We start from the raw sequence: 57671 nt of genomic DNA, 5'->3' as shown, positions 1-57671 counted from the left end.
TCTGCGCATCCTTGCGTTTCATGACGGGCTGGTCGGTTTTGTGCTCACAGGCCTGCCCAAACTGACACGCGCCGAGGCCGCAGAGCATCTCAACCGCTTCGTGGCGCTGGAGCTTGGGCTGCCATTGCTCGAGACCAGCTGATGTGGGCAGGGCCGCACGAGTCGGATATCAGCGGCCAGCCGCTGTCACCTGCATTTCTGGCATGGACCGGATGTGATGGGCTGACTGCGAATAGGACCGGAAGGGCTGCGAACGGTCTTCGATGAAGGCCATCCACGATAGTTCGGTTCGATAACTGATAGACCCAGCAAAGCTTGCCCGTTACGCTTTTCTCGACACAATGAAAGAAGCCGGATGTCAGCCACTGTTCTCATTATCAATGCACGCGTTCTGACGATGGACCCGGATGCGCCCGAAACCGACGCTGTTGCGATAGCAGGGGACCGGATCTTGGCGCTGGGACCAGAGGCGATTGCTGCCGCCGGACCAGAGTGTCAGCGGATCGACGCAAATGGCGCGACCGTCTTGCCCGGCTTCATCGAAAGCCATCTGCACCTGTTTATGGGCGGGTCGGAACTGGCGCATCTGCAGTTGCTGGATGTGGCGGGGCCGGATGCCTTGGCCAAGGCCATCCACGATTATGCCGATGCCAACCCCGACCGGCTGGTGATCGTCGGGCAGGGCTGTGATTATGGTATTTATGGCCGATCCCTGACGCGGCACGACCTTGATGCGATCCTGCCGGACCGACCTGTCTGTCTGTTGGCCGCGGATCATCACACGGCTTGGGCCAATACAATGGCGTTGGAGATGGCTGGTATATTGCATGGCGCAGAGCTTGGGCCGGGCAACGAGATCGTGATGGAAAACGGCATCGCCACAGGCGAATTACGCGAATTCGAGGCGAAAGCGCCGGTGCTGAAACTGGCAGGCGAAAGCCGCATTATGGCAGGCATCGCGACCGGCCGCGATCCGGTGCCCTATCCGACGCAAGCCGAAATGCTGGCCGATCTGCCCGCGATGGAACGTGGCCTCGCGCATTGCGCGCGGCACGGGTTTACCAGCCTCGTGAATATGGACGGTAATCGCTATACCTTGGACGTGCTGGACCATCTGCGCCGTGAAGGTCGGCTGACCGCGCGCGTGCGGGTGCCGTATCATTTCCGCAATAACCATGAAATCAGCGATCTGGACACCGCCAGCGCGATGCGCGCGGATTACGACGACGATTGGTTGTCATCGGGTTTCGTCAAACTGTTCATGGATGGTGTCGTCGACAGTGGCACGGCCGTCATGCTCAACGACTATCCCGACCAACCCGGCTGGCGCGGTGATCCTTTGCACAGCGCCGAACGCTTTGCCGAAATCTGCATCGAAGCCGACCGGCGCGGCCTGCAAATCGCGGTCCATGCGATTGGTGACGGTGCCGTGCGCCGCGTGCTCGACGGATACGAGGCGGCGCGCAACGCCAACGGCGCGCGCGATGCCCGCCACCGGATCGAACATATCGAACTGATCGACCGCGCCGATATTCCGCGCATGGCCGATATGGGTGTGGTCGCGTCGGTGCAGCCTTCGCATCCGCCCGGCGCGATGGATTTCCCGCTGTTTCCGACCCTGGACAAGATCGGGCGTGACCGCTGGAACGATGCCTATCTCGTGCGCAGTCTGCGCGATGCGGGGGCGCCGATCGTTTTCGCCTCGGACTGGCCGGTCGCGGATGTGAACCCGCTGCGGTCCATTCAGGCGGCGGTGACACGCCAACCCTACGAGGGCGCGCAGGACGAACGCTTGTCTTTGCGCGATGTGCTGGCGGCCTATACGATTGGCGGGGCCTATGCCGAACATGCCGAGGATCGCAAAGGTATGCTGCGTCCGGGGTATCTGGCCGATGTGGTGATTTTGTCGGGTGATATCGAAGCCGTGCCGCCTGACCAGATCGCGAGCCTGACTGTGCAAAAAACAATCTGTGGTGGCAGAGTCGTCTGGGAGAACGCAACTTAGGTCTGACGAGATTGCGAAAGACCTTGAAAGACCCGCCGCCCAGGGTTTGACTGTCGGTTAAAGGAGTCGTGCCTTTGGTCACAGATCAGCAAAATCATCACGATGAAATCGAGATTGTGCGAGTCGGCAAGGTCTTTGGACAAGGCGACACAGCCTATCACGCACTGATCGATATCGACCTTGCCATCCGCAGCGGTGAATTCTTCACGCTGCTTGGCCCGTCAGGGTGTGGCAAAACCACCTTGTTGCGTGTGATTGCAGGATTTGAACACCCCAACAGCGGCACGTTGCGGATCAAGGGTGTAGATGTCGCGGGCCAAGCCCCGAACCAGCGGCGCGTGAACACGGTTTTCCAGAACTACGCGCTGTTCCCGCATCTGACCGTGGCGCAGAATATCGGCTTCGGCCTCAAGATGCTGGGGCGCCCACGCGCCGAAATCGCCGCCACGACGGACGAGATGATGCATCTGGTCAAGATGGACAGCATGGCTGCGCGCAAACCCGCTGAACTGTCAGGTGGTCAGCAGCAGCGTGTCGCGCTCGCCCGCGCCTTGGCCCCGCGCCCCAATGTGTTGTTGCTGGATGAACCGCTTAGCGCGCTGGATCTGAAGTTGCGCAAGGAAATGCAAACTGAACTGAAACGCCTGCAGGTGGAAACCGGCATCACCTTTGTCTTTGTCACGCACGATCAGGAAGAGGCGCTGACCATGTCCGACCGCATTGCTGTCATGCAGCAAGGCCGTATTCTTCAGCTTGGCACCCCGCAAGAGATCTACCATGCGCCTACGACACGTTTCGTGGCCGATTTCATCGGGGAAACGAATGTCCTGAACCTGCAGGTGGTTGCAGTGCAAGGCAACAGCGCCGAACTTGCGCTTCCCAGCGGTCAGGTCGTGTCCGCCCGCTTGGCCGCAGGTCTGGTGCCAAAGCAGGGCGACACCGTGGCCGCAGTCATCCGCCCGGAGCAAGCCACGCTGACCACACCAGATGCAGGCCACATGCCAGCAACCGTTCATAACGCGGTGTTTTTCGGCACCGACACACATATCCATCTGACGCTGGCGGACGGGCAGCCCTTTATCTTGCGCAGGCAGAATAATGCAGGGCTGTCTGATCCAGAGCAGGGATCGCAGATTGGCGTCACGCTTGCGCAAGGGGCTTTGCAGATTTTGAAAGGGGATTGATGAACCGCAGCACACATGGCTGGAAATGGCTGCTGGTCAGTCCCGCATTGCTGGTGCTGGTCTTTGCCGCGTCAGGCCCGCTGCTGATTGTTGCGGTCTATTCATTCCTCAGCCCGGGCAACATGGGCGGCGTCGCATGGGAATTTTCGACCGAGGCGTGGTTTCGCGTCTTTTTCAAACGCGACATCTTTGAACCGGAGAATGTGGCGCTGAACGCCGATTTTCTGGCGGTGTTCCAGCGCACGCTGTGGCTGTCGTTTCAAACGACAGTGATCTGCGCGCTGCTCGGGTTTCCGACGGCCTGGTTCATCGCAACGCGCCCACCGCACAGGCGGATGATCTGGCTTTTCCTCATCACCGTGCCGTTCTGGACCAACCTTCTGATCCGCACCTTTGCCATTCAGGAACTGATCCGCAACAACGGCACGATCAACACGCTGTTGCAATGGCTTGGCATCACGTCCCGGCCCATCGACATGATGTATACCGACTTCGCCGTCTTGATGGGGATGAGCTATGTCTTTCTGCCGCTGATGGTGCTGCCGCTTTACGCCGCGATGGAAAAGCTGGACTTCCGTCTGGTCGAGGCGGGCTATGACCTTTACGCCAGCCGGATGCAGGTCCTGCGGCATGTCATCCTGCCATTGGTCAAGCCGGGGTTCATCGCTGGCTCTATCCTTGTCTTCATCCCCTCCATCGGAGCCTATGTCACGCCGAGCGTTCTTGGCGGCGGCCGGTCGATGATGGTGGGTAACCTGATTGCCTTGCAGTTCGGGCAGGGGCGCAACTGGCCATTGGGCGCGGCTCTTGCCATGCTGCTGTTGGTGGTCGTGGTGACCGCCTTGATCTTCTATCTGCGGGTCACCAGCCGCGAGACGGGCGAACGGCATGGCTAACCCAGCTTTCGATGTCCGCCGCCTGCCCGGCTTTGGCACTGTCGCGATCCTGACGCTGGCCCTGCTATACCTGCCGATCGTCATGCTTGTCGTGTTTTCCTTCAACGAAGCACCATCCCAATCCACATGGGGCGGGTTTTCGCTGAAATGGTACGAGGCGGCGTTTAACAACAGGCAGGTGATCGAAGTGTCGATCCGGTCGCTTTGGCTGGCATTGGTGGCAGCGGGAATTTCGACGTTTCTGGCGACACTGGCAGCCCTTGCCACAACGCGGGTAGGCCGGTTTCCGGGCCAGACGATGATTTATGCGCTGATCAACCAGCCATTGATGGTGCCCGAAATCGTCACCGGCATCGCCCTGCTGATCTTCGTGGCGTTTCTGAAGGTGCAGACCGGCTATACTGGCATGGGCTATCTGGTGCTGGCGCATACCGCCTTTTGCATCCCCTTTGCCTATCTGCCGATCCGCGCGCGATTGGAAACCATGGACCTGACGCTGGAACGCGCCGCCGCGGATCTTTACGCCACCCCGGTCAAGACCTTCACCTATGTCACCTTCCCCTTGCTTGTGCCGGGGATCGTGGCAGGGTTCATGCTGGGTTTTGTCGTGTCCCTCGACACCGTGGTCATCACCGAATTCGTGAAATCCGCCGGTCAGGATACTTTGCCGACGTATATGCTCGGCCAGTTGCGGCGCAGCATCACCCCCGAAATGAACGCGATTGCCACGCTGTTTCTGGCGCTGTCGCTTGTCGTGGTCAGCCTGTTTTTCCTCATCACCCGTAAACGGGGATAAATCCAACCGCAACCAAAGGGAGACGATCCATGAAAAAACATATCGCAACAGGTCTTGCGGCCTTGCTGGCGACAACCAGCCTTGCGGGTGCGCAAGAGGTAGTGAACCTTTATAACTGGGGGAATTACACCAGCCCCGAACTGATCGCCAAATTCGAGGCTGAAACCGGCATCAAGGTCAATGTCACGGACTACGACAGCAACGACACTGCCCTTGCCCGCATCCGTCAGGGTGGACACGGCTTTGATATCGTCGTGCCGTCGAACACGTACATGCAAACATGGATCACCGAAGGTCTGGTCGTGCCGCTGGACCGCGAGATCGTCACCAATATCGGCAACATCGCCCCTGAATGGGTGGATGTGGAATTCGATCCGGGCCGTGAATATTCGGTGCCGTGGCAGTGGGGCACAACGGGCATCATCGTGAACACCAGCGTCTTTGAAGGCGACATCAATGATGCCGGCCTGATCTTCAACCCGCCGCCGGAATTGCAGGGCCAGATCAACGTGATCCCCGAAATGTCCGACGTCATGTCGCTTGCCATCTATTACGCTGGTGGTGAATCCTGCACCAATGACATGGAGGTCATGCGTGAGGTCCGGGACATGCTGGTCGAGGCCAAACAGCATTGGAAAGCGCTGGACTACGGCACTGTCGACGCCCATGTTGCCGGTGATTTCTCGGCCGGGATTTACTGGAACGGCTCGACCATGCGGGCGCGGTTGCAGAACGAGGATCTGGCCTATGGCTATCCCGCAACGGGCTATCCGATCTGGATGGACAGCGCGGTGGTACTGGCCGATGCGCAGAACACCGAGAATGCGATGAAATTCATCAACTTCGTGCTGGAACCGGAAAACGCGGCCATGATCTCGAACTTCGCGCGTTATGCCAATGGCATCACCGGATCTGAAGAGTTTATGGACGAGGTGATGCGCGAAGCCCCTGAAATCGTCGTCGCACCCGAACTTGCCGCCGCAGGGCGTTTCAGCCCCGCCTGTCCGCAAGAAATCAACGATCTGCAAACGCAGATCTGGACCGAAGTCCTGCAATAAACCAGCAGCGGGCGCGTTCGTTTGACGGACGTGCCCGCGCATAACGCGGGATTTTTGATGCCAAGACTGATTGAAACACACGGCTTCGCCCGCGCAGATGCCCACCTTGGAAACTGGCGCACGCGACCTTACAGCACGTGGGCGTTCAGCCATGTGAATGAACTTGTGCCTGTCGCGCGGATTGCGGCGCAGAACGTGCAGCGAGGCGAGCAGAGTTTTCCAGATGACAGCTTGCTGGACGAACTCATCACGGTGTCACACGGCCCCGAAACAGTTGGCGATTTTCTGACCCGTTCGGAAACCGACGTTCTGCTGGTGCAGCGTCACGGGCGCACCATTGCAAGCTGGCATGCTCCGACCTGCGACCCCGCTCTGCCGCATATCGTTTTTTCTGTCACCAAATCGGTCACCGGTATCCTGTGTGGCATCGCACAGCACATGGGCCTGCTGGACCCGGACCGCACAATTGGCGATTATCTGCCCGAAACCCGCGCCGGTGCCTATGGTGATTGCCTTGTCCGCCATGTGCTCGACATGCGTGTGAGCCTTGATTTTCAGGAAAACTATCTGGACACGCAAAGCGACTACGCCCGCTATCGGCGCGCGATGCTCTGGAACCCGACAAACCCTGATGACCCGACCGAAGGACTGGCCCCGCTTCTGGCAGGGCTGAAGAAAGGTGCCGCCCCGCATGGTGGGCCGTTCGCCTATCAATCGCCCAATTCAGATGTCCTCGGTTTGTTGCTGGAACGGGTCACCGGTGAAAGCTATGCCGATTTCGCCGCACGGGTGCTGTGGCAGCCGATGGGCGCGCAGGACGATGCCTTTGTCACCGTTGATGCTTTCGGGGCGCCACGCGGCGCTGGTGGATTGCTGTGCACCGCGCAGGATCTGGGACGGCTGGGCGGGCTCATGCTGGACCCGCAGACTGTGTTGCCAAAGGCGTGGCTGACGGAAACATTGTCCGGGGGTGATCGCGCCGCGTGGGACCAAGGTGACTTTCGCGATTTCATCGAGGGCGGGTCCTATACCAATCAATGGTATCGGCTAGGGCAACCGCATGATGCGCTGACCGCGATCGGTATTCATGGGCAGTATCTTTATGTCGACCGCAGGTCCGCGATCGTCATCGTCAAGCTTGGGAGCCAGACGCTGCCTCAGGACGAGATTTTGGACTGTCAGAATATTCTATTCCTACAGCAGTTGATCGGGACGTATTCGTAACAGAGAACCAACGGGCCCTTGTCGCCGCAGTAGCGCGGCCGAGAAGCTGCGCAATGTCGAAGAAATGCCGGGTGACTGTTCACGTTGCCCTATGTCGAACGACCTATTGCGCTGGCAGGTGCAGCACTACTGTTCTGGCTCGCGTGGCAAAGTTTTCGTGACGCAATTGGCCCGGTTCCAGAGTGCGACCCGTCAGCAGGAAAGTCAGGGTCTGCTTTTGCCGTCGGTGCCGCACTATCGCTCTCAAACCCGCTAAACATCACCTACTGGGCTGCACTCGGGGGCACCGTCACCGCACTTGGTGTAACAGATCCCGGTTGGACTGTGTTCGCTGTTTTTCTTTCAGGCTTCATGCTGTCATCCGTTCTCTGGTTTTTCTTCTGTGCTGGTCTCATTGCCGTTATGAACGTGTTGACCGACGATTGGTTACGCTTTGGCGTCGCACTTAGATAAAAACCGACGTCCAAACAGCTTGCAGCATGATTTCGTGGGCTCAAACTGGGATTTCGCCGCGTTGACGACAAAGCCCGCTACCGGACATGACCCCCCAAGCCCTGTCTGGATAATCCGCATCAAGGCGCGGGCCTTGCCGTTAGAGGTAGTCGGCCGCTTCGCGCTCCAAGGCTGTGATCAGGCTTTTGTATGGGTGAGGCCCGAAGCTGATACGCGAAACACCAAGGGCCGCTATGTTACCGATGCGTTCCGGATCGGCGACCATCATCACGTTGACAGGAAATGCGACACTTTCGCAGATCTTCCGGATTAACCTTTTGTCGGTCAGTCCCGGAACAAAGAAACCATCTGCGCCCGCTTCAGCATAAGCATGTGCGCGCGCCAAGGCATCATCAAGCAGATTTGCAGGCTCCGCATCCGGTTCAGCCTTCAAGAAAACGTCTGTGCGCGCGTTGATGAAGGCTGGAATACCCGAGGCGTCGGCGGCTTCACGCACTGCGCGCAGACGCGCGACCTGATCCTCAATGCTGTAAAGGCCGTTGCCGTCCACCACCTGATCTTCAAAGTTCAGGCCTATGACGCCAAGCGCCAGCAGACGGCGGACGTTCTGGTTGACCGTTTCCGGATCAGCAGCATAGCCACCCTCGAAATCCACTGTGACTGGAACATCCACGCTGTGCGTGATCCTTGCGACCACTGCCAGCACGTCATCAAGAGGCAGCTCTTCCCCATCCTGATAGCCTTGTGCCGCCGCCACTGACCAACTGCCGGTCGCAATGGCTTTCGCCCCGGCCGCTGCGACCGCCTTCGCGCTGCCTGTATCCCAGATGTTGTAGAGGATGAGTGGATCATGAGGGGTGTGCAGGCTGCGAAAAAGTTCGGCCTTGGCGATCTGCGATATCATGTAACCGTCACTTTCTGCCACGTCTTGAGTTGCCGCTCGATCTCGATCAGCCGCTGTTTGCGCCACAGGCCGCCGCCATAGCCGGTCAGTGAGCCGTCTGCTCCGATCACCCGGTGGCAAGGAATCATCAATGCGATCTGGTTCGCGCCGTTGGCACGCGCGACGGCCCGTATTGCCGTAGGCCGACCAATCTGTCGGGCGATATCTGAATATCTGCGCGTCTCGCCAGCGGGGATTTCGCGAAGTGCTGCCCAGACCTGCCTCGTGAACGCGCTGCCTGCCAAGGCAAGCGGCGTCAGGAAGCGGCTTGATCGGCCAGCGAAGTAGTCTGCAAGCTCCTCCGCTGCTTGTTCTGCTGGGGGCAGAGCGCCAATCCCGATCCCTTCCTTTGACGCGGCCTGCAAGCGCGCCAGTTCAGCAGGCAGACCTTTGCGGTCCAAGAATTCCAGTAGATGTAAGTGACTTCGGCTGCTGACTGCGATCATATCACCCAGTGAGGTCGGTATCCACGTTGCGCGCAGCAGCCGGTCCGCGCGTAAATCAGCCGGGGGGCAACCAAGGAGACGCGCAAAGGCCGCACGAAAAGCACTGGACGATTCAAAGCTCGCTTCATGCTGCGCGGTGATGATCTTGCCGCCGGTGGCCAGCATCTTGAACCCTTCGCGAAGGCGACGCTGGCGTGCCATTTCCAGAAAGGTCATTCCGAACTGCCGCTTGAAGGCGCGTCGCACAGTAGAAAGGTCGAAACCGAGCTGTTCGATATGCCCCTCCGTCCAGCGCAGGTCAGCGCGCGCGTCCAGCGCATGAAGCAGCGCTGCGACAGTCGGATCAGCCAAGGCAGCGGCCTGTAGCGGATGACATCGCTTGCAGGGACGAAATCCCGCCTCGATACATTCGCCAATCGTGGCGTAGAAAGTGCAGTTTTCCTGCTTCGGTTTGCGGGCGGGACACGTCAGCCGACAGAATACGCCGGTGGACGAGACGCACACAAAGGCTTGCCCGTCGAAGCGGCTATCGCGGGCAAGCAGTGCCGCATAGAGTGTCTTGTGGTCAGGAAGATTGAACAACATGTGCCACGTCTACCATCGTACAAAGTGCTGCGTCGCCGGTTTTCAGGCGCCTATTCTTTTTCCTGTCAGCAGGGACAAAAGCGTCTGGTCATAACAAGCGGCTCAAATACGGTGGATTTTATCGGTGTCAAAAAGCGGTCGAGTTCTGTGTATCACTCCGATGTCCCCCGCTGCGCATGGTGCTGGAGGAAGGGTCACATGGGTCAATTCTCAATGGAAAATTTGCTGCTACCGGGGTCATTTCCGGGTGGAAATCAACAAACCCGGTTGCTGGGCGCAGATCATTCGGTGCCAAAACTGTTGCAGCGAGATTTGTTATAGTATAACACTCTCGCAATTGAAGCGGGAGGCGACATACAGACGATAGATCAGTCTTGCAAAACCGTAACCACAGGGGCGCGCGATGCTTGACGTATGATCCTGATTATGAAATTTCATACTCAGATGGTTCCGGCAGGGTGTAAATCTGCGCCGGATGAAAAGGGAATACGGTGAAGGTGTAGGCATCAGCCACCAAATCCGTGACTGCCCCCGCAACTGTAAGCGGTGAGCTACCCTGCGATGACCACTGCCCCCAAAAGGGGTGGGAAGGCGCAGGCAAGCCACGACCCGCAAGTCAGGAGACCTGCCATCTTCAACGTAACTCGACCCGGGCGGGGTGTCCCGAGGAGGCTGAAGATGATCCACTGGCGCAACCCGCCACCGGTCCTTGCCAGACTTTTCCATGCTCCGTCCTTATGCGGAGGGCATGGCAGAGATCATGACGACAGGACAAGCAACCGCACCGGCGGATAGGCGAAATACATTTTCACATAGCGCGCATAGCCCGCATCTGGACCAGCCATGCGGTTTTGGTGCCGCCTTTTGCGTGCGCGGCATGATCCGTATGCGCCTTGTTCCGGCGGTGCTGTAATGACCTTGCCATCCGACCAATCCACAGATCACCTGATTCTGTGCCTGTCGCAACCCAGCCTGTCCGCCGCTGACGAAGCGCGCTATTTGGCGGCCCTGCGCGATGCTGGTGGTGCCGCATTCGGTGGGCCGGTCACCGCGATCCGCCTGGAAGGGGGCGGCGCTGATCTGGTGACAGCGTTGCGCACCGTGCGCGACAGTGGCGCGATGCGTGTCAGGGTGCAGCCAGTGGGATTTCCGATGGCTGCCAACATTCTGGCATGGCTGCCCGGCGCAGTTGCCCATTTTGCCCACACCGAAGCGCAAGGGATGGCGATCGACCTCGCCGATGTGCCGGACCCCGCTCTCGCTGCAGAGGGACTTATTGCAAAGGCCCTGCAATCTGGTGTGCGCGACGGCGGTCTTGCAAAGCCCAGTCTGGGCAAGCCGGGCTGGCAGTTTGTGCCCGACCACGACACCCATATCCTTGTCTGCACCGGACCGCGCTGCGCCTTTCGCGGTGGCGGTACCTTGCTGGCACGACTCAAGGCGATGCTGACCGAACAAGGGCTGTCCGACCGGTGTCTGACAACCACCACAGGCTGCCTGTTCCCCTGTAATCAGGGACCGGTCCTTGCGCTTTATCCCCGCAACCTCTGGTTTGCCATTCCGGACGAGGACGCCCTACGCGCGCTCGTCTGCGAGGTGATCGGCAAGGGGGGCGATCTGCCCCATCTGCGGCTGGCCCAACGACTTGTTCCGCGTCGAGCGGTCAATTCCTGAACGTGTCTAACCATGAAAGAGGACAATTTGATGCTTTCACCCTTGTTTGCGCGCCGCCGTTTGCTTGCTGCCTTTGGGCTGTCGCTGACATGCGCTTTGCCGCTACAGGCGCAGTCGGACCATCCCGGATTGCGCATTGCCACATCGTTCACCATCGGCAGTATGAACCCGTGGGAAGACGGTTTCTGGATGCAGGAATTCGGGCAGGCCGAATTGTTGATGCAATTCCGTGACGACGGCCAGCATCACCCGTGGCTGCTAGAAAGCCTGACCAACACCGACCCGCTGACATGGGTGCTGACCCTGCGTGACGGGCTGTCGTTCCAGAACGGCAAGGTTGTTGATGCTGCTGCCGTCGTTGCCGCGATCGAGGCCGCGCGGGAACACTCCAGCGCTGCACAGGGTGCCGTGCCGGATGATGCCACCTTTAGCGTCACCGGCCCGCTGGAAATCACGCTGACCACGACCGCCCCTTGGCCCGAAGTGCCCGGCGTGCTGGCCGACGAGGCAGTGTTCCTGATCCTTGATGCGGATGCCGTTGCATCAGTGGATGAAGACTGGCCCGCACTTGTGGGGGCGGGCATCTATACCGGCCCTTACGAAGTCACTGCGCTGACCGATCAGGCAATGACCGCAACCGCCTATGACGGCTATTGGCAAGGCACACCGGCGCTGCCGGCCCTGACCGTCAGTTTTGTTGCCGATCCCAACGCTCGCATTCTGGCTGTGCAGAACGACGAGGCGGATATCGCGCTTTACCCGCCGCTTGCCGCACGGCCCGCAGTCGATGCGACGCCGGGGGTCCATTTCAACATTGGTGCACTGGGCACGGGAGGTTTCATCGGGTTCATGAACGTCAAGACGGGGGTCATGGCCGACGTTGATGTGCGCCGCGCGGTGTTGCACGCCGTCGATTACCGCGAGATCGCCGACGATGTATTCCGTGGCGGTCTGGGGCAAGCGACGTCATTTTATGCCGCAAATCTGCCTTTCGCGCTGGAAAACTACGGCACCGATCCAGAGGCGGCGGCCATGATGCTTGACGCCGCTGGCTGGGCAGCAGGGCCGGACGGTATGCGCAGCAAGGATGGCGCACGGCTGGAGATCACATTGGCGATCTATCCGCAGCAGCCCGATCTTGTGCCCCTGTCCACTGCTGTGCAGGCACAGCTGGCGCGGGCCGGTATTGACGTGAATGTTGTGTCCTTTGACGGGATCAACGATGCGCTGCTGGCACCCGACACACGGTGGGACCTTGCAATTGTCAGTTCCGGCACGGCTGGTTATGGCAAGGTGCAGACCTTCCTTGACGCCTATCTGCTGCCGGGGGCACGCCGCAATTATGGTGGCTATGACAACGCCGAAATCAACGCCACCGTGCAGGCGCTCGCGACCGAGGCCGACCCCGACGCGCGGCTGGCCATGCTGCACCGTATCCAGACAATCCTGTGGGACGAAGACCCCTATGCCTTTGCCTTCAACATCCACAAGGGCCGGGTGATCGTGAACGACCGTTATGCCTGCTATCAGCCGGGCTATGCGCTGTATCACGTCTCGTGGCAGACGGCCCCTTGTGAGTGACGCAGCGACCATAACACAGCGGCGCTGGCGATCCGGCGCCCGCGCCCCTGCGGCCAAGATCATGCAGGCGGGTCTGTCTGTCGTGGGCGCGAGCCTGCTGGTCTGGGCGATGATGCCACTTGCGCCCGGTGATCCGGTGAACATGATCCTTGCCGCGCGCCGGATTGAAGAGCCGACGCTGGAACAGATCGCAGCATTGCGCGCGCAGTTGGGGACGGACCTGCCGCTGTGGCAACAGTATCTGGTGTGGTTGCGCGGCGTGCTGACCGGAGATTTCGGGTTCTCGTGGCGCACAGGCCAGCCCGTGATGGCTGAAATCGCCGCACGCCTGCCAGCGACGCTGCGCCTCGTGGGGACAGGGCTTGCCATTTCGGTTGTCTGGTCACTGGCACTGGCGCTGGTGGCCGCCCGCTGGGTCGGGCGATGGCCGGACCGTCTGGTGTTAGCCTATACACGGATGATGGCGGCGCTGCCGTCATTCGTTTTGGCCTTGCTTGTCATGCAATTCGTCGTGGTTGGCATGGGGCTGGGGCGGGTGCTGTCGGGCGGGGCTGGCATGACGCTGGTGATTGCGGCCATGGTCATCGGCATTGACCGCGCGGCGGGGTGGACCCAGCTTTTGCGGGCAGGCTTGCTTGCGCAGATGGCACAGGGCCATGCTGATGTCGCCCGCGCACGCGGCGCATCCGAAGGGCGCATCCTGACGCGGCAGGCGCTGCCCGGTGCCGCTTTACCTTTTCTGACGGCGGTCGGTATCAGCATCGGCGGGCTGATCGGCGGCAGTCCGGTGATCGAGGTAATCTTTACCTGGCCCGGTCTGGGCGAACATGTGCTGATGGCCCTTTCGGTCCGCGATGTGCCGGTGATACAGGCCTTTGTCCTGCTGGCTGTGCTGGCCTATGTCGGCGCCAGCCTGCTGATCGATCTTGCCGCGCTCTGGCTTGATCCGCGTCTGCGCGGGCAGGGGGCGCAAACATGATCCGGCTGACGGCAGGAGGCGCATGGCCGCGCACCCGCACCGCCGCATCCGATGGTCTGCTGGCTGCGCTTTGGCAGCACCGGCAGGGGCGGGCAGGGCTGTTGCTGATGCTGGCGTTGGTGTTGCTGGCTGTGCTTGGGCCCGCGCTGTTGCCACATGATCCGAACCTGCCGAACTATGCCAAGACCCTTGCGGCACCATCGGCAGAGCATTGGCTGGGCACCGATGCCACAGGGCGTGACCAACTGGCACGACTGGCAGATGGGGCGCACAGGTCGTTGGGCGGGGCGGCACTTGTCATGGCGCTGGTGTTTGGTGTGGGCCTTATCGTCGGCGTCGTTGCGGCCGTTGCAGGCGGGCTGCTCGATATCGTTCTGATGCGCATTGTTGACGTGATGATGGCGCTGCCGGGGCTGATCTTTGCCTTTGCGGTACTGGGTTTGCTGGGGCCGGGTTATCTGAACCTTCTGTTCGCGCTGGCGGTGGCGGACTGGGCATACTACGCCCGCCTTGCCCGTGCGACAGCGCTTGACGCTGCTGCACGCCCGCATGTCGAGGCCGCGCGCATGATGGGCCGCGCACCATGGCAGGTGTTGATCGCGCATATCCTGCCAGCCGTTGCATGGCAGCTTGCTGTTCTTGCCACATTGGGCATGGGCGGGATGATCGCCGCTATATCGGCGTTTTCGTTTCTGGGCCTTGGCGTGCAGGTGCCTCATGCGGAATGGGGTGCGATGCTGGCGGATTCGCGGTTCTATTTCACGATCGCGCCTTGGCTGCTGATTGCGCCTGCTGCATTGATCTTTGCCGCTGTCCTTGCGTCGAACCAGCTGGGCGAGGCTTTGCGCGACATCACCACACCCGAGGGCCGGTCGTGACGGTCGTGCTGCAAGTCACGGGACTCGGCGTCGCCTATGGCGGGCGGCCGGTTGTATCGGACATCAGCTTTACCCTGCGCAAAGGCGAGGTGCTGGCGCTGATCGGGGCCTCGGGCAGTGGTAAAACCACGCTGATGCGCGCGCTTCTGGGCCTGCTGCCGCCGACCGCACGGATCACCGGCAGGGTCGAGATCGCAGGGAAGGTCATCGACCCGACCGACCGGCGCGCCATGCGCGCGCTGCTGGGGCAAGCCATCGGTTTTGTGGCCCAAGACCCTTTCGCCGCCTGCGCGCCCCTGTCGCCGGTGCGCAATCATATCGCAGAGCCTTGGCTTGCACGCGGCCTGACGCCAGACCCTGCACGGATCGCTGCGCTGATGGATCAGCTGCGCATCGATCCCGCCGCCCTTGCACTTTATCCGCATCAATGGAGTGGCGGGATGTTACAACGGGCCAGCATTGCTGCCGCCCTCGCGCTTGATCCACAGGTACTGCTGGCGGACGAGCCAAGCTCGGCGCTTGATGCCGATCACGCGGGGCGGGTAATCGACCTGTGCCGCAGCGCTGGGCGGGGCACGCTGATCGTCAGCCATGACCTTGCGCTGATGAGCGCGCGTGCCGACCGCGTTATCCTGCTTGAGACAGGGCGGATCGTGGCGGAATGTATGGCCTGCGACAGCGTGACCACGACCGCACCCGTCCATGTGCGCCGCTTTACCAGCGCTGCCGCACTGCCACTTCCGCCGCCGATTGCAGCGGGTGCAAAGCCGTTGATGTCTGCGCGCGGTCTGGGCATGCGGCTGGGCGCGCGGATGCTGTTCGACGACCTGCAGATTGATCTGAAAGCAGGCGAGGTTCTGGGCGTCGCTGGCCCCTCTGGCAGCGGGAAATCCACGCTACTGCGCGTGCTTTCCGGTCGGCTGGCACCGACAGCAGGCGCCGTTTCACCCAACCTGCCGGCGGGTGCGGTGATGCCGATCTTTCAGGATGCGCAAGGCAGCCTGAACCCGCGCTGGCCGCTTTGGCGCATCGTGTCAGAGCCTTTGCGTACAAGATGGCGCGACCGCCTATCAGGTGCCGCACATCGCGCCTTGGCTGTGCAGGCGCTGGTCAATGTCAGCCTTGGCCATCTGTCGCCCGATGCGCGACCGGGCACCCTTTCCACCGGGCAATGCCAGCGGATCGCAATCGCGCGGGCCCTGATCCGCCCGCCACGCTTGCTGGTCGCGGATGAACCCACCAGCGCCCTTGATCCGCGGCAAAAGGCCCGCGTGATCGCCGCCTTGCACCGAGTCGCAGCGACCGGCTCCGCGATTGTGCTGGTCAGCCACGACAGGGCCGTCCTGCAGACAGCATGCCACCGTGTGATTGAATTGGGTGACGATAGAAAACCGTCAATTGCTGGAAGTTTTTGAATTTCTGCACAAGGCATCGGACGGTGAACAAGGATACCAAAAGCCCCGTTCTCCGCATCCGGATTGTCTGCGGCGACAACGATATGATCAGCCCGGCCAAGGCCGAGTTCCTAGGGTCTGGACACATTTACTTTCACAGCCAGTAGATGACGAAAGCAGCGAGAGCAGACCAGAATAACACAAGCGGCCCTTGCCGAAAAAGCAGGCGTGAACCGCGTTACTGTGGCCGAGATCGAGACAGGCCGAAAGCAGGGCTCCGTCGCAACCCGGCGCGCCTTGGCCGATGCGATGAGTGTCAGTCTGGATGATGTCACAGCGTAAGGTTGGCCCTTCGTAACTGGTCGAGCGATCTCGGTTTCTTTGTGCCGACACTTTGGCTGAGCCGCATCCGGGACTGAACTCGCATCATCCGTGTTGCAAAGGAGACCGGGGGGTCGTCAACAATCACCCTGTCACGTCAAAGATCAGGGACCGGTCGTCCGGGGCAGTCAAACCGAGGCGGATCTGTTTTTCCACCTCGATGATCGCAAAGAACACTGCGCCGACCCCGACAATCAGCAGAGCATCGGTCAGCGACACCGATGCTGTGCCAAAGATTCCCTGTGCCAGCGGCAGGTAGGTCACGACAACTTGCGCCGGCACCACGATGGCCAGACAGATCCACACTGCTTTCGTGCCGCGGATCGCGGCCCATGTCAGCGACGTGCTGCGTAGGTTGCGAATGAAAAAGAGATAGAAGATCTCCAGCACCACGACCATGTTCATGGCAATCGTCTGGGCCAGCGCAAGGTCATGTCCCTCGTTCTTGGCATAGGCAAATATCCCGAAAATTGCCGCAACGAATAAGACAGAGACGAAAGCCACCTGCCAGACAAGGGCACCGGTCAGCAACGGTGCCTTGCGTGCGCGGGGCGGGCGTTTCATCGTATTCGCCTCGGTCGGTTCGAAAGCCAGTGCCAGTCCTAGCGTTGTGGCGGTGATCAGGTTGACCCAGAGAATCTGAATGGGCGAGATCGGCAGTGACATGCCGAGCAGCAGGGCAATGATGATTGTCCCAGCTTCGCCCGCATTGGTCGGCAGTGTCCATGAAATGACCTTGCGGATGTTGTCATAGACTGTGCGCCCCTCTCGGACGGCTGCCACGATGGACGCGAAGTTATCGTCGGCCAGAACAAGATCTGCGGCCTCCTTTGCTGCCTCGGAGCCTGTGACCCCCATCGCAATGCCGACATCGGCGCGTTTCAATGCGGGGGCGTCGTTGACCCCGTCGCCGGTCATCGCAACGGTCAATTCCTTGGCCTGAAGCGCCATGACAAGGCGCAGCTTGTGCGCGGGCGATGTGCGGGCGAAAATGTTGGTCTCGATCACCGCAAAGGCCAGATCGGCATCGCCCAGTTTTTCGATGTCAGCGCCGGTCAGCACCGAACCGGGGTTTTTCAGCCCGATCTGGCGCCCAATCGCACCAGCGGTTCCGGCATGATCGCCAGTGATCATCTTGACCGCGATACCGGCCGCGTGACAGTCAGCCACTGCTTCAATCGCTTCCTGACGCGGCGGATCGATCAATCCGACCAAGGCCACTAAACTCAGCTTTCCGTCGAGGCTGGCCGCGTTCAACGCACCCTTCGGGGCCTTGCACAGGGCCAACCCCAGCAACCGTTGACCTTGCGCTGCAATGCGCTCGGCCTCGCCATTCCAGAATGCCGTATCAAGCGGCTCTGGCCCTTCCGGCCCATTCTGATCGCCGCACATCGCGAGGACACGCTCTGGTGCGCCCTTGATCAAAACCAGTCGTTGTTGGTCCGGCCCTTCGACCAATACCGCCATAAAACGATTGGCGGCGTCGAAGGGTATCTCGTCGTGGCGGGTCCAGCCTGCGGCATCGGCCCCCGTCTTTGCGGCAAACGCCAGCAGCGCGCCTTCCATCGGGTCGCCCGCTACCTGCCAGCCTTCATCCTTTTGCGACAGATCCGCATCATTGCACAAAAGCGCAATCAGGCCCGCGTCGTCCAGCGCGCCCGAGCCCGGGGTGGGGCTGATCTCGCCATCCGGGGCATAGCCGATCCCGTCAATGGTCACGCTGCCCGAGGTCAGCACGGCGCTGGCCACCATCATCTCGTTGCGGGTCAGCGTGCCGGTCTTGTCGGTGCAGATCACCGACACTGCGCCGATGGTCTCTATCGCGGGCAAGCGACGCACGATTGCGTTGCGGCGCGCCATCGCCTGAACGCCGACCGAAAGCGTGATGGTCATCACGGCAGGCAAGCCTTCGGGGATGGCCGCGACGGCAAGGCCAACCACGGCCATGAACTGTTCGGCAAACGCGATATCGCGGACAAAATAGCCATATAGCAACAAGACCGCGGCCAGCAGCACGATCAGCACCGTCAGCCACCGGGCGAAACGGTCCATTTGTTTGACCAGCGGCGTTGTTAGAACCTCGACCTTGCCAAGCAGGTCACTGACCTTGCCGATCTCGGTTGCGGCTCCTGTAGAAATCACCACGCCACGCCCGGTGCCTGCGGCAATCAGGGTGCCACTGAAAGCCACGCCGGTGCGATCTCCCAGTGAAGCATCGGACGCTACCGCTTCTGTTGTCTTTTCGACGGCGACCGACTCGCCGGTCAGGATGGCCTCTTGCACTTGCAGGCCCCTGACCTCGATCAATCGCAGATCGGCTGGCACCTTGTCGCCTGGTTCCAGCAGCACGAGATCGCCCGGAACCAGATCTGCGGCATCGACATCGACCCGCCGTCCGTCGCGCAACACTGACGCATGCGGCGCCAGCATCGTTCGGATCGCCTCCATTGCCGTTTCGGCGCGACCTTCCTGCACGAAGCCAATCACCGCATTGACCACGACAACCGCCAGGATCACGCCGGTATCGATCCATTGCGACAGCAACGCTGTCACCACCGCCGCGCCGATCAGCACATAGATCAGGACATTGTGGAAATGTGCAAGAAAGCGCAGCACAGCCCATCGCCTTGGCGCCTGCGCCAGCTGGTTCGGCCCGTAATCGTCCAGTCTGGTCGCCGCTTCCGTTGACGACAAGCCGTCGGCCGTTGCCGACAGCGATTTGAGCACATCCTCGACAACCTCTGCATGCGCATCAAGGGTGTGGTCCGCCTGATCGTTCATCAACGTCTCCTGTTCCGGCCAAAACACCCGTCCAACGTGCGGCACCTTATTCGGCAATTATCCAGACCGCCCTGATCTGCATTAGCCCGGCTATGCCCGGTGGCGGATACGCTGCGCACACACCTGACCCATGGGGAGCACAGCACGATGCCATCCACCGAAGAACAAGGCACCAAGCAGGGGCCCCGCTTTCCGTCTGCATTCACGATTCTGTTTGCATTGATCGTTCTGGTCGCGGCTCTGACTTGGATCATCCCGGCAGGCCAATACGAGCGTTCAGCTTCCGAAGCTCTGGGCAAGGACGTGCCCATCGCGGGAACCTACGCACGCACAGACGCGGCCCCACAAGGCGTGGTCGATGTCATCCTTGCCCCGATCGCGGGCTTTTACGACCCTATCGACTATGTCGCCCGCGCCATCGATGTGTCGCTGTTCGTGCTGATCATTGGCGGGTTTATCGGTGTTGTGACCGCCACGGGAGCCATTGATGCGGGAATCGCCCGCGCCATGGTCCGCCTGAAGGGGCGCGAGAACTGGATGATCCCGATCCTGATGGCGTTGTTTGCCCTTGGCGGGTCCACCTATGGCATGGCCGAGGAGACGCTGGCCTTTTACGTCCTGCTGATCCCTGTGATGATTGCCGCCAAATATGATGCGTTGACGGCGGTAGCCGTGATCTTGCTGGGTGCCGGCGTCGGCGTTCTGGGGTCAACCGTCAACGCGTTCTCGACCGTCATCGCCTCCGATGCGGCGGGGATCAGTTTTGCGGACGGTCTGGGACTGCGGGTGATCATTTTGCTGATTTGCTGGGCCGTGACGGTGGCCTTTGTGATGCGCTATGCCGCAAAGGTCCGTGCTGATCCCGCAAAGTCGCTGGTCTATGACAAGAAATCCGCGAACGAGGCGCATTTTCTGGCCGACACCCCGACCGAGGCCGCGCCATTTACCGCGATGCACAAGATCGTCCTGGTCCTGTTTGCACTGACCTTTGGCGTGATGATCTGGGGCGTGTCTATCGGCGGCTGGTGGATGGCGGAAATGAGCGGGCTTTTTCTGGCCGCGGCCATCCTGATCGGCATCCTTGCCCGGCTGGGTGAGGGCAAGCTGGTCGAAAGCTTTGTGAACGGTGCGCGCGATCTTTTGGGTGTCGCCCTGATTATCGGACTGGCGCGCGGAATCGTAGTGATCATGGACGCAGGTATGATCACCGACACGATCCTGCACGCGGCGGAAACAAGCGTGGCGGGCCTGTCGCAAACAGCCTTCATTCTGGTGATCTACTGGACCCAGGTCGGACTGTCGTTCTTTGTCCCATCGACCTCGGGACTTGCCGTTTTGTCGATGCCGATCCTCGCTCCGGTGGCCGATTTTGCGGGCGTCAAGCGCGAACTGGTGGTCACCGCTTTCGCGACCGCCAGCGGCATGGTGAACCTGATCACCCCAACGTCTGCAGTCGTGATGGGCGGGCTGGCTATCGGCCGCGTCCCTTATGAACGCTGGCTGCGCTTTGTCTGGCCACTGCTTGTGGTTTTGACACTCATCGTCATGGCAGCCCTTGCCTTGGCCACCTTGTTAGGAGGCACACCCACATGACCCTTACTTATGGCGTTCATTCCGAAGCGGGGCAGTTACGCCGCGTGATGATGCACCGGCCCGGATCGGAAATGGCGCGGCTGACGCCTGCCAATGCCGAAAGCCTGCTGTTCGATGATGTGCTTTGGGTCAAACAGGCCCGTATCGACCACATGGCCTTTGTCGACGTGCTGCGCGAACGTGGCGTCGAAGTGGTGCTGATGCGCGAGATGCTGGAGGAGGTCGTCTCCAAACCAGCGGCGCGTCGCTGGCTGCTTGATGCGCGCATCAACGACAATTCAGTGGGCGTGGGTCTGGCGGCTGACCTGCACGCCTGCCTGATGGAAATGCCGGCCAATGCGCTGACCCATATCCTGATCGGCGGGATGAGCCGGGCGGAATTGCCCGTTCCGATGGCGGGTGTCGTGGCACCGATGCTGCGGGACGAGGACTTTCTGCTGGCGCCGATGCCGAACCAGATATTCACCCGCGACAGTTCCTGCTGGATCTATGGCGGTGTCACGCTGAACCCGATGTTCTGGCCCGCGCGACGGCTGGAGACGTTGAACCTCGCCGCGATCTACAAGTTTCACCCCGATTTCGCGGATGCCGATTTCCCGATCTGGTACGGCGATCCGATGGCGGATCACGGGCTTGCCACCCTGGAAGGTGGCGATGTCATGCCGATCGGCAATGCCACCGTCCTGATCGGCATGGGTGAACGCACCACGCCACAGGCTGTGGGCCAAGTCGCCCGCGCGCTTTTTGCAGGCGGCGGGGCAGAGCGTGTGATTGCCTGCCAGTTTCCGCGCGCCCGGTCTTCCATGCACCTCGATACTGTCTTCACCTTCTGCGACCGCGATCTGGTGACCGTGTTCGCCGAGGTGACGGATGCGATCGCGACCTATTCCTTGCGACCGGGTGACAAAGGCGAGGTTCTGGTAACCGCAGAAAAGGCGCCGTTTCTCGAAGTTGTGGCCGCTGCGCTTGGCGTGAAGAAACTTCGCACAGTGCCGACAGGCGGGGACGCTTACGAGAGCCAGCGCGAACAATGGGATGACGCCAACAATCTCTTGTGCATCAGCCCTGGTGTCGTCGTTGGCTATGCCCGCAACACACATTCGAACACCCTGCTGCGCAAGGCGGGCGTCGAAGTCATCACCATTTCCGGTGCCGAACTGGGACGCGGGCGAGGCGGGTCGCATTGCATGACCTGCCCGCTGATCCGCGATCCTCTTTGAAAGAATTGTCACATGCCACAAAACCTGCACGGTCGTAGTTTCCTCAGACTGTTGGATTTCACCCCGGACGAGCTGCGCTTTCTGCTCCGGCTTGCGGCCAGCCTGAAAGAGGCCAAGGCAACCGGTACCGAAAAGCAGCTTCTTCTGGGCAAAAACATCGCGCTGATCTTCGAGAAGGACAGTACCCGCACCCGCAGCGCGTTCGAGGTGGCGGCGTTTGACCAAGGCGCCCATGTCACCTACCTGGGCCCTTCGGGCAGCCATATCGGCACCAAGGAAACGATGAAGGATACGGCGCGCGTTCTGGGGCGCTACTATGATGCCATCGAATACCGGGGCTTTGGGCAGACACAGGCCGAGGTGCTGGCGCAATTTGCAGGCGTGCCGGTCTATAACGGATTGACGGATGAATTTCACCCGACCCAGATCCTTGCTGATCTGATGACGATGCGCGAATACACCCACAAGCACCTGTCCGACATCGTCTTTTGTTTCGTTGGCGATACCGGCAGCAACATGGGAACATCGCTCATGGTCGGCGCGGCCCTGATCGGTATGGATATCCGTCTTTGCGGACCCAAAAGCCTATGGCCTGATGCAGCGCTGGTGGATCAGTGCAGCAAGCTGGCTAAAGCAAGCGGCGCGCGGATCACGCAAACCGAAGATCTGACCGAGGGCGTAGCGGGCTGCGATTATATCTACACCGACGTCTGGGTGTCGATGGGTGAGCCGGACAGCGTCTGGGCCGAGCGTATTGCGCTGCTCTCGCCCTTTACCGTGACGCAAGACGTGATGGACTTGTCCGGCAACCCCCACACCAAGTTCCTGCATTGCTTGCCTGCCTTCCACAACCGCGACACCAAGACAGGCGAGGCGACGTTCCAGACCTATGGCATCGACTGCATGGAGGTGACGGACGAGGTGTTCGAATCCGCTGCCTCTGTTGTTTTTGATCAGGCGGAGAACCGGCTGCACTCGATCAAGGCAGTGCTTGTCGCCACGATAGGAGCCTAGAGGATGCGCATCGTGGTAGCCTTGGGCGGAAATGCCCTGCTGAAACGTGGCGAGCCGATGACGGCCGAAGCGCAGCACACAAACGTGCGGATCGCCGCCGCCGCTCTGGCCGCTCTTGCGCGGGATCATCAGATTATCGTGGCGCATGGTAACGGGCCGCAAGTGGGGCTGATGGCGCTGCGGTCTGCTGCCTATGCGCCTGACAACCCGTGGCCGCTGGATATTCTGGGCGCCGAAACCGAAGGGATGATCGGGTATCTGATCGAACAGGAGCTGATGAACGCACTGCCAAAGGGCACCGACTGCGCCACGCTGCTGACGCGGGTCGAGGTTGATCCAAAAGATCCCGCCTTCGCCAAACCTACAAAGCCCATCGGTCCAGTCTACACGGCCGATGAGGCAAAACGTGTACGCGACGAGCATCAGTGGTCGATGGTGGAAGAGGCAAAGGACAGTTGGCGTCGCGTCGTGCCCTCGCCGCAGCCGATTGCCATTCTGGGCATCACGCCGATCCGTTTGCTGGTCGAAGCGGCGGTTTGCGTGATCTGCGCAGGTGGGGGCGGCATACCAGTGGTGCGCGGTAGCGATGGCAAGATGGAAGGTATAGAAGCTGTCATCGACAAGGACCGCACCTCAGCATTGCTGGCACAGGCGTTGAATGCAGATATTTTGCTAATGCTGACTGATGTGAAAGCAGTCTTTCGTGACTGGGGCGGGCCTGATCAGGCCGCGATCAGCAGCGTAACCCCCGACGAATTGGGTAGGATCAGTTTTGCCGAAGGTTCGATGGGGCCAAAGATCGCTGCCGCTTGCGATTTCGTCCGGGCGGGCGGCACGATGGCCGGCATCGGGCGTTTGCAGGATGCATCTGCGATTGTAGAAGGGTTGGCTGGGACACAGGTGCGCCTCGACGTGGCCACCGACCGCGCCCGATAGAAAACCGCTCATTCATGCCCGGCATGCGTATTCCCCCACATCCGGATGTCCTGCGGGGTGAACTTGGTGATTGGCGTCGGGCGCTGGCCAAGCACTACAAACGTCTTGGTCACAACTCGCATCAACGCAGGTTCATGGTCGACTTGCCATACACTGCGCTACAGACTCTGGCGGACCGGGCCAGCACTAATGTCGTGGTGGGCGTGCAGGCAGACGGTCGCCTAATAGGAGTTCTCGAGATGATAAAGGGGAAGTAGCAGAGAGAAGATGCGTTGCTACTTGTCTCGCGCGGCATGGGCGCTGGATCGACCAGCTTCATCTCGAGCGGACCTGTCACGGCATGTGCAAAGAATGCCATGACAGAATGACAGATACAGCTTGCTGGTGACACCAACCAGTTTCAGGGTATCGCAAGCCGCCTCGCGCGAGTAACCTGAACGCGCCGACGGTCTGCAGAGAGTTCGTCGGTCAAGGGGAAAGCGTCGGTGAAGCGGTCAAGATGCAACAAGATACGAACGTCATCAAATGAACCAAGGCATGGTCAATTCTGAAGGCCAAACGGTCGTGGTTTGCCTTGCGCCATCTTATGAGGCTTTCGGGATGGTGATGGATTTTCTTGCTGAATCTGATGTGTTTGGCAATTTTGAACTGTCCAGTTTAGCGGGCGTGGTGCGCAAACAGTTGCGCGATAGTAATAACCTCGCCGGCATCCGTGACAACCAAATCGTCGGCTATGTCGGGTGGTTGCACACAACGGTCACGGTCGGCGAAGAATGGATGCAAAACCGCGCAATACTCAAGCCGTTGGCACAAGCTGATTCAGATGCCGCAGCGCTGACTGTTGTCGCCGTTTCTGACCCCAAAGTAACCCCGAGGTTGATCCGAGGTGCGCGGGAACTGAACAAAGGCAAGCGGGTTTTCTTCAAGCGTGGCTATGACGGTGTCGTTAGGTCAAGCCGCAAGAGCAACGTGCTAAACATTGTCAGAGCAGATCCATCTTAGCGAACCAATCGCTATCGGTTTGGTATCACAATAAAATTCATTGCCTTGAGGTCGCCGCCGCCAGAGGAGCAGCCAAGACTGCGTGAAAAATGCTATGCAAATCGCACCATTTTCGAGTATAGTAACGAAGAATTGAACAAAAGGATTTTTCTCGTGAACAGCAAGATGATGATGGGATCCGCGTCAACTGTTGCTTTGGCAGTGGCAGGAGCACAAGGCGCTGTGGCGCAATCGCCTGCAATGTTGGAGGGTTACACTCTGAACGTGCAGGGCGGTGTCGGCATTATCGACAACGTCTGGGCGGACAAGGTCGAAGGCGAGAGTTCGGAAGAACAAGACAAAGTTGGGGCGGACGAAACCCATGGTGCATTCATGGGGTCATTGTCACTGACGCGCCAGACCGCACCGGGACGAGATATGACCTTGGGTCTCTCGCTTGGAGGATCGCCGGACAACCGCTACGAGAACACCTTTGAAAGCGGCGGGTCGTCGTTCACGTCGATTTCAAAGAACGAACTCGCATTTGCGGCTCTCGATTTTGAGCTGGGAACCGCCATTCCTGCTGAAATTGCGGATTTCCGTTGGCACTATGGCGTGCGTGCGCTGGGCACAAGCGCGCGGCTATCTCTGGGTCGTGAAGCAGACAAGATTGGTGGCACGGTTGAAGCTGAACCATCCCTCAAATCGGAATTTCTAGGAATTGGTCCTCGGGTGGGCGTTGGCTTCACAACCCAGCCAGCGGCCGGTCCGAACGCGGGTCAATATGGTTTTTTTGGTGACATTGGAGCATCAATCCTTTTCGGAGATCGCAAGGATACGTTCGGCATCCGCGTGACGGAAGACGACGGATCAGGCGGCGTGTCGTCAAGCGGCTTCAGCAGCAGCTTTTCCGAACGCAAGACGGTGACGAGTCTCGACGCTCAAATCGGCGTAGATTATTATCTGTCTGACAATTCAAAGGTATCTCTTGGGTATCAACTGCAGCAGTTCTGGAACATTGACGAATGGTCTGATGAAGAAAGCGAAGCCGATAATTCCGGACCACGGTTGATGCAGGGCGTTTTTATCGGATACACCACGACGTTCTGATCTGCACAGGCGGGCCTAGGTGGCAAGAGTCAAGAATGCGCCCGATCATCCGGGCGCATTTCGTTTAACGGGCGATCACAGTGACAGAACGCATCATCACCACCGGGACCCCATTGTCCGCGGCATGGCAGCAAAGCCCTTGCAGCGTCCTTTACGAAATGGCGCGTCAACGTCCGGCGCAAGATCTTGAGCTGGAGCTTGGCGGTACAGTCTTTCCGTTGGTGCAGAACAGCGCGACCGCACGTCAGATCTTGCGCGACACCGGAAGCAACTACAGTAAATATTATGGCACTTATGAACAGCTGTTCGGGGTCAGTCGGCTGACTACGGACGGTATCAAATGGCGCCAGCTGCGTGCGTATTCTCAACCCTATATCACAGAAACAAACCCCGACGCAGTCGTTCGGACGGCTCGTGAGTATTTTCTCGCAGCTGCACAGGGAATTCTTGCCAGCGCGCAGGGGGGATCTGCCCAAGTCGAGAAACAGATTGATTTCGCCGCCGCCGCCACAGTGTGCAAACTGGTACTAGGCTTCCCCATAGAGGATTGGGGGCCGGAGACGATCAGTGATATCCGCCATATCCTGCGGCTGGCATCCTTCGAGAATTTCCCACAGCCTTCAACCGGCTACGTCGAGCATGCGATGCTAAAGATCGACGCAGAGGATGCGAAGGCACGCCTGACGGCAAGGTTCAGCGCACTGGTTGCTCACCGGAGCGGGCGGTCCGAGGGGAGCATGATAGACGCTTTAGCCAATGCTGAGCCAAACGAGGTGGACATTTTCGGTGAACTTTCGACCCTTCTTTTTGCTGGATTTGATACCACGGCAAGCGCCATCACATGGGCTATGTTTTTGCTGGGCAAAGACAAAGCGTTGCAAGACCGGCTGCGGCAATCTGTACGCGGCTTGTTCAGTCAACAGACAATCAGTGCAAACGACCTGACGGGATTGGTGGATCTGAACGCTTTTCTGCTTGAAACCCTGCGCATTTTTCCACCAATTCCGCTGGTAAGCCGGATCGCCGTCGGCCCGCAGCAGATTGGTGATCTGCATATAAAACAGGGCAAGCGCGTCCTCGTTTCTATCATCGGCATCCAGCAAGACCCGGCGATATTCCACGATCCAATGAGGGTCGATCTGTCCCGGCACCCCGAAGGTGCTTTATCGAAATCCGGTGCCGCCAACTTTGTCCCGTTTGGAGATGGTCGGCGGGTGTGTCCCGGCTCGCGTTTTGCCAACCTCGAAGCGTTAACCGCACTCGCGGTCTTTTTGGAAACGATGTCAATTCAGACACCGCACAGCGACCGGATCGCGTTGCGCTGGGATGCCAGTATGCGGCAAGCAGACGGCACCAAACTCGTCACAGCCGCGGTTGTGTAAAGCGTCGGGAGACACCCAATCCGTATTCTTTTTGCATCATTATCGTGCCTGATCGACCCGGCGAGCGGCGCTGCAATTTCGGTGCGCACGATCTTGCGGCTTCTTGCAGAGCGGGGACACGATGTCTTGGCGTTTTCGGCCGGTGGCTTTGACAGCGGCCAAAAGCCGACCCCTGATGAAATGCTGCTTTGGAGCGGTTTTTCAAAGGACGCCGGTGAAGCGCTTTTCCGCTTTGATGATGGACCGGTCAGGCACTTTGCCTGCGCGACTGCGACACATCAGATTGTCAAAATGACATCAGACGACTTTGCTCTCGCGGCCAAAAGCTATGCAAAAGTCATGCGGGATTTTGCTCCGGATGTGATCATTACTTTCGGCGCCACCGCCTTCGAGGAAAACATCCGTCAGGCTGCGGTCCTATCCGGCATTGTTTCTGCGTTCTACCTTGCCCATCCGGGCTACAAGGATGCTGAAGTATTCAGGAACATAGACGTTATCCTGACGGACTCGATGGCAACACAGGATTTGTATTGGGACCGCTTTCAGCTACGCAGCACTGTCATCGGCAAATTCATCGCGAGACCAACCGCCAGACGCCCCGACAAGGCCACACGGCATGTCACCTTCATCAACCCGTCCTACGCCAAGGGTGTCACATTGTTTTACCGCATCGCAGAAATGATGCACGTGATGCTGCCATCTCTTCGGTTTCTGGTCGTCGAGAGCAGATCCGATCTCCAAAAGGTAGAAAAACAATCCGGCATTCCGTTCTCTCAGATGCGCAACATACGGCGGATCGGGCTACAGACCGACATGGCCGCGGTGTTTTCGCGGACGCATGTCTTGATCATGCCATCCCTCTGGCACGAAAGCGGCGGGCGCGCTGCGATTGAGGCGATCTCTTTGGGCATTCCGGTCCTGTGCTCGAACCACGGTGGCTTGCCCGAACATCTGGGCGAAGGTGCGCTGCGCTTTGATGTTCCGGAACCGCTGCGCAACACACATCAACTCATTCCTCCGCCGTCGGTGGCTTTACCATGGGCATCGGCCTTGGCGCGGTTGTGGGCGGAACCCGATTACTGGCAGGAGAGAAGCAATGCAGCGCACGCGCAGTGGGCCCATCATGCACCTGATGGCCGCTTACAACTGATCGAGAAGACCTTTCAGGATTGCCTTGATGCCCGACGCGCCGTTTAAGCATTTCACTGCCCCCATCATGGTCGAGATTGGTGGAAGCTACAGCTACGTCCATGTTGAAATCTGGGAACCGGATGCGCCGGACAAGGCAATTTGTCTGATCCATGACATTGCCGGACGGGCCGACGATTTTGCGCCCTTGTGTGCCCATCTTGCAAGGTCCGGTCACCGGGTCGTTGCCCTTGACCTGCCCGGGCGCGGCAATAGCGCTTGGATACCACAAGACCTCTATACGGCGCAGACCTATGTGCAGGTACTACTGGCCGCTCTTAAGACACATGGGCTAAACAATACCGCGCTGCTGGGACAAGGGTGGGGCGCAATGATCGCCGTTCTGCTTGACAGGGTTGCACATCGCAGGTTCTCGCAGCTGTACCTGCTGGATCTGCCGGGACAGTGGGCGTTTGAGGTCGATCAATCAGCACAAACGTGGTCAAAACTGGCTCATATCAAGTCACCAAACAAGTCGGCGTTTCTGAAAGAAATTGATGCTGCCGTTCCACCTGAGATGCCCGGACGCACCGAACTGCTCGACCTCGTGGTGGAGCGGGCGCGCTTGGTCGACGGCCTTTATGGCCTTAACGTCGATCCTGCAATCTTTCGCCATTTGAAAGAAAATAGCGACAAAGTCTATGATCTTGATGTCGCGCTCCTGTCGGCCAATGCGCCGATATGGCTGTTTTCAGGCATGCACTCAATCCCGTCGGAACGGTCGCATAATGCCAGAGAACGTTCCTCCCAAATCCGGCACACCTGTGTTCTTCGAGCCAGTAACCAGTCATGGCACAGCGACGATATCCTCGCTCCCGTTCTTGGAGCAGTTTGTATGCTCGGGCGATGACCATCGTAAACTCACTGCGTTTCAGTGCATCCCAAGTTGGAATGACCGTTCGATCGGGAACGGCTTGCTCCATATAACGTCCGCTTCTGCCGGTATTCCTGCCCTAAACCAGATTGGAGCATCGACGGAATAGTCGGTGCAGTGAATGACTGTTTGTGTCTTTCCAGACTGCGCCCGCTTGCAGGTCCCGCAAAGGACGAATTCACGCCCCTTGCAAAGAGGGCCTATGAGGCCTCCCGCTCTGTGCCTGCCGTAGAGCAAGTCACGCGGCGCGCGATATCAGAAGCTTGTCGATCCGCCGCCCGTCCAGATCGACGACCTCAATGGTCCAGCCCTGAAACTTCAGAACTTGGCCGACGTCCGGCAAATGCCCGATTTCCTCCAGCACCAGCCCGGCGACGGTTTCAAAGTCGCGGTCCTCGGCGATGTCGAGCGCGAGCAAGGCGGCGAACTCGTCGACCGGCATCCAGCCTGCGACCAGATAGGACCCGTCGGCGCGGGTTACGACCTTTGGCTCGTCCGAAGCGTGATCGGGAAATTCGCCTGCGATGGCCGTCAGCACATCCATCGGGGTAATGATCCCCTCGAAATGGCCGTATTCGTCATAGACCAGCACCATATGTGCGGGCACTGTGCGCAGACGGTCGACAACCTCGAGCGCGCTTTTGCCATCACGGACCACAGGGGCCTCGCGCAGCAAGGCGCGCAGGTCGAAGGGCTTGTTCATCAAGGCGGGTGCAAGGATATCACGGATTGTCAGCACACCGATGATATTGTCGACATCACCATCCCAGACAGGGACACGCGACCGGCTTAAGTTACCCAACCGCTGAAGCAATGCCGCCTTGTCGATGTTGGCATCCAGCGTTTCGACCTCGTTGCGCGGTGTCATCAACCCACGTGCGGTGCGGTCGGCCACGCGCATCACCCCGGCGATCATCTGGCTTTCGGCACGGTTCATCGCGCCCGAGCTTTCGGCTTCGGCGATGATCAGGCGCACTTCTTCGTCGCTCACACCCCGTGACTGTTCACCGGATTGGCCCAGCAACCGCAGCACCAGCTTGCCCGAACGGTCAAGCACCCAGATCAGCGGGGCCGCCACACGTGCGATGATCCGCATCATGGGCGCGACCCGCGCGGCGACCTGTTCGGGCGCGCGCAGCGCGATCTGCTTGGGAACCAGCTCGCCCACGATCAGCGACAGATAGGTGATCGCTACAACCACCGAACCGACGCCGATTGGCTGCGCCAAGGCAGCCGGAACGCCTGCGTCGAGAAGGCTGGCCGCCAGACGCGCACCCAACGTCGCGCCGGAGAACGCCCCCGCAAGGATGCCGACCAGTGTGATCCCGATCTGCACGCTGGACAGAAACCGGCCCGGATCCTCGGCCAACAGGATCGCCGTCGCCGCACCCTTGCTGCCCTTGTCCGCCAGCATCTTGAGCCGCGCCGGACGGGCCGACACGATGGCCAGTTCCGACATGGCCAAAAGCCCGTTGATCAGCGTCAGCAGGATGACGATCGCGATTTCGAAATACATAGTGTCCCGTTCTTGCCGGATCATCCGGCGGTTGATGTGGCGTCATGGTAAAGGGTTGCATAGCCGATGGCCACCGCTGGCCCAAGGCCGCGCGATGCAGCCGGAATGTTCTGGGCAAAGTGAAATGGCGGCCAGCAAAGCCATCCACCCGCGCACGCAGATCCGCGAAATACGCCTGCGGATCAGCGGGATCGCCCGACACAAGATGTGATGATGAGACCATGATGGGTGCCCATCAGCTCCTGTAGGTTGGTGCCGGACGCGAGGGTGCGGGGCTTTGATGACCGCATGTCGTGAGCAGGTGAGGCAACTGCAAGATCGCCTGCGAAATCTTTTTCATTTGGGACAAGATGAATCATTATTTTTCCGGATGCCTTGCGCAAGATCGGGCCGATACACACGTCCCAGAGCGCAAGGGCAGATCACCTGCCCCAAAGGACCCCTTCCATTGGATTATGTATACCTCGTCGCCGGCTTGATCGGCTTGTTCTTTGGCGGTGAAGCACTTGTGCGCGGCAGCGTCGGGATCGCGCGGCGACTTGCCATTCCGCCCTTGCTGATTGGTCTGACAGTCGTGGGCTTTGGCACATCGACGCCGGAACTGCTGGTCTCGGTCGATGCCGCATGGCGCGGCGTGCCTGATATCGCGCTTGGCAATATCATCGGCTCCAACATCGCCAATATCCTGCTGATCGTAGGTCTGACCGCGCTGGTCTGGCCAATCACCGTCATGGGCGCGACCTTGCGGCGCGATACGCTGGTGATGGTCGCGGCCGCCGTGGTGCTGGTGCCGATCTTTGCCTTGGGCTTCATGGCGCGGCTGTCGGGTATCATTCTTGTTGCGGGGCTGGTCGGCTATCTGGTCTGGGCCTATCGCACCCCCGGGGATGCAGCGGCCGAGGATGACACCCTGCCCGCTCCGTCCTCGACGTTGCACTCTGTGCTGTGGGTGATCGGCGGGCTGGTCGTGCTGATGGTCGGCGCGCGGTTTTTGGTGGACGGATCGGTCAATATCGCGCGCGGCTTTGGTGTATCCGAGGCGTTCATCGGCTTGACCATCGTGGCCGTCGGCACATCCTTGCCGGAACTTGCCACCTCATTGATCGCAGCCTTCCGCCGCCAGTCGGAGATTGCGATCGGCAATATCGTAGGGTCCAACATCTTCAACGTTCTCGGTATTCTGGGGATCACCGCCGTGATCACGCCAATCCCTGTCGCGGACCGTTTCCTGAGCTTTGATCTGCCGGTCATGATCGCCGTGTCGCTTGTGCTGACGGCCCTTTTGCTGACCCGCCCGCAAATCGGGCGCTGGATGGGTGTTGCGCTTTTGGCTGGCTATCTGGCCTATGTTCTGGCGGCGCAGGGGTGATCTTGCGCCTGACATCCCTACTGGTGCTTGTGCTCTCCCTGCTGGCTGTGCCGGCGGGGTCAGGACAAAATGCGGGCACCGCTGACCGTCCGGTGGCGATAAGCCAGATTTCGGTTGCTGACGCCGTCTTGACCCATCAGCGCCACCTGATCCGCGCGGCGGCGTTCGACGATGGCACTGATTTCATGCAACCCGCCGCGCGCGCTGCCAAGCGCGCGACAGATGGGGCGGTTCTGATCCGGCCACAGGCGCCGGGGGTGATCCTTGCTGCATCACACATTGTCCTGCCACCGCTTCGTGGACCGCCTGTGGCCTGACGCAATCTTCGTCAGACTAATCTTTCAGGCAATCATGGATATTGAATATGCGCCGACCAGCATGGGTCTTGATGACCTATGTCGCACTGTTGTTTCTTGCAGTGGCGACAGCCCTTCCGAACTTTCTTTCAACCGCAACCCGCAACGCGCTGCCGGACTGGGCGACCAGCCAGACGGTGTCATTGGGCCTTGACCTGCAAGGCGGTGCGCATCTGCTGCTGGCAGTGGATCGCGATGATCTGGCGCAGGCCCGCCTGCAGGACCTGCGCGAAACACTTGTTGCCGAGATGCAGGCGCAGAACCAAGGCCCGTCCGCGATCACCAGCGATGGTTTGACGCTGGATGTCCGCGCCGATGACGCGCTGTTCGTTGCGATGCAGGAGATTGCCGCCGCCACGGCAGAGCCGGGGATGCCGGTTGATTTCACGGTCAGCCGGACTGACGGTGTGATGCGCCTTGCCCTGACCAGCGCCGGACTTGATCGCGCGGCAACAGATGCTGCGGACGCCAGCCTTGAGGTCATTCGCCAGCGCGTCGATCAGGTCGGCGTGTCCGAACCGGTTATCAGCCGGGTGGGCGCGGACCGTATTCTGGTGCAGATGCCCGGCGTCGAAAACCCCGCGCAATTGCGCGATCTGCTGGGATCGACCGCCAAGATGAGCTTTCAGATGGTCGCCCCCCAAGCCGGACTGGGCGTGTCATTGCTCGAGATGCGTGACGGCAGCGGTGCCATTCCGGTGGAAAACCGTGTCGCCTTGTCCGGTGACCGGCTGGACAAGGCGGCGCTGGGGTTTGATCCCGAGACGGGCCGCCCGATGGTCACCTTTGCTTTTGACCGGCAAGGTGCCGTGACATTCGCCGAAATCACCGCCGCCAATATCGGTCAGCGTTTTGCCGTGGTGCTGGATGGGCAGGTTCTGACGGCACCGGTGATCCAGACCGTCATTCCCGGTGGGCAGGGGCAGATCACCGGTGATTTCACGCCGGAAGAGGCGCAGACGCTGGCAGTCTTGCTGACCTCGGGCGCGCTGCCCGCCTCGCTCCAAGTGATCGAAGAACGCAGCGTCGGTGCAGCACTTGGTGCGGATTCGATCAAATCCGGATTGGTCACAGGCGTTGCCGGTCTGGGGCTGGTGATGGCGATGATGGTCGGCCTTTACGGTGGCTGGGGCCTGCTGGCCAGCGCGGTGCTGGGGATCAACGTCATGCTGACGCTGACGGCATTGGGGGTGCTGGGTGCGACACTGACTTTGCCGGGGATTGCAGGGATCATCCTGTGCCTTGGGATCGCGGTGGACAGCAATATCCTGATCTTCAGCCGCATCCGCGAGGAAACCGCCAAAGGTGCCGTCGCGATCAAGGCGCTGAAGCAAGGCTATGCGCAGGCTTGGTCCACGATCTTTGACGCCAATATCACCACGCTTTTGGCGATGGCCTTGCTGTTCATGTTCGGCGCGGGGGCCGTGCGCGGTTTTGCCATCACGATGAGCCTTGGCATCCTGATTTCCATGTTCACCGCGGTCGTACTGATGCGCATGGTGATGGAAGGCTTGGTCCGCCGCCGCAAACCCGCGCGGCTGACGATTGCGCCGCTGTTTGGGCGCGTGACCGCCCCCGGTGCCTTTGCGTTTATGCGACGCGGGCGGCTGGCGTTGGCTGTCTCGGCCATGCTGTCCATCGGGGCGGTCACAGCACTTGTGGTGCCCGGACCCAACCTCGGAATCGACTTTACCGGCGGTGTGCAGATGGTGCTGCGCTCTGACACGGCGGTGCCACTTGCCGATCTACGCGCTGCCATTGCTGCCAATGTGCCGGGTGACGCCAGCCTGCAAGCCTTTGGCGACCCGAAAGAGGCGTTGATCCGCGTCCAAGGCGAGGCCGGACAAGCCACCGTCGCGGCCGTCGAGGCTGCTGCTGCGCAGGCTGTGCCGGGTGCTGTCTTTGACCAGATCGACCTTGTCGGACCGACCATCAGCGGTGAGTTGGCCACCACCGGTCTGATCGCGCTGTCGCTCGCCGTCATGGCGATGCTGGCCTATATCTGGGTCCGGTTCGAATGGCATTTTGCGGCGGGGGCGATTGTCGTGCTGTTCCTCGACATCACAAAAACCTTTGGCATCATCGCGTTGGCGGGCTGGGAGGTGAACCTGACGACCATCGTCGCCTTGCTGACGCTGATCGGCTATTCGGTGAATGACAAGGTGGTGGTCTACGACCGGATCCGCGAACATCTGCGTGCAGATACCGGCGCGCCGCTGGCCGAGGTCATCGACCGCAGCCTCAATCAGGTGCTGGCGCGCTGTATCTTCACTTCGGGCACGACCTTGGCCGCCCTGTTGCCGATGGCGATCTGGGGCGGACCGGCCGTTGCGGGGTTTGCCTGGCCGATGATTACGGGGGTCGTGATCGCGACGGCATCGTCGCTGTTTGTCGCAGGGCCGGTTTTGGCGTGGCTCGCGGGGCGTGGACCCGCAGGTATAAACGCGATGGCAGTTCAATTGGGCAATCACGACATAAGAATAGCAGATTAACTGCTCCGCACGGGGCGCGACAGGTTTGCATGGCCACGCGCCCCGATTTTGCCGGCCCATCCGCATAGCAGCCTTTCACATAAACCGCAGCAAAGGTCAGTTCTCTGCCCTATCAGACATATCCTCAGAACGGTACGACCGGACCGCACTGGTCCTTGGCCATCCGGTCGTGCGCTGCGATGCAGCTTCACCAGACCGGACTTTCGCGGCGTTGCCGAAATTTATGTCCGACTAAAATGCGCGGTCTGCAGGAGTTTGCTGGCTGACGAAGAGGGATGGTTCTGCGCACGACCCGCTTCTTGCCTCTGGCTCATGCTGTTCCCAACGGAGAAGGACGATCTAACCGAGGTGGCGATCACGAGATTTCGCGAAAACATTTTGAGGAGAGGATTGCACATGACAGGCCAATTGCATTCCAGCCGCAAGCTTCGCCAGGACGACCTGGTCTTGCCCGAAGTTGCGCTTCTGGCAGCAATAGAAATGCACGTTTTGTTGTTCGAGAGGTCCTCTTTTCGGTGGTGGCGGGCCGTTTCTTGCCCAAAGGCATTCCGTCCCAAACTTTTCTTCAGTCGAACTTGTTAACCTCTCAGAATACCCGGCAGGTTCAGCCCGTGTTCGCGCGCGCAGTCCAAAGCGATATCATAGCCCGCATCAGCATGGCGCATCACACCTGTCGCCGGATCGTTCCACAGCACATTGGCCAGCCGCCGGTCCGCGTCCGCTGACCCGTCACAGCAGATCACCATGCCCGAATGCTGCGAAAACCCCATGCCGACACCGCCCCCGTGATGCAGGCTGACCCAGGTGGCACCTGACGCACAGTTGAGCAGGGCGTTGAGCAGGGGCCAGTCTGACACGGCATCCGATCCGTCCCGCATCGCCTCTGTCTCGCGGTTGGGGCTGGCGACGGAACCGGAATCCAGATGGTCCCGCCCGATCACGACGGGCGCTTTCAATTCGCCGTTGCGCACCATTTCGTTGATCGCAAGCCCTGCGCGATGCCGGTCGCCCAGACCGATCCACATGATCCGCGCGGGCAGACCCTGAAAGGCGATCCGGTCGCGCGCCATATCCAGCCAGCGGTGCAGATGCGCGTTGTCGGGGAACAATTCCTTCATCTTGGCATCGGTCTTGTAGATATCTTCGGGATCACCCGACAGCGCGGCCCAGCGGAACGGCCCGATCCCGCGGCAAAACAGCGGGCGGATATAGGCGGGCACAAAGCCGGGAAAAGCAAAGGCGTTTTCCAGCCCTTCCTCCAGTGCGACCTGACGGATATTGTTGCCGTAATCCAGTGTCGGAACACCGGCATTCCAGAAATCGACCATTGCGGCCACATGCGCGCGCATGGATGCGCGGGCAGCGGCCTCGACCTCTTTGGGGGCGGTTTCCTGTTTTGCGCGCCATTGCGCCACGCTCCAGCCCAAGGGCAGATAGCCGTGGATCGGGTCATGGGCAGAGGTCTGGTCGGTCACCATATCGGGGCGCGGGCCTCCTGCCTGCATCCGGCGGAACAATTCGGGGAAAACCTCGGCCGCATTGCCGATCAGGGCAACGGATTTTGCCTCGCCTGCCGCCGTCCAGCGCGCGATCATCGCCAGCGCTTCGTCAAGGCTATGGGTCTTTTCATCGCAATAGCGGGTACGGATACGGAAATCGGCCCGCGTCTCGTCGCATTCCACGGCCAGACAGCAGGCCCCCGCCATCACAGCGGCCAGTGGCTGCGCGCCCCCCATGCCGCCCAGACCTGCGGTCAGTATCCATTTGCCTGTCAGGTTGCCGCCGTAGTGCTGGCGCCCGGCCTCGACAAAGGTTTCATAGGTGCCCTGCACAATCCCTTGCGTGCCGATATAGATCCACGAACCGGCGGTCATCTGGCCGTACATCGCTAGACCTTTTTTATCCAGTTCGTTGAAATGGTCCCAAGTTGCCCAATGCGGCACAAGGTTGGAATTGGCGATCAGCACGCGCGGCGCATCCTTGTGGGTGCGGAACACGCCGACCGGTTTGCCCGATTGCACCAGCAGGGTTTCGTCATCCTCCAGCTGTTTCAGCGCGGCCACGATGGCGTCGAAATCCTCCCACGTCCGCGCGGCACGGCCGATACCGCCATAGACGACCAGCTCATGCGGGTTCTCGGCCACATCGGGGTGCAGGTTGTTCATCAGCATCCGCATCGGTGCCTCTGTCAGCCAGCTTTTGGCGGTGATCTCGGTGCCGGTGGCGGGATAGATGTCGCGGGTGTTGTGGCGGGGATTTGTCATGGATTTTTCCTCGATAGGGCAAAGAATGGCAAAAGGGCGATCATGGCCGCATGTCCAGCACTGCGGTCGCAAGGCTGTGCAAAATCTGCGCCAGCACAGGGCGCAGCTGCGCGGCCTTGTGATCGCTGAAGGCAAACGGCGGCTGTTCCTGCGCCAGATAGGTTGATTGCGCCAGTTCCATCTGGATGGCGTGAACCCCGCGCTGCGGCTGGCCGTAATGCCGCGTGGTCCAGCCGCCTTTGAAGCGGCCGTTCACCACATGAGTATAGGGTGCAGCCGCCGCACAGATATCCGTGACCACCTGCGCAAGGCGCGGGTTACAGCTGCGCCCGTCATCGGTGCCGATGTTGAAATCCGGCAAGGTGCCGTCAAACAGGAACGGAATCCGCGACCGGATCGAATGGCAATCAAACAGCAACGCCACACCGTGCAGCGCCCGCACCCGCGCCAGTTCGGCCTGCAAGGCCGCGTGATAAGGCGCGTGAAAGACGGCAAGCCGTGTAGCAACCGCCTGCTTATCCGGCACTTGCGCCCAGATGTCGTGACCGTCGAAATCCGTCAGCGGCATAAGGCCGGTGGTGTTCTGGCCGGGATAAAGGCTTGCGTCATCCGGCGCGCGGTTCGCGTCGATCACATAGCGGTGGAAAGTGGCGCGCACCGTCGTCGCCCCCGCCAGCAACCCGTCATAGAGGCTGTGGATGTGCCAGTCGGTATCGGCAAGGCTTTGCCCGCCCGCGTTCAACGCCGCCATGATATCCGGCGGCACAAATGTCCCCGTATGCGGCAGGCCCAGCACCACAGGGCTGTCACCACGGACCACCGCAACCGGCGTCATAGCGCGAAATCCAGCCCTGCGGCCTGCAGCAGATCACCGTCGCGGATGAGGCGGCTTGCTGTTTCGATATCGCCGGCAAGGAAACGATCCTCGGCCAAGGCCGGAACCTGCGCGCGCAACGCGCCCATCGCGGCTTGCAAGCGCCGCGATGTCACCAGCGGCGCGCGGAAATCCACCCCTTGTGCCGCGCAAAGCGCCTCGACCCCCAGAATGACCGACAGGTTCGCGTTCATCCGCCCCAGACGCCGCGCACCATGCGCCGCCATCGAGACGTGATCTTCCTGATTGGCCGATGTTGGCGTGCTGTCTGTGGAACAGGGGTTCGCCAGATGCTTGTTCTCGCTCATCAGCGCGGCGGTCGTGACCTCGGCGATCATATAGCCGGAATTGAGGCCGGGATTTGGCGTCAGAAACGGCGGCAGATCATGGCTGAGCGTGGGATCAACCATCAAGGCGACCCGCCGCTGCGCGATCGCCCCGATTTCGGCCAGTGCCAGCGCGATGATATCGGCGGCAAAGGCCACCGGTTCGGCATGGAAGTTACCGCCCGAGATAATCCCCGCCTCGACCACCAGCGGGTTGTCGGTGACGGCATTCGCCTCGATCTCGAGCGTGGTCGCGGCATGGCGCAGCAGATCGACGGCAGCGCCCGCAACCTGCGGCTGGCAGCGGATGCAATAGGGGTCCTGCACGCGGGCATCCCCCGCGCGGTGGCTTTCGCGGATCACCGATCCGGCCATCAGTGACGCCATTTCGCCCGCCACCTCGATCTGGCCGCGATGCCCGCGCAGGCGGTGGATTTCCGGCTCCAGCGGTGCGGTCGATCCCATGATCGCATCGGTCGACAGACATGACGTGACCAGCGCGTTGCTGGCATTGCGCCAGCCGTCAAACAGCCCCACAAGCGCCAGCGCCGTCGAAAACTGCGTGCCGTTGATCAGGCCCAGCCCTTCTTTCGGACCCAGCACCAGCGGCGTCAGCCCTGCCGCAGCCAGCGCCGCCGCACCGGTCATCCGCTGGCCGTCAAAAAACGCCTCGCCCGTGCCGATCATCGCGGCGGTCATATGCGCGAGCGGCGCCAGATCGCCCGACGCGCCAACCGACCCTTGCACTGGCACGACAGGTGTGACGCCACGCGCCAGCATCGCCTCGATGAGGGCGATCACCTCCCAGCGCACACCAGATGCCCCGCGCCCGAGGCTGAGCAGTTTCAGCGCCATCATCAGACGCGTGGTGGGGATATCCAGCGCCTCGCCCACGCCGCAGCAATGGCTCAGGATCAGGTTGCGTTGCAGGGTGGCAATGTCTTTGGGCGCGATCTTGACCGACGCCAGCTTGCCGAACCCTGTGTTCACACCGTAGATCGCAGCCTCGCCCGCCGCCACATCACGGACTTTCCAAGCCGCCGCATCCACGCCTGCGCGGGCCGATGGGTCCAGCCGCGCGGGTAACCCTCCCCGCCAAAGTGTTTCCAGTTGCGCAAGCGTGGTGGCGCCGGGTGTCAGGGTCAGCATAGAAGGCCTCCGAAAATACGCATATGCAGCGGGTTGAAACCGATGCGGTAAGACAGCTCTGCGGGCGTCGATACATCCCAGACCGCGAGATCGGCCCGCAGCCCGCGCGCGATAGCGCCGGTATCATCAAGCCCCAGTGCCTTTGCGGCATGGACGGTGACTCCGCGCAACGCCTCGTCCGGTGTCAGGCGGAACAGGGTGCAACCCATGTTTATCGTCAGCAAAAGCGAGGTCAGCGGTGACGATCCGGGGTTGCAGTCACTGGCCAAAGCCATCGGCACACCCTGCGCGCGGAACGCGGCGACGGGGGGCAACTGCGTTTCCCGAATGAAATAATAAGCACCGGGCAACAGCACCGCGACACTGCCCGCTGCGGCCAAAGAGCGGGCATCGGCATCGGTGGCATATTCGACATGATCCGCCGAAAGCGCGCCATACCGCGCCGCTAGCGCCGTGCCGCCCAGATGCGACAATTGTTCGGCATGCAGCTTGACCGGCAGGTCCAGTTTCTGTGCCGCATCAAACACACGCGCGATCTGCGCGGGCGAAAAGGCGATCCCTTCGCAAAATCCGTCCACCGCATCGACCAGCCCTTCGGCATGGGCCTGATGCAAGGCGGGGATGCAGATCTCGTTGATATAGGTATCCGCACGGCCTGCATATTCGGCAGGCACCGCATGTGCGCCCAGAAAACTCGTGCGGATACGCACAGGGCGCAACGCCGCCAGTTCGCGCGCCACCCGCAGCATCCGCAGTTCGGTGTCGATATCCAGACCATAGCCTGACTTTACCTCGATGCAGCTGACGCCTTCGGCCAGCAGCGCATCCAACCGCGGCATGGCCTGCGCGAGCAGGTCACCCTCTGACGCCGCGCGCGTGGCAGCGACCGTGGACACGATCCCGCCGCCTGCGCGCGCGATCTGCTCATAGCTCGCCCCTTCGAGGCGCATTTCGAATTCGCGCGCGCGGTGACCGGCATGGACGATATGGGTGTGGCAATCAATCAGGGCAGGCGTGACCAGCCGACCTTGCAGGTCCAGCGTTTCTGCGTCGCGATAGCCTGCGGGCAAGTCGCCAACCGGCCCCACCCAGTCGATCAGACCGTCCTTGATCGCCACGGCACCCGCCCCCGCGACAGGGGCCGCCATCGTCGCCAGTGCGGCATTAATCAGAACTGTGGTGCCAGCCGATTGCATCTTGATTCCCCTGCGGACTTGTCACAATATGTCTATACTTATTTTTGTGTCAACGGGGAATGGCGGGCGATCATGGGCAGGATCTGGGCAGAACGGGCGCTGCTGGCATCGGGCTGGCACAGCGATGTCGCGGTTGTTGTTGACGGCGGGCGCATCACGCAGCTGCACACAGGCGCAGCCATTGCGCCGGACGATACCCGCGTGGGCGCGCTGCTGCCTGCGCCGACCAACCTGCATTCCCACGCATTCCAGCGCGCAATGGCAGGGCTGACCGAACGGCGCGGCCCTGACCCCCGCGACAGCTTCTGGACATGGCGGCAGCTGATGTTCCGCTTTCTGGACCAGCTGACCCCCGATGACGTGCAGGCGATTGCCGCCTTTGTGCAGATGCAGATGCTGGAGGCGGGCTATAGCGCTGTGGCAGAGTTTCACTATCTGCACCACGCACCCGGCGGTCAGCCCTATGCCCACCTGTCCGAAATGGCAGACCGCATCACCGCCGCCGCCGCAGACAGCGGAATCGGCTTGACGTTGCTTCCTGTGCTTTACCAATTTGGCGGTTGCGACAAACGCCCCCTTGGCGCGGGCCAGATCCGGTTCGGCAATGACCCCGACCGCTTTGCCGCGCTGCTTGACGCCGCACAGACCGCCTTGGCCACATTGCCTGACGATGCCCGCCTTGGCGTGGCCCCGCACAGCTTGCGCGCTGTGTCACCCGAAGGACTGGCCGCCTGCCTGACATTGCGCCCTGACGCACCCTTGCACATGCATCTGGCCGAACAGCTGGCCGAGGTGGACGAGGTTTCAGCCCATCTTGGCGCGCGTCCCGTCACTTGGTTGCTGGACAATGCCCCCGTGGACCACCGCTGGTGCCTGATCCATTGCACCCAGATGCAACGGGGCGAAACACTGGCCTTAGCCGCAACCGGTGCCGTGGCCGGATTATGTCCGATCACGGAATCGAGCCTTGGTGACGGGATATTCGACGGCGTGGCATGGGCAGGGGCGGGCGGCGCATGGGGCATCGGGTCGGACAGCAACATCCGTATCGCCCTGGCCGAAGAATTGCGCACCCTCGATTATTCGCAACGCCTGCGCGACCATTCCCGTGCCGCACTTGCCACCCCTGACAAATCAACGGGACGCGTGCTGTTTGAAGGTGCCGTAGCAGGCGGCGCACAGGCGGCAGGGCGCGATGCAGGCCAGATTGCGACGGGAAAATTGGCCGATCTGATCGCCCTCGACACCACCCATATCGACCTTGAAGGCCGCGAGGGTGATACCCTGCTTGACGCCTTCATCTTTGCCGCCGACGATTGCGCGATCACCGATGTCTGGTCCGCCGGACGCCACGTTGTCACCCAAGGCAGGCACATGCACCACGACACGATCACCGCATCCTACCGCAAGGTGCTGCGGCGGCTGACCGCCCTGTGATGGACGGCCCCGTTACATGGCAATCCGTGCGCGCCGAAGCCTTGCGCCGGATCAGGGCGCGCGAATGGCCCCCTGGCAGCCAGATCCCGCACGAGGCTGATCTGGCAACCGAATTCGGCTGCGCGCGCGCCACCGTCAACCGCGCCCTGCGTGATCTGGCCGAGGCGGGGTTGCTGGACCGCCGCCGCAAAGGTGGCACGCGGGTGTCGCTGACGCCTGTGCGCAAGGCGACTTTCGAGATCGCGATCATCCGCCATGATATCGAAGCGCGGGGGCATGGTTATGGCTATCAGCTTTTGTCCGATACCTGTGATCGTCCGCCGGACACCATCCGCAAGGCGCTAAAGCTTGACGACACAACCAGAATGCGCGCGGTGCAGGCGCTGCATCTGGCCGATGGACAGCCGTTTTGTCTGGAAATGCGCTGGATCAATCCGGCCCTCGTCTCGGCCGATGTCAGCTTTGAGACGACCAGCGCGAATGAATGGCTGGTGCGGAACATGTCTTATTCCGGTGGCGATTTCATCTTTTACGCGACCCCTGCGGACGACGCTTTGGCCAAAGTGCTGGATTGTGCGCAAGGTGCGGCCCTGTTCGCCATCGACCGGACCACGTTTTCAGAGCAGCATCCCATCACGGCCGTTACCCTGACCTATGCGCCCGGCTACCGGATGTTCACGCAGGTCTGATCTGCACACCACCCGAACAGCTCAATCAGAATGCAGCCCGCGAGCTTCGCAGCGCAGCAAGTGACTGTGCCAACAAAGGGCAGGGTGCCAAAACGCAAAGCCCGGGCTAAAGGCGGTGACCATTGCGATCCGGATGATCGAGTTTTGCAACGCAGGCCCCTCCGCTCTTTGTAGCCCAGACCCATCGACAAAAGCGCCGTAAGCGCTTCTTTTGCTTCCGGCACGCCGTCAGATATTTGCAGTCGAGAAATCAGAACCCCGGCCTTCTCGTGATATGTCCGGGCCGTTTTGTGATGGATGCGGATGGGTGAAGGCAGGATCACGCGCCAGTTGGGTTTCGGGTTCCATCTGGCGAGTATCAAGCGCAAGCATGTGGTCTTTCATCTGGGCTACTGGCACACCAGCGATAATGGCATCGACGGGCTGGGGTAGGGTCAGCTGCGCCTACGGAATGAGCGATCCATTATCGTCCGCGGCCCGCCTGCCAGTGCTTCGCCCTCGCCCAGCGTGGCAGCGCTGGCAAGCGACAGGCCCAGTCCCGTTTAGCCCGGCAGGGGGATTATGGAACGGGTGCGTTAACACACAGTGTAGACAGCACTGTGCCAGTGCGTCTCGAAAGCTTTGTTGCGCCGCAAACAATTCACAGGCGGCGCGCGCTTTGGTCTTTAATGTTCCATTCATCCCCAGATCATGCGGGTGTCAGCTTCATCACCCATCTGACAATCATCGCGTGAGGATGGTCCGAACGCAGTCGAAGGGAAAAAAAGATGATGTCATTTATCAATCGCACAGTCGCCACAGCCGCTTTGCTTGCCGTGTCGGCCTCCGCCGCTTTTGCGGTCACAGCCACAAAAATCGACACCACAATCACCCAGGCCGAGGTCGAGGCGGCCCAGGTCGCATGGGGCGAAGCTCTGGTCCAGATTTCTCAGGATTTTGAGGAGGGCGGTATCGACAAGGCCCGTGCCACCGCAGAGGCCGTGATTGCCGCAGCCTATGGCTATGACATGGGTCCTGTCTTGTTCAAACCCACCCTGACAGAAGCGCCGCAAACATTTCGCACCACTGCAGAAGGCGCCTTGGCCTATTTCGTCGGCGACAACGAGGCATTCCCCGATGACACCGGCTTTGCCCTGAAAGGCTGGACCGCCGTCGAGATCGAGAATGCCGCCATTTTCATCAGTGGCAATACCGCGACCACGATGGGCAACGTTCACATCACCGATGCGCAAGGCAATGTGACGACTGTGGACAAAACTTGGGGCTACCAGCGGGATGACGAAGGCAATCTGCGCATCATCCTGCACCATTCGTCGCTGCCCTTCAGCGCCGACTGACACAGGCTGCACCTCTGGCCCGTTCCTGATAGCTCAGGGGCGGGTTTGCACGATCCGGTAGCCCCGACCGCGCACAGCGGCGATCGTGACCCGCGCGTCAAGAAACGCGATCTTGCGCCGCAAACGGCTGATATAGACATCCACCACATTCGTCAGGGGATCACGGTCCACCTGCCAGACCCGCGACAGGATGCGTTCCCGGCTGACAGTGGTTCCGGTATGGGCGACCAGCAGATCGATCAGGGCCATTTCCCGTGCGCTCAGAAGGATCTCGGTCTTTGCGTTCCGCAGGCCGGGCAAGGTCCGGTCTAGGATGATATCCCCGATCTTGGGCAGGTCCATCTGCACGGGGCGCACCAAGCGGCGCATCAAGGCTTCGATCCGCGCGAGCAATTCATCAAAGTCAAAAGGCTTGGCCAGATAATCATCCGCGCCACGCCGCAAACCATCGACGCGTTCATAGCTTTCGCCCATCGCGCTTAGCATCAGCACAGGCACATGATGACCACGCTGGCGCAGGATCTGGCAGATGCTAAGACCATCAAGTTCCGGAAGCATGATGTCGAGTATGATTACGCCTGCGCTTGATCGTTGGGCGCAGTCCCGCGAAAATGCTTCAGCGGCGGCCAGTCCGGCGCGACCGGTCTGGACCAGTTGCACTCCATAGCCTTCGGCTTGCAGACCGCGCACCAGAAAGTCGGACACACGCCGGTCGTCTTCGATCAAGAGAATATCCATCAGTCGTTCCTGCTTTGCACTACCTGCTCTGTGGGGATTTCCAGTGTTGCCACGACGCCGATCCCCTGATCTCCGGGCCTGAGCGTCAGTTTGCCATGCTGCGCCTCGGTCAATTGCCGCGCGATTGCCAGACCCAGACCCAAACCATCCGGACGATGGACGCGCGCCGCGTCAGCGCGCCAGCCGCGGTCGAAAACCCGCGGCACGTCGCTGTCCGCGATACCGATACCCTGATCCGCAACTTCGATCAGAATCGTGTTCTGGGGGCGGCGCTCCATCGTCAGCCGGACAGTCCCGCCGGGATGCGAATAGCGCAGTGCGTTGTCCAGCAAGCAGGTCACGACCTGCCGCAACCTGTCCGGGTCAGCCCAGAGGTCCCAACAGGGCAGGGGGTCTGGGCCCTGCACGCTGATATCGCGCTGCCGTGCGAGGCTGCACGCCACATCCATGGCCGGTGTCACCACCTCGGCGATGTTTGTGTGACGCGCGTCTATCCCGCTAAGCCGCTGTGGATCGCGCACCAGAACCAGCAAATCTTCGATCAGGCGGCTCATCTGGCGGGACACATCGACGATCCGCGAAAAAGCCGCCCGGAAAAGCGCGGGGTCATCCTGTTTCATGCGCAGCGCCACCTGCGCCTCGCCAAGAACGGCCGTGACGGGGGTGCGCAATTCATGCCCGATATCCGCAAGCAGTTTTTGGCGCGCCCCTTCGGATGCCGAAAGTTCGTCCAGCGTGCGGCGTAGTTCAGCGGTGCGCGCCGCGACTGTCTGCTCAAGCGCGGTACGATTTTCGCGCGCGCGGCCGCGGGCTGCCTCGACTTCGGTCGCCATGGCGTTGAGTTGCGACCCGAGATCGATGAATTCCCGATCACGAAACCGCGTGAAGCGATAGGAAAACTCTCCGGCTGCATAGGCCCGCAATCCGGTTTCAAGTTCACGAAAAGGCTGTCGCAGGCGTCTTGCCAAGATCAATGCGACAAGGACAGTCGCCACCAGACCGAACCCGCCGGCAGACAGGAACAAACTGCGCGCAGCGGCCAGACTTTCATCGGCGCGTTCGCGTTCGCGGATCAGTGCCTCGGCCTCGGCCGACAGTGCATTCCCGAGAGCTTCGGCAAAGGAGGTTCCGCGTAGTTGGTCAAACCTGCGGTCGATCCGCGACAAAAGTGGCGGTTCCGCCAGATCGCCCGCCGGAAAATTCCGCGTGTCGATGTCGAGTTGGGTGACAACATCCTCGAGAAAGGCGAGCATGATCAACCGATCGTCATGTTCCTCCAGAACTTTTCCGCGCTGACGATCCAGATCAGCCGCAAGCTCGGCCTTGAAGGTCATATCATCGATCTGCGCGCGCATCCGGTCCAAGAAAGCGGCCCGTTCCGCATCGTCGGCAGGCTGGCCAAGGGCCTGTCGGTAACTCCACTTGCGCAAAGCGGATTTTTCAATGTCGAACTCCAAGAGTGCGGTGTAGATGTCGCTGGCGATCCGGCCACGCTCTACGCGATATTGGGATTCGTCCAGAACATGCCACCCAAGGAAAGTCAGAACCGTGGTCGGCATGACAAGGCCAGTCAGCGCGAGCATAAGTTTTGCGGTGTAGCTGCGTAGGGTGATTGCGACGACGGATCTCAAAAAGATTACCCTTGTACGGGATCGGACAAATCCGCCGTTTTCAACCTACGGATCTGGCAAGGCGCGGTCGCGACGCGCATGTCCATCCTGATTTCACCCTCAAACTCATTCATCGACCCGCCCGGCATGTTGCGCGAAAACCCGACTAACCAGCCGCCGTGATTGATGAAGCACGCGGGCTTTGCACTGGTCAAGCGTCAAGGCCTACTGTTCCGGCCTGTGCGCCTTTCTGCCGCTGCGGGCAGCGTCAAAAACCGAATTGCACGCCGATAAAACCCGATACCGCCGTGCGGCCCATGATATTGCCGTCGTTCCGGCTGTGCATCATGCCAAGGCTGAGGTTGCCTGCATCCATGACAGGCACGCTATACTCGAACCCGAGATCAAGCTGGCGCTGGGCAGGGGCAAGACTGACGTTATGGCTTGTGAACTGCACCTCTCCGGCGGACATTTGCATCGGCAAGTCCATGCTGGCTGACCCGCGCATGATCCCGATGGGTTGGCGCGCAAAAACGGCAAGGATGTCACCGGATCTGCTGATGTCAGCCCGCTCCAGCGCGATGCCGATCCGGTTGTAGCTGACCGTGCTGAAATCATCGATCATGCCCGCGCCATCGGCCTCGGACAGACCCAACTCGGCATCAAGGCGCAGAGCCATGCCGGGCGACAGCGGGGCAGCGACGATGATGTCGAGGGCATTGGTCACAGAACTGATCTCGCCGCTGTTGCGCGGGACGCTGACCCCCAGAAAAGATCCGTCGGTGCGCATGGTGGTAAAGCCCAGCTGCGCCTGTGCGCCCGCAAGATCGAAAGTGCGGTGCAGCGACAGCCCCGTGGTGCCGTTGCCGTTCAAGACCGCCAGGGCCAGATCGTTCTGCGCTGGTAACATGGCGATGGTCTCGCCGCCAAGCAGGTCCGCGCCGTTTGGGTCGCGCCAGGCCGTCCGGTAGCCCGACAGGCCGACACCGTCGCGCAGCGCCGCTGAAAGCCTGCTGCGGTTGGCGGCCATGTCCGGCGCCAGTGCCGCCACCAAGGCCACAGCGGCCGGGTCAACGGGCATTTGCGTTCCGGTCAAGCTATTGGCCGAAACCGCAAAGCGACCCGATAGCTGATCCGTCGCCATCACGTTCACGGCGGCAAGCGCCTGAGCAAGCCCGTCGCCCGAAGCTGACCCTGTCATAATCATCGGGGTGCCTACGGCGACGGATCCACCGGTCGGCATCGGCACCACGGCTTGACCAATCGGGAGCAACGCCGCTCTGAGGTCCAGAAAGCCATGACCGAATTCCGCGTTATACCCGTGCGTGATCCCGGGGGCGAACTCCCTGACGGCATCATGCGTGAAAAAACCGTTGTCTGCCGTGGCAAGCAGCCGGTTGCGCAGCTGGGTGGCTGTCAGATCGGGAAAAGCCTCTGCAAGAAGAGCGATCGAACCCGATACCTGAGGTGCGGCGAAAGATGCGCCGACGCCGACCTCGTAAGCGGTGTCGTTGGTCGCGGCCGCAACCTTGATCTGGCCGTTCGCCGCAAGACAGAAGCTTGCCGTTTCCAGACAGGCTGCCGATATGCGTTCCGCGCTGATGATTTCTTTGTCATTGAACACGGGAACGGCGTTGATGACAGTGATCCAGTTTGGTTCCAGATCGGTCAGCGCGACGGGCAAAGCGGCCATTATGCTTGCGCTGTTGGCGGTGTAGTCGTTTTGCAAGGCAAAGACGATCACGCCGTCAGTTGCAAAGGCACGCAGGCCGTCGAGATACGGCCTGCGCGTTTCATTCTGGAAAAACGTAGCAGGGGCCGTCGTCCTGAGCGTAAAGTCGATCAGTCCCCATGAATTATTCGACACGATCGCGCCGAGATCAGCCGCGGTGCGCATGTGGCTGCCAAGAGCGATCCAGTCGACGGGCGCATCAAACTCCAGATAGCCCTGATGAATGTCCGCCCCCGGAGCAAAACCGAGCGTGCCGCCATTCGTACCGTTGCCCGCCAAGACAGAGGCGACCGCCGTGCCGTGGAAATCGCCCGTCTCTGTCCCGTCACCCGACGAATGGATCTGCTTGCCCGTGAACTGTTCATGCGAAAGCCTGATTGCGCTGTCGATCATCGACACGATCTGTCCGGTCCCTGTCAGGCCCGTGGACAGTGCATAGTCCAGACGGGCCGCAGCCAAGGGGTGCGCGTTTATCTCGACTCCATCGCCATAGGTCGGGTGGTCGTCAATCTGCAGGACAAAGGTGAACCTGTTGGCAAGATAGCCTCGCAGGGCGCGAATCTGCTCTACCTTGGCGCTGTCGAATTCAGTGACGTAGTAACGCTCCCATGCCAGCAGATCCTCTGGCGTGGGCGCATCATTGGGGATGAACGGACCGGGTTGCGATGTTGCCGCAGTGGATGAAACCGGCCCGCCACCCTCGGGAATGCAGGCCGCGAGCATCAGCAACATTCCTGCGCAAGCTGATTTTCTCAACGTTTCCGTCCTTTGCCATCACGTTAACGGGTTAAAACCACCCATACTGCAACAGGTGGTGGTGGCGCTACTGGCGACGACACGTATCCTGCCCAGAAAGGTGCAGCAGATGCCATCGACGGTAAAGCCAGAAGACTGGAGCTTCCCCAGCAGATCATCCAGCTTGCGGGCCTGCGCATCGGTGTTGCATGGTCGGTTTTGCTCTGCTTTCCACCAGAGGCAACAGGCTGCAATCAAACCGCTGGCTGAAACCGTCCTTTTCAATCGAAAGGTTGAAAGTGGTTCGACGGCTTAGGCAGCCCGTTGCGATCAACGCAGACCCGGCAGGCGCAACAGCTCTTCTTCCGCTTCCCCCGAAAGCCACCCGTCAAGGCAACATACGACGCCATGCAGTCGACGTTTTGCGCGATCAATGCCGGTTCCACGTCGGTGACGGTGGTCTGAAATTTGCCTGGCTCTGTCTGGTACTGGGCGAAGCCCGCGTGCCCCTTTGCCGGTTGGTCGATATCGGATTCTCGTTTGACTTGCAGGAAGCGCCTCAGCCAAGAATGCGGCTCTTTTTGACGGCTGACCATCGTCCCGCTGGGGTGTCATCACCTGCGCGGTTTACGAACAACAAGCACCCAGTCTTGCCTGATAACAGGCGGGTGCAAGGTCAGGCGGGCACCCGTAAGTGCCCGCTGCCTTGGTAAAAGGTGCACCTTTGTCAGATGCTGATGCCTTGTTCGACCTTTTTGACCTGAACCCGCGCCATGCCGAGGTTGGCGGATTTCTTGTCGAGCGCCACGTAGATAAAGACCGATGGCGTGTTTTCGAGGGGGCGGATCAGATGGAACTGCTTGCCCAGCGTGATCAGCATGTCATCGATGTGGTCGTTCAACCCAAGCATCTTGACGGCTGCCAGCTTTGCCTTGACGACTTCGGTGTTCGCGGCTGCGGCAGCCTCGAGGTCGAACGAACCGCCACCGACCGACGCCATCATCAGCCCGGTCTCGCTGTCAGCAAGACATCCGCCAATAAAGCCGCCAATCTCGCTCAGACCGGTAATATCGATAGCCATAGTAATTTCCTTTTGTTCAGTTTGTTGCATTTCTATTTCGGGTCGTGTTTCATTTTGCCCTGACGATGTGGATTTGTCGCGTTTCATCCAAGCGGCACCACGCGCTTTCTGAAAAATCTTCAATTTCCTGCTCCACCTGGTTGAGTGCTTTTTGGTAACTCACATCCATCAAGTCTTGATCCGATACACAGAGCGCCAAAACGCAGGCCTGTGCATGCCCTTGATCAGCATAGTGCCGCATTGCGTCTCCAAATTGTTCGAGTTTGGATTTAATTATGGCATTTTCTGAATTGTAACCTTCACCATGATCGCGGTCTTTCAAAACCTGCCGCATTCCGGAAATCAATTCGACCAAGGAGCTATCATCGCCTTTTATGGTCCGGTTCGAAACCGAAGGCCGGATGTCGCGGCGAACCTGCACCGCCCGTTGTGCGACCTGAATGGATTTCTTGATTTCCTGTAACAGCCTGTCCGCACCACTTTCGATCCACAGGTCCTGATTGGTTACTCTGTCGTGCTGCATTGCGGCCGCGCCCTTGATCGACGAGATCGGCACGACACTGCCGAAAACGGGTCCTGCGTCGGTTTCAAGACGCCGGATCACCTTGGTCAGATCCTGGGCGCTGGCCAACTGGTCAGCGCGCGTCACGGTCAGGATGCTTGTGTCGCGCAACCGCGCGGGCAAAGACAACCATGTTCCCTTTTCCGACTGGCGCCATGCCTGATTGGCGGGTGTGCACCAAAGACAGAAATCCACATTCTCTGCCACAGGTTCAAGCGATCCCGATGCAATGCGAGGGTCGGAAATCCCCGGTGTATCAACGACATCGCAAAGCCGGAGCAGCGGGCTGTCCAGCATGATCCGAACCAACGAATAGCTGTCAAGCACGTCCCAGTCCGGCAATCCCGACCGTTCGGGACCGGCAGCGCCATCGGTCGTGAACCCATGCCAATGCGGATCTTGTCCATAGGACAACCAGATCACCGGCAGCTTTGTCGCCGTGACCTTTGTGGGGATCAACGGCTGTGCAAGCAGCATGTTCAACAAGGTGGATTTACCGGCGCTGAATTCACCCATCAGGGCAAAAACAGGTTTTGCCTGAAACCATTCTGCCATCTTTGTCCGGTCATCGCTCGACATGCCCGCACAGTCCTGCATCACGCGCCCGGCACGTGTGCCAGCGGTCCCCGAGTGAGTTGTGATACGACATGGTCGATCACTTCAAGTCGTTTCTTGATCTCCGTTTCGAGGCCAAGGCGGTTGCGCATTTCGGTTTTCTGGTCATTATCGGTGTCCAGAAGATTTCGGATGGTCGAGACATGACCGTTCAGAAAGTCCTGTAATTGTTTTCTGGCTGTTTCAAAAAAATCAGCCAAGAGGATTTCCTGAACTTCTGCGATCATCGCATGCATGTCATCCACGACGATGTTGCTAAATCTTTCCTTGAATCTTTCTTTCGCCGGCTTGCGCAGCAACCATTTTTCCAGCCAATTCCCCGCGATATCGATTGTCATTGATTGCATCAGCCGGGTTGGTGTGCGGGCAGGGCTTACGACTGGAGCCCTAACAACGAATAGCGCCGTGTCCGAAGAGAGGACCTGTTCATAGAACGCCGATACTATTTCCGCAGCTTTCGTGGAAATCGCCGACACTTTGGACTGGGCATTTTTTTCAAAGGCGCGATACGCGATGTTCAGGTCGCGCCGCAGTTTTTCGGTGCCGGGCTGCCATTGGGCGGGCCGGCCATTTGCTGCGAAGACTGCGTCAATCGCTTTGGTCTCGGCGCTGATGAAGTCGTGGTAGGCGTTCGACATCTCGTATAGCAGCTGCTCCGAACAGGCTTTGGATGTCGCAAGGCATTGCTGGTCGACATCTTGCAGCATGGCGGCCAGTTGCTCGCGCAACGCCGCGCCGTCAAGGTCGCGACGAATGGTTGCGCCATTCCCCAGCGCTTGGCGCATTTGTATGCTGCTTTGCTGGCAAATATCATGGGCGATGTTGCGCATTTCGGCGAAGAATGGTGTGCCGAAAGCACGGGCAGATTTTTCCTCGATCACGCTTTGCAATTCGAATAGCCCCGACAGATCGCTGGTCTTGTGCGTCGTCGCTTGTGCCACGCCGGGCGCTGCGGTGGCAGCATTATGGAACACGGTTTTTCGCAGACGGGCTGCGACAAGGCGGTCCATCGCCTGATTGCTCCGTTCGATCACACTGTCTGCCAGACCTTCCGCGGTCGATCTTGCCCAAAGCGCGCTGCCGAAGATGATGGGCAGATCGGCGGGCAAACCCTGTTCGACCAAGGCCGCACGAACAAAGCCGTCGATTTCGTCGATCTGCCTGTCAGGATCTTCCAGCTCGTCGATGCGGTTCACAAAAAGGACGATCTGTTCGTGTTTCAGTGCCACCAGCAGGCGCAACAAGGCGATATCGACGCTGGTAAAGGCTTGATGCGCGCTGAGAACGATCACGCAGATGTCCGTGTCCGAGAGGCTGTTAAGCGTCACGGTTTCGCGGATCAGGAAAGGATCATTCACGCCGGGGGTGTCGCGGATGACTGTGGGCAGCGGATAGCTGTCGTCATCGATATAGATATCGGCCGATCTTGTGAGATCGGCAAACCTGCCTTCGGGTGCGTGTTGTTCGTCCTCATCCCCCAGACAGACGTAGCGCTTGATCAGCTCGGCACTGAACCCCGAAAAGTTATGCGCACTGCCCAGCAAATACTTGAAATTGCGCCCCAGCCGCTGGACGGCCTTGGCCTGCATTTCCTTGATCTGCGACTGAACGGTTTCGAATTCATCCTCGAAATTGGCGCGTTGCGCTGCTTCGCCCAGACGGCCGCCGACGGTGACCATGTCGTCCCATTCGTTCTGGTTGAAGAACGTAAAGACGGCCCTGTTGTCACGTGGTTTGACGGTGTTGATATGGACCGAGGTGATGACGGAGGTCCATGGGTTCACGTCCGACGGCAGAAGGTCGGGGAAATTGATCAAACCATTGGTCAAGGCGGTCTTGCCGGCCTTGACTTGCCCGATCAAGGCGACCCTGACGCTGAACTGGTTGATCGCGTCCTTGCACTGCAACAGACGCGGCAGCGCATCGGGCACCACTGCGGGCTGCACCTGATCCAGAAGGTCCGAAAGCTGGGATAGCTTGTCGCGCAAGGCCATCCCCGGGGCATCGCAAACGGTTGGTGTTTTCTGCAAGGGCGGGCTTGGCATCTTCAGAACTGACAACATGAAAAACTCGAGAAAAATAATATTGCAAAATGTACATATGTGTTGGGTCGTTTGTATGACGCAAAAATGTCAAATGAGAGGTTTGTTTTGGCGAAAGACTAAAGGCGCTTCAGGCCGGATTGTGCCACCCCATCTTGGCTTGCCTGCCAACTGGTGACGACCTGTCGATTGCTGCCGTAGAGCGTGACGTGCAGGTTCCCCTGCGCGGGAAGGTGCGCCAACAAGGCCTGAGCCACGGCGACCGTCCGGTTCAGTTCTTCCAGTGTGAATGCCTCTGGGAAGGAAACGGGCCAGCCCTGCGCATTGCAGGCCCATCCTTGCGATCCGGTGCTGACGGGTCCGTTGATCGCGCCCAGCAGATCACGCAGACCAAGGTTCGCCGCCACCGGCTGTGCCAGGTCGCCAAGCGTGTAGCGCACGGGCTGGCCAGCGCGCAGCGCCGTTCGCACGCTGCCGACCAAGCTGTCCACGTCCTGTGCGCCGCCAGTCAGCGCAAAACCGTCCGGACCCGCACAAACCGTGGTGATGTCACCGCCGATATCCAGAACAATCAGGCGCGGGATTTCGCAACGTCCGATCGCGTTGATGATCCGCCAGAAGACCTGCAGATCCTGCTGTGCGAATGCCAGTCCGGTCAGCACCAGCGGACCCGGATCTTTGACCGCAAGGCGCGACAGCGAGGCAAACACCAGTCCGAGGTTCAGTCCGGCCTTGCCTTGCACGATCATGTTGCCGTGGCGTGAGACCAGCGTGCAGCCATTGCCCGTCTGCGCCACCATGGTCGTGGCGTTCTGCACCGCTTCAAGGCTGCGCCACAACGACAGAGCAGAATCAGGCGGATCCTGCGAGGGCGCCCCCCGCGACCCACCGGCGACCTGCGAAATTCCATTTTGGTCAAATACATAGGCGGCGGCAAAATCCGCTGTCTGCATCACCGGCCAGTCTGCAAGCATCATCTTGTCCGTAGTTTCTCTTCCCCACCTGTTGTTGATGCCATGCGTTTGCATAAATTGAAATGAACTGGTTGCAGAGACCGCAAGGCTGTCCGCCTTGAGAAAGGACGGCACAAGAAGGGCCTTGCTGCATTGTCTTGGTTCCGCACCCTTATGGCTGGGCCAGCACGATCTTTCCGACATGCCGCTTTTCCAGAACGGCGTTTTGCGCATCCGCGATGCGGTGCAGCGGATACCCCCGACCTACACGACCACGAACTGGCCGGCCTAGAATGAAGCGCTCAATCGCCGTGGGTCGCTGACGATCGGGTTGGCCGAGAGCCTGTTGCATCTGATCGGTTTGAATTGGGTGGTCCCCGACTTCAGGACGCTGTCGCGCCGCCAGAAGGGGCTGGCCGTGCACGTCCCATATCGTGCCTCTATGGAACCACTGCGCCAGGCTATCGCTAGCACCGGCATCAAGGCTTCGGGCAATGGCACGTCTGGCGCAAGATCCACCTCGGGATTGACAAGAAACACGGGAGGTTCGCGCTGTCGAGATCACCGGGAGCCTCATCGGTGATGCGCCGGTTTTGCCCGATCTGCTCAACCAGATCCCGGCGGACGAGCGGATCGAGATCCGACACGCGACGCCGCAAGGCAGGACATCGTCGAATACATCGAGATGCTCAACAAACCCAAGCGCACACACACGGCCAACGCCATGCTGCCGCCCATTGACTTAGGGGAAAGATAGCACAAAATGGACCGCGCCTGTGTCTAGGAAACTAGGGGCACCTCAGATTCATGGGGTTCGCCACCACTGGTTCGGTCTGTTTTGTTGAACGGATCTGTCGCATAGGTTGTCTGGTTACGAGTAGTTTGTTTTGCGTTGTCGTTTGTCAAATAGAAAAGCACCAAGCCCCTCTGGTCACCACCTCGTCGTGAGGGGTGAACCTTTGTACATCATATGTACATGGCCCGGACCATCGGTTTGCGCGCGTGGCGATGACGGCACAGACGTGTTGTCGGCATGCCCGATTGACCCGACCTATCCTGATGCGTCTGCAACCTACCCGGTCGCACCGTCACATCTGCCCCAACACATTGATACAAACAGCACCCAGTGGAACCGATCCGTCACGCCGCGCGGTAGGGGCCAAGCGATTCTTTTTTTGCTTCAGAAAGTCATTTTCATGCGTAGCCGTAGTGCCTTTGCCCAGTTGCCTTTGGAAAAAACACGCCACCACGGTCTGTCGCGTGATATGCGTATGTTAGCGTTATGCGCACGCGTGGCGGGCGTGGTTCTGACACTAGCGCTGGCGCTGGCGTTTGTGGTTTCTTTCTCTGGAGATGCGCGCGCACAGTCTGAAAGCAATCTGTGCGGTCCGTCAGGCGGCACGTTGAGTTCTAACTTGTTTGCCAACGACGGCAATTTCGGTGTGGGATCGAACACCGCCGGTACAACCGGCGCCCCCCTGCCTGCCGGACGCACCACATATGACTTTGTGAATTATGGTGCCAACAGTCCGAATGACGGGCAGTACAGCATCGTCAACAGGCTGAACCAAACAACATTTGAGTACTGGCATAATCCTGTCAGTGGCAACACAACCGGTCTGGTTTCGGACCAGATGATGGTGGTCAACGCAGACTTTTCTGCCGGTGTGTTTTACCGCGAAACGCTAACCGTGCAGCCAAACACGTATTACCAGTTCTCGACACATATCCTTAACTTGCCGGACCCGAATTCGTTCGGGTGGTCAGAGTATGCTTTCCCGCGCGGGGTTGCTGGTGACCCAAACCAGCCCGGCGCCAATATCGCCCCCAACCTGACATTCTCGGTGAACCGGCTGGGATTCGATCCTGCTCCGGTCGGCTTGTTCAACAGTGGGAACGTGCCATTTTCGTTGACTCCGACATGGCTGCAATACGGCGGTCTGTTCAACTCCGGCAATGCGACGCAAATTGAATTCAGTTTCCGCAACAACGCGCCTGGTGGCGCCGGCAACGACTTCGCGATGGACGATATCCTGGTCGCAGAATGCCAGGGCCTGCCCCTCGGTTCGATCAATGGTGTCTTGTACGAAGACCGGAACGGGAACAACGTTTACGATGCAAGTGTCGACGTACTGATGCCTGCGGGCATCGTTATCGATCTGATCAATGCGTCAGGGCAGGTTGTTTCATCGCAGCAGACCAACGCAAGCGGGTTCTACGAATTCCCCGCTATTCTGGTAGGAAACGGCTATTCGCTCTCTATCAATCCGGCGACGGTGCCTGCCGGGTTCGCGTTTTCGGCAAACCCCAGTGGCGCAAGTACAACAGGCTCGCAAGGTGACGTTGCAGTTTCGTTGAACCAGGCAACGAGCGACCAGAACTTTGGCTTTCTCGGGCCGCTCGCGAATTTGTCGATCGTCAAGACGGTCAACAATGCGACGCCAACCGTGGGCAGTGACGTGGTGTTCACGCTGGTGGCAAGCAACGCTGGCCCCTCGACCGCGACCGGCGTTGCGGTGACGGACCAGCTGCCGTCGGGCTATGAGTTTGTGTCGGCTGCCCCTGCGGCTGATTATGACAGCACGACCGGTCTTTGGACGATCGGGTCCCTGGCGTCCGGCGCGCAGGCAACGCTGACAATCACCGCGACCGTTCGGCCGACCGGCGTTTACGCCAATACCGCCACCATCACCGGTGATCAGGCCGATCCGGATGCAGATAACAACACATCGACCGCAACGCCTGTGCCTGTGCCGGTTGCAGATCTGTCGATGCTCAAGACCGTCGATAACGCGACGCCAACCGTGGGCAGTAACGTGGTGTTCACGCTGGTGGCAAGCAATGCTGGCCCCTCTACCGCGACCGGCGTTGCGGTGACGGACCAGCTGCCGTCGGGCTATGAGTTTGTGTCGGCTGCCCCTGCGGCTGATTATGACAGCACGACCGGTCTTTGGACGATCGGGTCCCTGGCGTCCGGCGCGCAGGCAACGCTGACAATCACCGCGACCGTTCGGCCGACCGGCGTTTACGCCAATACCGCCA

46 protein-coding genes, 2 pseudogenes and 1 riboswitch (1 of these 49 running past the window's edge) are annotated in these 57671 nt (G+C 60.2%); of the genes and pseudogenes, 33 read left to right on the top strand and 15 right to left on the bottom strand.

Features of this window, described 5'->3' with window-relative positions:
• From VCK47_RS17400 to VCK47_RS17365, 8 genes are all read left to right on the top strand, one after another.
• On the top strand, positions 1-142 hold the end of the coding sequence (locus VCK47_RS17400; protein WP_322892187.1) for a TetR family transcriptional regulator C-terminal domain-containing protein. The gene continues 437 nt to the left of window position 1, outside the view; the window shows 142 of its 579 coding nt (coding positions 438-579); the start codon falls outside the window, past its left edge; it ends in the stop codon at positions 140-142.
• Positions 143-355: 213 nt separating this feature from the next.
• Positions 356-2005, top strand: coding sequence for an amidohydrolase (locus VCK47_RS17395; RefSeq protein ID WP_322892186.1), 1650 nt, complete (start codon positions 356-358; stop codon positions 2003-2005).
• A 74-nt stretch (positions 2006-2079) separates the two neighbouring features.
• Positions 2080-3189 (top strand): ABC transporter ATP-binding protein, encoded by a 1110-nt coding sequence (locus tag VCK47_RS17390; RefSeq protein WP_322892185.1) that lies wholly within the window; start codon positions 2080-2082, stop codon positions 3187-3189.
• Complete coding sequence (locus tag VCK47_RS17385) at positions 3189-4085, top strand: ABC transporter permease (RefSeq protein ID WP_322892184.1); 897 nt, start codon at positions 3189-3191, stop codon at positions 4083-4085. The genes VCK47_RS17390 and VCK47_RS17385 overlap by 1 nt, the downstream gene beginning before the upstream one ends.
• Positions 4078-4881: an ABC transporter permease gene (locus tag VCK47_RS17380; RefSeq protein ID WP_322892183.1), complete on the top strand. Its 804-nt coding sequence runs from the start codon at positions 4078-4080 to the stop codon at positions 4879-4881. The genes VCK47_RS17385 and VCK47_RS17380 overlap by 8 nt, the downstream gene beginning before the upstream one ends.
• 29 nt (positions 4882-4910) lie before the next feature.
• Positions 4911-5939, top strand: coding sequence for an extracellular solute-binding protein (locus VCK47_RS17375; protein ID WP_322892182.1), 1029 nt, complete (start codon positions 4911-4913; stop codon positions 5937-5939).
• A 57-nt stretch (positions 5940-5996) separates the two neighbouring features.
• The gene (locus VCK47_RS17370; protein ID WP_322892181.1) at positions 5997-7163 is read left to right on the top strand and encodes a serine hydrolase; all 1167 of its coding nucleotides are present in this window, start codon (positions 5997-5999) and stop codon (positions 7161-7163) included.
• Between the two features lie 84 nt (positions 7164-7247).
• Positions 7248-7616, top strand: a complete 369-nt coding sequence (locus VCK47_RS17365) for a LysE family transporter (RefSeq protein WP_322892180.1) — start codon at positions 7248-7250, stop codon at positions 7614-7616.
• A gap of 139 nt (positions 7617-7755) precedes the next feature.
• Here VCK47_RS17365 and VCK47_RS17360 read toward each other — a convergent pair whose 3' ends face one another.
• Both VCK47_RS17360 and VCK47_RS17355 read right to left on the bottom strand, forming a co-directional pair.
• The gene (locus tag VCK47_RS17360; RefSeq protein WP_322892179.1) at positions 7756-8520 is read right to left on the bottom strand and encodes an isocitrate lyase/phosphoenolpyruvate mutase family protein; all 765 of its coding nucleotides are present in this window, start codon (positions 8518-8520) and stop codon (positions 7756-7758) included.
• Positions 8517-9590 (bottom strand): trifunctional transcriptional activator/DNA repair protein Ada/methylated-DNA--[protein]-cysteine S-methyltransferase, encoded by a 1074-nt coding sequence (locus tag VCK47_RS17355; protein ID WP_322892178.1) that lies wholly within the window; start codon positions 9588-9590, stop codon positions 8517-8519. Before VCK47_RS17355 ends, VCK47_RS17360 begins: the two co-directional genes overlap by 4 nt.
• Before the next feature lie 428 nt (positions 9591-10018).
• A riboswitch (cobalamin riboswitch) is annotated at positions 10019-10238 on the top strand.
• Between the two features lie 76 nt (positions 10239-10314).
• Between VCK47_RS17355 and VCK47_RS17350 the strand changes: the two genes are divergently transcribed.
• The 7 genes and pseudogenes from VCK47_RS17350 to VCK47_RS17320 all read left to right on the top strand — a co-directional run.
• The gene (locus VCK47_RS17350) at positions 10315-10503 is read left to right on the top strand and encodes a hypothetical protein (protein WP_322892177.1); all 189 of its coding nucleotides are present in this window, start codon (positions 10315-10317) and stop codon (positions 10501-10503) included.
• Positions 10503-11264 carry a (2Fe-2S) ferredoxin domain-containing protein gene (locus VCK47_RS17345; RefSeq protein WP_322892176.1) on the top strand — a complete coding sequence of 254 codons (762 nt, stop codon included), beginning with the start codon at positions 10503-10505 and terminating at the stop codon, positions 11262-11264. The genes VCK47_RS17350 and VCK47_RS17345 overlap by 1 nt, the downstream gene beginning before the upstream one ends.
• Positions 11265-11294: 30 nt before the next feature.
• Entirely contained in the window at positions 11295-12845 is a 1551-nt protein-coding gene (locus tag VCK47_RS17340) for an ABC transporter substrate-binding protein (protein WP_322892175.1), read from the top strand.
• Positions 12838-13824: an ABC transporter permease gene (locus VCK47_RS17335; protein WP_322892174.1), complete on the top strand. Its 987-nt coding sequence runs from the start codon at positions 12838-12840 to the stop codon at positions 13822-13824. The genes VCK47_RS17340 and VCK47_RS17335 overlap by 8 nt, the downstream gene beginning before the upstream one ends.
• On the top strand, positions 13821-14702 hold the full coding sequence (locus VCK47_RS17330) for an ABC transporter permease (protein ID WP_322892173.1): 882 nt from the start codon (positions 13821-13823) through the stop codon (positions 14700-14702). Before VCK47_RS17335 ends, VCK47_RS17330 begins: the two co-directional genes overlap by 4 nt.
• A complete protein-coding gene (locus tag VCK47_RS17325) occupies positions 14699-16117 on the top strand; it encodes an ABC transporter ATP-binding protein (RefSeq protein ID WP_322892172.1) in 1419 nt (472 codons plus the stop codon). The genes VCK47_RS17330 and VCK47_RS17325 overlap by 4 nt, the downstream gene beginning before the upstream one ends.
• Positions 16118-16279: 162 nt before the next feature.
• Positions 16280-16438, top strand: a pseudogene (locus VCK47_RS17320) (helix-turn-helix transcriptional regulator); the annotation flags it as partial.
• A 123-nt stretch (positions 16439-16561) separates the two neighbouring features.
• Here the strand turns inward: VCK47_RS17320 and VCK47_RS17315 are convergent.
• Complete coding sequence (locus VCK47_RS17315; protein WP_322892171.1) at positions 16562-19258, bottom strand: HAD-IC family P-type ATPase; 2697 nt, start codon at positions 19256-19258, stop codon at positions 16562-16564.
• Positions 19259-19405: 147 nt separating this feature from the next.
• On the opposite strand from VCK47_RS17315, the gene VCK47_RS17310 reads away from it, so the two are divergent.
• The 9 genes from VCK47_RS17310 to VCK47_RS17270 all read left to right on the top strand — a co-directional run bounded on the left by VCK47_RS17310 (position 19406) and on the right by VCK47_RS17270 (position 29532).
• Positions 19406-20851 carry a YfcC family protein gene (locus tag VCK47_RS17310; RefSeq protein ID WP_322892170.1) on the top strand — a complete coding sequence of 482 codons (1446 nt, stop codon included), beginning with the start codon at positions 19406-19408 and terminating at the stop codon, positions 20849-20851.
• Entirely contained in the window at positions 20848-22071 is a 1224-nt protein-coding gene (gene arcA / locus VCK47_RS17305; RefSeq protein ID WP_322892169.1) for an arginine deiminase, read from the top strand. The genes VCK47_RS17310 and arcA overlap by 4 nt, the downstream gene beginning before the upstream one ends.
• Positions 22072-22083: 12 nt before the next feature.
• A complete protein-coding gene (argF, locus tag VCK47_RS17300; RefSeq protein WP_322892168.1) occupies positions 22084-23085 on the top strand; it encodes an ornithine carbamoyltransferase in 1002 nt (333 codons plus the stop codon).
• A 3-nt stretch (positions 23086-23088) separates the two neighbouring features.
• Positions 23089-24021: a carbamate kinase gene (arcC, locus tag VCK47_RS17295; RefSeq protein WP_322892167.1), complete on the top strand. Its 933-nt coding sequence runs from the start codon at positions 23089-23091 to the stop codon at positions 24019-24021.
• A 537-nt stretch (positions 24022-24558) separates the two neighbouring features.
• The gene (locus VCK47_RS17290; RefSeq protein ID WP_322892166.1) at positions 24559-25023 is read left to right on the top strand and encodes a hypothetical protein; all 465 of its coding nucleotides are present in this window, start codon (positions 24559-24561) and stop codon (positions 25021-25023) included.
• Positions 25024-25176: 153 nt separating this feature from the next.
• Positions 25177-26112, top strand: coding sequence for an Lpg1974 family pore-forming outer membrane protein (locus tag VCK47_RS17285; protein ID WP_322892165.1), 936 nt, complete (start codon positions 25177-25179; stop codon positions 26110-26112).
• An 80-nt stretch (positions 26113-26192) separates the two neighbouring features.
• Positions 26193-27494, top strand: a complete 1302-nt coding sequence (locus VCK47_RS17280; protein WP_322892164.1) for a cytochrome P450 — start codon at positions 26193-26195, stop codon at positions 27492-27494.
• 81 nt (positions 27495-27575) lie between these two features.
• Complete coding sequence (locus VCK47_RS17275; protein ID WP_322892306.1) at positions 27576-28691, top strand: glycosyltransferase; 1116 nt, start codon at positions 27576-27578, stop codon at positions 28689-28691.
• Positions 28672-29532, top strand: coding sequence for an alpha/beta hydrolase (locus VCK47_RS17270; protein WP_322892162.1), 861 nt, complete (start codon positions 28672-28674; stop codon positions 29530-29532). The genes VCK47_RS17275 and VCK47_RS17270 overlap by 20 nt, the downstream gene beginning before the upstream one ends.
• Positions 29533-29794: 262 nt before the next feature.
• On the opposite strand, the gene VCK47_RS17265 is transcribed toward VCK47_RS17270, so the two are convergent.
• Entirely contained in the window at positions 29795-31072 is a 1278-nt protein-coding gene (locus VCK47_RS17265) for a hemolysin family protein (RefSeq protein ID WP_322892161.1), read from the bottom strand.
• Between the two features lie 448 nt (positions 31073-31520).
• On the opposite strand from VCK47_RS17265, the gene VCK47_RS17260 reads away from it, so the two are divergent.
• The 3 genes from VCK47_RS17260 to secD are packed head-to-tail and all read left to right on the top strand — an operon-like array spanning position 31521 to position 35289.
• Positions 31521-32441 (top strand): calcium/sodium antiporter, encoded by a 921-nt coding sequence (locus VCK47_RS17260; RefSeq protein ID WP_322892160.1) that lies wholly within the window; start codon positions 31521-31523, stop codon positions 32439-32441.
• Positions 32442-32443: 2 nt separating this feature from the next.
• Positions 32444-32758 (top strand): hypothetical protein, encoded by a 315-nt coding sequence (locus VCK47_RS17255; protein ID WP_322892159.1) that lies wholly within the window; start codon positions 32444-32446, stop codon positions 32756-32758.
• A gap of 47 nt (positions 32759-32805) precedes the next feature.
• Positions 32806-35289, top strand: coding sequence for a protein translocase subunit SecD (secD, locus tag VCK47_RS17250; protein WP_322892158.1), 2484 nt, complete (start codon positions 32806-32808; stop codon positions 35287-35289).
• A gap of 578 nt (positions 35290-35867) precedes the next feature.
• Here secD and hutU read toward each other — a convergent pair.
• Genes hutU through hutI form a run of 4 tightly spaced genes read right to left on the bottom strand, consistent with a single transcriptional unit; the run spans position 35868 to position 41098 of the window.
• Entirely contained in the window at positions 35868-37553 is a 1686-nt protein-coding gene (gene hutU, locus VCK47_RS17245) for a urocanate hydratase (protein WP_322892157.1), read from the bottom strand.
• Between the two features lie 40 nt (positions 37554-37593).
• Positions 37594-38388: an N-formylglutamate deformylase gene (gene hutG, locus VCK47_RS17240; protein ID WP_322892156.1), complete on the bottom strand. Its 795-nt coding sequence runs from the start codon at positions 38386-38388 to the stop codon at positions 37594-37596.
• On the bottom strand, positions 38385-39902 hold the full coding sequence (gene hutH, locus VCK47_RS17235; RefSeq protein ID WP_322892155.1) for a histidine ammonia-lyase: 1518 nt from the start codon (positions 39900-39902) through the stop codon (positions 38385-38387). Before hutH ends, hutG begins: the two co-directional genes overlap by 4 nt.
• Positions 39896-41098, bottom strand: a complete 1203-nt coding sequence (gene hutI, locus VCK47_RS17230; RefSeq protein ID WP_416236689.1) for an imidazolonepropionase — start codon at positions 41096-41098, stop codon at positions 39896-39898. The genes hutH and hutI overlap by 7 nt, the downstream gene beginning before the upstream one ends.
• Positions 41099-41170: 72 nt before the next feature.
• Between hutI and VCK47_RS17225 the strand changes: the two genes are divergently transcribed.
• The 4 genes from VCK47_RS17225 to VCK47_RS17210 all read left to right on the top strand — a co-directional run bounded on the left by VCK47_RS17225 (position 41171) and on the right by VCK47_RS17210 (position 44561).
• On the top strand, positions 41171-42535 hold the full coding sequence (locus VCK47_RS17225; RefSeq protein WP_322892154.1) for a formimidoylglutamate deiminase: 1365 nt from the start codon (positions 41171-41173) through the stop codon (positions 42533-42535).
• Positions 42535-43224 carry a UTRA domain-containing protein gene (locus VCK47_RS17220; protein WP_322892153.1) on the top strand — a complete coding sequence of 230 codons (690 nt, stop codon included), beginning with the start codon at positions 42535-42537 and terminating at the stop codon, positions 43222-43224. Before VCK47_RS17225 ends, VCK47_RS17220 begins: the two co-directional genes overlap by 1 nt.
• 303 nt (positions 43225-43527) lie before the next feature.
• Positions 43528-43656 (top strand): hypothetical protein, encoded by a 129-nt coding sequence (locus tag VCK47_RS17215; RefSeq protein ID WP_322892152.1) that lies wholly within the window; start codon positions 43528-43530, stop codon positions 43654-43656.
• Between the two features lie 338 nt (positions 43657-43994).
• Positions 43995-44561 carry a phosphoribosyl-AMP cyclohydrolase gene (locus VCK47_RS17210; RefSeq protein WP_322892305.1) on the top strand — a complete coding sequence of 189 codons (567 nt, stop codon included), beginning with the start codon at positions 43995-43997 and terminating at the stop codon, positions 44559-44561.
• A gap of 33 nt (positions 44562-44594) precedes the next feature.
• On the opposite strand, the gene VCK47_RS17205 is transcribed toward VCK47_RS17210, so the two are convergent.
• The 7 genes from VCK47_RS17205 to VCK47_RS17175 form a co-directional block, all read right to left on the bottom strand.
• The gene (locus VCK47_RS17205; RefSeq protein ID WP_322892150.1) at positions 44595-45299 is read right to left on the bottom strand and encodes a response regulator transcription factor; all 705 of its coding nucleotides are present in this window, start codon (positions 45297-45299) and stop codon (positions 44595-44597) included.
• Positions 45299-46858: a HAMP domain-containing sensor histidine kinase gene (locus VCK47_RS17200; RefSeq protein WP_322892149.1), complete on the bottom strand. Its 1560-nt coding sequence runs from the start codon at positions 46856-46858 to the stop codon at positions 45299-45301. The genes VCK47_RS17205 and VCK47_RS17200 overlap by 1 nt, the downstream gene beginning before the upstream one ends.
• Before the next feature lie 319 nt (positions 46859-47177).
• The gene (locus tag VCK47_RS17195) at positions 47178-49364 is read right to left on the bottom strand and encodes a S8 family peptidase (RefSeq protein ID WP_322892148.1); all 2187 of its coding nucleotides are present in this window, start codon (positions 49362-49364) and stop codon (positions 47178-47180) included.
• Positions 49365-50103: 739 nt separating this feature from the next.
• The gene (locus VCK47_RS17190) at positions 50104-50457 is read right to left on the bottom strand and encodes a roadblock/LC7 domain-containing protein (RefSeq protein ID WP_322892147.1); all 354 of its coding nucleotides are present in this window, start codon (positions 50455-50457) and stop codon (positions 50104-50106) included.
• A gap of 49 nt (positions 50458-50506) precedes the next feature.
• Positions 50507-51598, bottom strand: a complete 1092-nt coding sequence (locus tag VCK47_RS17185; RefSeq protein WP_322892146.1) for a dynamin family protein — start codon at positions 51596-51598, stop codon at positions 50507-50509.
• Positions 51599-51615: 17 nt separating this feature from the next.
• Positions 51616-53664: a dynamin family protein gene (locus tag VCK47_RS17180; RefSeq protein ID WP_322892145.1), complete on the bottom strand. Its 2049-nt coding sequence runs from the start codon at positions 53662-53664 to the stop codon at positions 51616-51618.
• A 131-nt stretch (positions 53665-53795) separates the two neighbouring features.
• A complete protein-coding gene (locus VCK47_RS17175) occupies positions 53796-54653 on the bottom strand; it encodes a hypothetical protein (protein ID WP_322892144.1) in 858 nt (285 codons plus the stop codon).
• A gap of 178 nt (positions 54654-54831) precedes the next feature.
• On the opposite strand from VCK47_RS17175, the pseudogene VCK47_RS17170 reads away from it, so the two are divergent.
• Positions 54832-55318, top strand: a pseudogene (locus VCK47_RS17170) (transposase); the annotation flags it as partial.
• 507 nt (positions 55319-55825) lie between these two features.
• Positions 55826-57671 (top strand): SdrD B-like domain-containing protein (locus tag VCK47_RS17165; RefSeq protein WP_322892143.1); only part of this gene is annotated, 1846 nt, incomplete at its 3' end.

The organism is Yoonia sp. 72, from assembly GCF_034652275.1.
Classification (GTDB): Bacteria; Pseudomonadota; Alphaproteobacteria; order Rhodobacterales; family Rhodobacteraceae; genus Yoonia.
This window is presented reverse-complemented; position numbering and strand designations above follow the sequence as displayed.

Coding starts and splice junctions, on each gene's coding strand:
- VCK47_RS17395 (WP_322892186.1), top strand. CDS start 356: ATGTCAGCCACTGTTCTCATTATCAATGCACGCGTTCTGACGATGGAC.
- hutI (WP_416236689.1), bottom strand. CDS start 41,098: ATGCAATCGGCTGGCACCACAGTTCTGATTAATGCCGCACTGGCGACG.
- VCK47_RS17195 (WP_322892148.1), bottom strand. CDS start 49,364: ATGCTCGCGGCCTGCATTCCCGAGGGTGGCGGGCCGGTTTCATCCACT.
- VCK47_RS17340 (WP_322892175.1), top strand. CDS start 11,295: ATGCTTTCACCCTTGTTTGCGCGCCGCCGTTTGCTTGCTGCCTTTGGG.
- VCK47_RS17290 (WP_322892166.1), top strand. CDS start 24,559: ATGGTCAATTCTGAAGGCCAAACGGTCGTGGTTTGCCTTGCGCCATCT.
- VCK47_RS17265 (WP_322892161.1), bottom strand. CDS start 31,072: ATGTATTTCGAAATCGCGATCGTCATCCTGCTGACGCTGATCAACGGG.
- VCK47_RS17225 (WP_322892154.1), top strand. CDS start 41,171: ATGGGCAGGATCTGGGCAGAACGGGCGCTGCTGGCATCGGGCTGGCAC.
- VCK47_RS17350 (WP_322892177.1), top strand. CDS start 10,315: ATGCTCCGTCCTTATGCGGAGGGCATGGCAGAGATCATGACGACAGGA.
- VCK47_RS17355 (WP_322892178.1), bottom strand. CDS start 9,590: ATGTTGTTCAATCTTCCTGACCACAAGACACTCTATGCGGCACTGCTT.
- VCK47_RS17220 (WP_322892153.1), top strand. CDS start 42,535: ATGGACGGCCCCGTTACATGGCAATCCGTGCGCGCCGAAGCCTTGCGC.
- VCK47_RS17270 (WP_322892162.1), top strand. CDS start 28,672: ATGCCCGACGCGCCGTTTAAGCATTTCACTGCCCCCATCATGGTCGAG.
- VCK47_RS17210 (WP_322892305.1), top strand. CDS start 43,995: ATGTCATTTATCAATCGCACAGTCGCCACAGCCGCTTTGCTTGCCGTG.
- hutU (WP_322892157.1), bottom strand. CDS start 37,553: ATGACAAATCCCCGCCACAACACCCGCGACATCTATCCCGCCACCGGC.
- VCK47_RS17370 (WP_322892181.1), top strand. CDS start 5,997: ATGCCAAGACTGATTGAAACACACGGCTTCGCCCGCGCAGATGCCCAC.
- VCK47_RS17310 (WP_322892170.1), top strand. CDS start 19,406: ATGCCATCCACCGAAGAACAAGGCACCAAGCAGGGGCCCCGCTTTCCG.
- hutG (WP_322892156.1), bottom strand. CDS start 38,388: ATGACGCCGGTTGCGGTGGTCCGTGGTGACAGCCCTGTGGTGCTGGGC.
- VCK47_RS17330 (WP_322892173.1), top strand. CDS start 13,821: ATGATCCGGCTGACGGCAGGAGGCGCATGGCCGCGCACCCGCACCGCC.
- VCK47_RS17380 (WP_322892183.1), top strand. CDS start 4,078: ATGGCTAACCCAGCTTTCGATGTCCGCCGCCTGCCCGGCTTTGGCACT.
- VCK47_RS17200 (WP_322892149.1), bottom strand. CDS start 46,858: ATGCCGACCACGGTTCTGACTTTCCTTGGGTGGCATGTTCTGGACGAA.
- VCK47_RS17205 (WP_322892150.1), bottom strand. CDS start 45,299: ATGGATATTCTCTTGATCGAAGACGACCGGCGTGTGTCCGACTTTCTG.
- VCK47_RS17375 (WP_322892182.1), top strand. CDS start 4,911: ATGAAAAAACATATCGCAACAGGTCTTGCGGCCTTGCTGGCGACAACC.
- VCK47_RS17315 (WP_322892171.1), bottom strand. CDS start 19,258: ATGAACGATCAGGCGGACCACACCCTTGATGCGCATGCAGAGGTTGTC.
- VCK47_RS17360 (WP_322892179.1), bottom strand. CDS start 8,520: ATGATATCGCAGATCGCCAAGGCCGAACTTTTTCGCAGCCTGCACACC.
- arcC (WP_322892167.1), top strand. CDS start 23,089: ATGCGCATCGTGGTAGCCTTGGGCGGAAATGCCCTGCTGAAACGTGGC.
- VCK47_RS17190 (WP_322892147.1), bottom strand. CDS start 50,457: ATGGCTATCGATATTACCGGTCTGAGCGAGATTGGCGGCTTTATTGGC.
- VCK47_RS17345 (WP_322892176.1), top strand. CDS start 10,503: ATGACCTTGCCATCCGACCAATCCACAGATCACCTGATTCTGTGCCTG.
- secD (WP_322892158.1), top strand. CDS start 32,806: ATGCGCCGACCAGCATGGGTCTTGATGACCTATGTCGCACTGTTGTTT.
- hutH (WP_322892155.1), bottom strand. CDS start 39,902: ATGCTGACCCTGACACCCGGCGCCACCACGCTTGCGCAACTGGAAACA.
- argF (WP_322892168.1), top strand. CDS start 22,084: ATGCCACAAAACCTGCACGGTCGTAGTTTCCTCAGACTGTTGGATTTC.
- VCK47_RS17175 (WP_322892144.1), bottom strand. CDS start 54,653: ATGATGCTTGCAGACTGGCCGGTGATGCAGACAGCGGATTTTGCCGCC.
- arcA (WP_322892169.1), top strand. CDS start 20,848: ATGACCCTTACTTATGGCGTTCATTCCGAAGCGGGGCAGTTACGCCGC.
- VCK47_RS17215 (WP_322892152.1), top strand. CDS start 43,528: ATGGGTGAAGGCAGGATCACGCGCCAGTTGGGTTTCGGGTTCCATCTG.
- VCK47_RS17385 (WP_322892184.1), top strand. CDS start 3,189: ATGAACCGCAGCACACATGGCTGGAAATGGCTGCTGGTCAGTCCCGCA.
- VCK47_RS17185 (WP_322892146.1), bottom strand. CDS start 51,598: ATGTCGAGCGATGACCGGACAAAGATGGCAGAATGGTTTCAGGCAAAA.